This is a genomic window from uncultured Dechloromonas sp. (genome assembly GCF_945957265.1).
Classification (GTDB): domain Bacteria; phylum Pseudomonadota; class Gammaproteobacteria; order Burkholderiales; family Rhodocyclaceae; genus Azonexus.
This window is the reverse complement of sequence record NZ_CAMFKO010000019.1, coordinates 1-56330: the sequence shown is the minus strand read 5'-3', so window position 1 is coordinate 56330 and position 56330 is coordinate 1. Positions and strand designations below refer to the sequence as shown.

The window sequence follows — 56330 nt, the reverse complement described above, 5'->3', positions numbered from 1 at the left end:
CAGGAGGGCGCCACCCTGCTGATGGTCACGCTGGGCATCACCTACGTCCTCGAAGGCATCGGCCAGACCATCTTCGGCAGCGAAATCTACAACATCGACGTCGGCATGCCGAAAGAGCCGGTGATGATGTTCGAGAACCTGTTCGAAGGCGGCATCCTGATCAACAAGGAAGACTTCATCGCCGCCCTCATCGCCGCGCTGCTGGTCGGCCTGCTCACCCTGTTCTTCCAGAAGACGCCGGTCGGCCGCGCCCTGCGCGCGGTGGCCGACGACCACCAGGCGGCCTTGTCCATCGGCATCCCGCTCAACCGCATCTGGGTCATCGTCTGGCTGGTCGCCGGCGTCGTCGCCCTGGTCGCGGGCATCATCTGGGGTTCCAAGCTGGGCGTCCAGTTCTCGCTGGCGACGGTGGCCCTGCGCGCCCTGCCGGTGGTCATCCTGGGCGGCCTGACCTCGGTGCCGGGCGCCATCGTCGGCGGCCTGATCATCGGCGTCGGCGAAAAACTCTCGGAGGTCTATATCGGACCGATGGTCGGCGGCGGCATCGAAATTTGGTTCGCCTACGTCCTCGCCCTTGTTGTTTTGCTGTTCCGGCCGCAGGGCTTGTTCGGCGAAAAGATCATCAATCGGGTGTGATCATGATGAACAAAGCACTCAATCTTTCGGCGCAGGCTAATTTGCGGAGCAAGTTAAGCGTCAGCGGCCGTAGCCAAAAGATCATCAATCGCGTCTGACCGTCAGGGAGAAAAAACGTGCTCTATCGTGAAAACGGCCAGTTCAAGACCACCTACGCGGCCGACCAGCAAATCTTCACCATCGCCCAGGACAAGTGGTTCGTCCTCGGTGTCGTTGCCTTCGCCTTCCTCGCCGTGCCGATGCTGGCCGACGAGTACATGTTCCGTGCCATTCTCATTCCCTTCCTGATCCTGTCGCTCGCCGCGCTCGGGGTCAACCTGCTGGTCGGCTATTGCGGCCAGATCACCCTGGGGGCGGGGGCCTTCATGGCGGTCGGGGCGTATGCGGCGTACAACTTCCTGATCCGTATCGACGGCATGCCGCTGATCGGCGCGCTGCTGCTCGGCGGCCTGACCTCGGCCGGCATGGGCATCCTGTTCGGCATACCCAGCCTGCGGGTGCGCGGCCTCTACCTGGCCGTGGCGACGCTGGCGGCGCAGTTCTTCTGCGACTGGGCCTTCCTGCGCATCAAGTGGTTCACCAACGATTCGTCGTCGGGTTCGGTGTCCGTCTCCGACCTCAGCGTCTTCGGCTGGGTGATCGACGCGCCGGCCGAAAAATACCTGTTCTGCCTCGGCTTCATCGTCGCCTTCGCGGTGATCGCCAAGAACATGACGCGCGCCACCATCGGCCGCCAGTGGATGGCCATCCGCGACATGGACGTGGCCGCCGAGGTCATCGGCATCCGCCCGATGTACGCCAAGCTCTCGGCCTTCGCCGTCAGTTCGTTCTTCGTCGGCGTCGCCGGCGCCCTGTGGGGCTTTGTGCACCTCGGTTCCTGGGAGCCGGCGGCCTTCTCGGTCGATCGTTCCTTCCAGTTGCTGTTCATGGTCATCATCGGCGGTCTGGGTTCGATTCTCGGCAGCTTCGTCGGCGCCGCCTTCATCGTCATCCTGCCCATCTTCCTCAACCAGTTCCTGCCGGCGCTCGGCAACCTGCTCGGGTTTCATATCTCGACGGCTGCGGTGTCGCATGCGGAACTGATCATCTTCGGTTCGCTGATCGTCTTCTTCCTGATCGTCGAACCGCACGGCCTGGCTCGCCTGTGGGCGATCGCCAAGGAAAAACTGCGTCTGTGGCCTTTCCCGCACTGACGCGGAGACAGCAAAATTTCACGATTCATAACCTGATCAACAGGAGGAGACAACCCATGAAATTCCGCGCTCTCGCACTTGCTGCAGCCGTTTCAGCCGTCGGCCTGACTTCGGCGACCGTATCCACCGCGGCCTTCGCCCAGGCCAAGGAGCAGTTCTTCCCGGTCCTGGTGTATCGCACCGGGGCCTATGCCGCCAACGGCAATCCCTGGGCCAACGGCTACGTCGATTACCTCAAGCTGGTGAACGCCAAGGGCGGCGTCAACGGCGTCAAGATCTCCTTCGAGGAGTGCGAATTCGGCTACGCCACCGACCGCGGCGTCGAGTGCTACGAGCGTCTGAAGGGCAAGGGCGCCACCGTCTTCCAGCCGCTGTCGACGGGCGTCACCTTCGCGCTGACCGACAAGGCGCCGGTGGACAAGATTCCGCTGGTGACCGCCGGCTACGGCCGCAGCGAATCGCAGGACGGCTCGGTGTTCAACTGGAACTTCCCGCTCCTCGGCACCTACTGGGTCGGCGCCGATGTCGCCATCCAGCACATCGCCAAGCAGGCCGGCGGCCTCGACAAGCTCAAGGGCAAGAAGATCGCGCTGGTTTACCACGACAGCCCGTTCGGCAAGGAACCCATCCCGCTGCTGCAGGAGCGCGCCAAGATGCACGGCTTCGAGCTGATGCTGCTGCCGGTCGCCCATCCGGGCGTCGAGCAGAAGGCGACCTGGCTGCAGATCCGCCAGGCGCGTCCGGACAACGTCCTGCTCTGGGGCTGGGGCGTCATGAACTCCACCGCCCTGAAGGAAGCGCAGGCCACCGGCTTCGCCCGCGAGAAGATGCTCGGCATCTGGTGGGCGGGTGCCGAACCCGATGTCAAGGACGTCGGCGCCGGTGCCAAGGGTTATGCCGCGCTGACCCTGCAGCACTCCGCCGAGCCGAATTCCAAGGTGGTCAAGGACATGCTGGAGATGGTCCATGCCAAGGGGCAGGGCACCGGCCCGAAGGAAGAAGTCGGTTCCGTGCTCTACATGCGCGGTCTGATCTCCTCCATGGTCGCCGTCGAGGGCGTGCGCAAGGCGCAGGAGCGCTACGGCAAGGGCAAGGTCATGACTGGCGAGCAGACCCGCTGGGGCCTGGAAAACATCAATCTCGACCAGAAGACCCTGGACGGCATGGGTTTCGCCGGCGTGATGCGCCCGGTGCAGACCTCCTGCCTCGATCACATGGGATCGTCGTGGGTGCGTATCCAGACCTGGGACGGCACCAAGTGGACGCCGGGCGCCGACTGGTACCAGGCCGACGAGAAGCTGCTGCGCGGCATGGTCCTCAACGCTTCGCGCAAGTACGCCGAAGAGAAGAAGATCACGCCGCGTACGCCGGAACAGTGCAAGCAATAAGGTGAACCTCGGCTCCCGCGCTCAAACGCGGGAGCCTTTCACGAGAGTCGAACATGACCGCCACCCCGAATACCTTCCTCAGTGTCAACAACATCGAGGTTATCTACAACCACGTGATCCTCGTCCTCAAGGGCGTCTCGTTCACCGTGCCGGAAGGCAGCATCGTCGCCCTGCTCGGCGGCAACGGCGCCGGCAAGACGACCACCCTGCGCGCGGTGAGCAACCTGCTGCATGGCGAACGCGGCGAAGTGACCAAGGGCTCGGTCGAGCTCAAGGGCGAGCGCGTCGAGTCGCTGACTCCGGCCGACCTGGTGCAACGCGGCGTCGTCCAGGTCATGGAGGGGCGCCATTGCTTCGGCCACCTGACCATCGAGGAAAACCTGCTGACCGGCGCCTATACACGTACCGATGGCAAGGCCGCGGTGCAGGAAAGCCTGGAAAAGGTTTACAACTTCTTCCCGCGCCTGAAGACCCGGCGAACCAGCCAGGCCGCCTACACCTCGGGCGGCGAACAGCAGATGTGCGCGATCGGTCGCGCGCTGATGGCCAATCCGAAGATGGTCTTGCTCGACGAGCCGTCGATGGGCCTGGCGCCGCAGATCGTCGAGGAGGTGTTCAGCATCGTCAAGGAGCTGAACGAGAAGGAAAAAGTCACCTTCGTCCTGGCCGAGCAGAACACCAGCATCGCGCTGCGCTATGCCGATTTCGGCTACATCCTGGAAAACGGGCGCGTCGTGATGGAAGGATCGGCAGCGGACCTGCGCGATAACGAGGACGTCAAGGAGTTCTACCTCGGGCTGTCGTCGTCCGGGCGCAAGTCCTTCCGCGAAGTAAAGCACTACCGCCGCCGCAAACGCTGGCTCTCTTGACGGTTGCAGTGCGCATTCCATGGCGGCGTTGTCGGCCGGCTTGTTGGCAGAAGCCAACGGCGCCGGCCTCCGCCTTGCCTTGAAACGCTACTTTGCAACCGTCGTACCGTGCATTCCCCGGCTGAGAAAACCTGAAACCGAAATGCCACGGTCACCCGGAACAAACGGAGAATATGAAATGAGCTACTACGACCCGCTCGAGACCCGCGATCCGGACGAGCGCGAGGCGGATTTGATGGACAAGCTGGCGCGCCAGGTGGCGCATGCCAAGGAAACGACGCCTTACTATTTCCAGAGCCTGGCCGGGATCAATCCGTTCGATTGCGTGACGCGCGAGGCGCTGTCCCGGTTGCCGCTGACCCGCAAGCGCGACCTGATCGAGCTGCAGAAGAAGCACCCGCCGTTCGGCGGCCTGAATGCCCTGGCGCGCCACAAGGCCAAGCGCGTATTCGCCTCGCCGGGGCCGATCTACGAGCTGCAGGGGATGGACATGGATCACTGGCGGATGGCCCGCGTGCTGTATGCCGCCGGCTTCCGCAACGGCGATCTGGTGCACAACTGCTTTTCCTATCACTTCACGCCGGGCGCCTTCCTGATGGAGGGCGGGGCGCGCAAGCTGGGCTGCGCGGTCTTTCCCGGCGGCGTCGGGCAGACCGAACAGCAGGTGCAGGCCATGGTCGATCTGCGCCCGGACGGTTATGTCGGCACGCCGTCCTTCCTGCGCATCATCGTCGAGAAGGCCGAAGAAATGGGCGCCGACATTTCGTCGCTCAAGAAGGCGCTGGTTTCCGGCGAAGCCTTGCCGGGCGTCACCCGCAACTGGCTCAACGAGCGCGGCATCACGGTGCGCCAGTGCTACGCGACGGCCGACATCGGCGCCATCGCCTACGAAACCGATGCCGAGGAAGGCCTGGTCGTCGAAGAGGAGCTGCTGGTCGAGATCGTTCGCCCCGGCACCGGCGACCCGGTCGAGCCCGGCGAGGTCGGCGAAGTGGTGGTCACCACCTTCAATCCGGATTACCCGTTGATCCGCTTCGCGACCGGCGACCTGTCCGCCGTCATGCCCGGGCGTTCGCCCTGCGGCCGGAGCAACATCCGCCTCAAGGGCTGGATGGGCCGCGCCGACCAGACGACCAAGATCAAGGGCATGTTCGTGCATCCGGAGCAGGTGGCCGAGATCGCCGGCCGCCATCCGGAAATCCATCGCTTGCGACTGGTGGTCGACAATCCCGGGGGGCAGGATCGCATGGTCCTCCACTGCGAGATCGCGGCCGGTCACGAGGCCCTCGACAAGGCCCTGGTGAACAGTCTGCGCGAAGTGACCAAATTGCGCGGCGAAGTCGCCTTTGCGGCGCCGGGGGGCTTGCCCAACGATGGAAAGGTGATCGAAGATAGCCGGGTCTATTGATCCGGAACCTTGCCATGCGCTATCTCCTTGCCGTGCTCGTCGGTCTGGCGCTCAATGCGCAGGCCGACGATGCGCCCTTGCGGCCCTCGGCGCGCCTGCTTTTCAAACAGCCGGAAATGCTCCGTCCCGGCCAGTGCGTGCGCTATGAGGAAGGCGGGGCGGGCTGGGTGGCCACCGATCCGGTTTTCTACCTGAAAGGGGAGGTGCTCGCCGCCGAGCTGCGGACGCGTCGCCTGGTCGGCTGTCCGCTGGTGCCGGGCAAGAACATCGAGCAATACACGCGGGCCGAATTCAACCGCCATGCGCTGACCTACCCCTGCCTGGCCCAGGGCGTCCCGGAGCGCGACGAGCAGATCGGCATGGTGCGGATCCGGGTCAGCGACTGGGAAACGCCGCATGCCCGCAAGGCGGAAAATGCCGGGCGCCTCTATCGCGGCGCGTTCATCGATCGCCGGCTCGAGAAGGGCATGGAGATCGAACTCGAGGCCGACCTGCTCGGCATTTGCGAGCGCTGAAGCGGAAAAGGCGAGCACGCGCGCCTTTTTTACGCGTTGCGCGGCAGGCTTACCGCCCCGGATTCGACCAGGCGGTCGATTTCTGCCGCCGACAAGCCCATCTGCGTCAGGCATTCGCGGGTGTTCTCGCCAAGCAGGGGCGGCGGCCGCCGGATGGCTCCCGGCGTGCGCGACAGCCGGGGCGCCGGCGCCGGCTGGGTGACCCCGGCGATGTCGACGAAGGCTTCCCGGGCCTTGTTATGGGGGTGTTCGGGCGCTTCCTTCATGCTCAGCACCGGCCACACGCAATCGTCCGTGTCGGCGAACAGCGATTCCCAGTGGGCGCGTGGCTGGCTGCGGAAAATGCCGTCCAGGCGAACCTTCATGGCGGGCCAGCGTTGCGCGTCGTATTGCTGGCCGGCGAAGGCCGGGTCGGCGGCCAGGCCCAGGCGCTCGACGAAGGTCCGGTAGAACTGGGGTTCGAGCGGGCAGACGCTGATCCACAGGCCGTCGGCGCATTCGTAGACGTCGTAGAACGGAGCGCTCGAATCGAGGGCGCATTGGCCCTGCCATTCGCCCAGCGCCTCCAGGTTGAACAGGCCATGCGCCAGCAGCGCAGCGCCTTCGCACATGGCGGCATCGATCACCTGGCCGACGCCGCTGCGCCCGGCCTCGAGCAGCGCGCAGGCGATGCCCCAGGCCAGCACCAGGCCGCCGCCGCCCATGTCGCCGACCAGGGTCGGCGGAGCCCACGGCGCCCCGCCGTGGTGGCGGCCGGTGTCGAGCACGCCGGCGATGGCGGCATAGTTCGCATCGTGGCCGGCACGCGGGGCGAGCGGGCCGCTTTGTCCCCAACCCGTCATCCGGGCGTAGATCAGCTTCGGGTTGCGCGCCAGGCACTCCTCCGGACCGAAGCCAAGCCGCTCCATGACGCCGGGGCGGAAACCTTCGAGCACGACGTCGGCGTCATCGACCAATTGCTGCACCAGGCGCTTGGCGTCCGCGTGCTTGAGGTCGATGCACAGGGATTTTTTCCCCCGGTTGGCGACGGCCTTGCGGCCACCGCCGAACAGCTGCGAGGCGAAAGTGCCGCCGGCCCGTTCGAGCAGGGTGATCTCCGCGCCCATGTCGGCGAGCAGCATGCCGCAAAAGGGGCCGGGGCCGATGCCGGCGAATTCGACGACCTTGATGCCGGCCAGCGGGCCGTTCGGGCGGGCTTGTGCGTGTTCTTTTTCCATGATGTCTCTGAGGGCGGGTAAGGGGCTTGGAACGGTCCTGCGTCAAACGGCTATTTTAGTGTGTGACGATGCTTTCCCGATCGGGCAAACTGCTGTCGTTTGGGCTGTACACACCACGGATCGGGAATCATGAACAAGCATGCCGACGAACTGCTGGCGCGCATTCGCGCCCTGCAGGATGAACTGGAGGAAGAGTACCGCGCGACGCGCGAGGAATGGGCGCAGAAAAGGGAGGAGCTGGCCGACGAATTCCTGCGCCAGCAGCGCCGCTACAAGACCGGCCTGTTCCGCTTCCTGGTGCGCAGCCGCGTCCTGGTCGTCCTCACCGCCCCGGTCATCTATGCGGGCTGGATTCCCTTCTTGCTGCTCGATCTCTTCGTGAGCGTGTATCAGGGCATCTGTTTTCCGATCTACCGGATACCGAAGGCCAGGCGTGCCGACTATCTGGTCTTCGACCGCGAGGACTTGCCTTACCTGAACCTCATCGAGAAATTCAACTGCTTCTATTGCTCCTACGGCAACGGCGTCGTGGCCTATGCGCGGGAGGTGGCGGCGCGGACCGAGCAGTACTGGTGCCCGATCAAGCATGCCCGGCGTCTCCGGACGGCGCACGAGCGCTACCCGAAGTTCTTCGACCATGGCGATGCCGAAGCCTACCGCCAGGGGCTCAAGCGGCTGCGCAGGCAGTACGACGATTGACGCGGCGGCCGCCGGCTGCGAACACCGCTAGTCCGGCCGCTTGAGTTCGAATTCGAACGAGTGCGGGGAGCCGGCTTCCCAGGTCAGTCCGAAGCCGATCCGGCCTTTGCCGGAGAGCACGATCATGTTCTTCTGTATCCGCGATGCCGAGCCGCCATCGGGGTACAGGTAGGTGCCGTTGGTGCTCATGTCGATGAGCACGTAGTTGCCAAGCCGGTAAATGATGCGCGCGTGTTTGCGCGATACCTTGGCGCTGTTGATCGGCAGGTCGCAGGCCATGTCCCGGCCAATCGCGATGACGTGCTGGCGATTGTCGAAAACGAACGTCCGGTCGCCCTGGCGCAGCACGATGGAACTGCCGGCCGGCGGCGAGTGCCTTGCCGCCGCGCCGTCTTCCAGCGCTACGGGCCTGGGCAGCGGGCGGGCGGGAACGGCATTCCAGTCGACCGCGAATGCGGCAATCGCCGAGCCGTCATTGGCGATCGGGGTGGACGTTTTCTTCAGGTCGTCGGGCAGGTTCTCCATGACCTGCTCGGAGAGGACGATGCCGGCCTGGCCAAGCAGTGCGGAAAGCTTGGCCGCCGTCGCTTCCGCGGGGTCGATCGCGTGCCGGGTCAGATGTTGCTTGATCGAGGCATGGATGCCTATCTTCAGCGACAACTGGGTATCGGCGAGCTGCGGGATGACGGCGCAGCGACGCTGCATCTCGCAAGCGCCGATCAGCGCGGCTTCGGCGGAATCGAAGCCGGCCACCAGGCCGCGGGGGAAGGATTTGACGAGGAGGCCGCCATGGGCGCCGAGCACGCGCTCCAGGCGCTTCAGCCGGCGCTGCAGCAGCTTGCCGAGCAGGTCGCTGTCCAGGTGCGCGGGCTGTCCGGTCGTTTCGTGGACCGTTCCGTACAGCAGATAGTCGTGACGCAGGGGCTGTGCCTGCTGTTCGGTGTCACTGAGGGTGGGGTAGACATCCTGCTGCATGGTTGGGGTCGCGACACGTCAACGTTTGGCTGCGGAGGGGGCGAAGCTGTCCTGACAGATTATCAGCAGCACGGATGTCAAATTGCAAAGATTTGTGGCGGTTTTTCGACGCGGCGCCTGCTCCGACCGTCGGCCGGCGCGGCGACGGCGTCGTCAAGCCTTGCGGCCGAACAGCCCGCGCACCGCTTCCTGCAGGTCGGCCGGGAGCACCACGAGCTTGGCATTGTCCTTCTCGCCCATGCGTTCCAGCGCGGCGATGTATTTTTCGCCCAGCATGTAGGACATCGGGCCGGTCTGCTCGCCGATCGCGCTGGTGATGCGGCGGATCGCCTCGGCCGATGCCTCGGCCAGCATGACCTGGGCGTTGGCGTCGCGCTTGGCCGACTCGAGGCGGGCTTCCGCCTCGAGGATGGCCGATTGTTTCGCCCCTTCCGAACGGGTGACGACGGCCTTGCGTTCGCGCTCAGCGGCGGCCTGCATTTCCATCGCCTTCTGCATCGACTGCGACGGCTTGATGTCCTGGATCTCGACCGACTTGACCGTCAGCCCCCAGTCCACGGCCTCGTCGGCGATGCTTTCGCGCAGTCGCGCCTTGATCTTGTCGCGCGACGAAAGCGCTTCGTCGAGTTCCATTTCCCCGACGATGGAGCGCAGCGTGGTCATGATCAGGTTGCGGATGGCTTCCGAAAAATCGGTCACGCCATAGACGGCCTTGACCGGGTCGGTCACCTTGATGAAGGCGATGGCGTTGGTCAGGATCACCGCGTTGTCGCGGGTGATGACCTCCTGCTCCTGGACGTCGAGGATGATGTCCTTGGTGACGAGCTGGTAGGCGATCTTGTCGAGGTAGGGAATGACGATGTTGAGGCCGGGCTTCAGCGTGCCGTGGTACTTGCCGAGCCGCTCGACGATCCATTCCTCGCCCTGCGGCACGATGCGGACGCCTTTGGCGATGGTGACGGCGACGAAGGCGAGGAGGGCGAGAACGACGACGAATCCGGGACTGACTTCCATGAAAGACTCCTTAAACCTTGCTGACTGTCAGGAAACTGCCTTCAACGGCGACGACCTTCACCCGCTCGCCGGTCGCGATGGGCGTGTCGGCCATGCAGACCCATTCCTCGGAGCCGAGGACAGGACGCTGGAAGCGCACCTTGCCGCGTTCGAAGGGGGCGACGGCGCTGACCAGCAGGCCGATCTCGCCAACGGCTTCGCCGGCGGCGGTGCCGATCCGCGTCTTGTGGAAGCCCGGTTTGAAGACCCTGAACCAGAGCATGACCATGGCCAGGGAGGCGGCGGTCCAGATCGCCAGCTGCGCGGTCAGCGACAAACCGGGGATGAGGAGGGCGAGCAGCCCGACGAGCAGCGCGCCCAGGCCGAACCAGACGACGAAAAAGGATGGAACGACCAGCTCGGCCAAGATGAGGCCGATACCGCCGACGATCCATGCCCACCATTCGAGTTGCATAGCGTTCTCCTTGCTGTATCGAGTATTTCGGGTTTGGCGCGATGGGTCAAGGACGATTGTGGTTTGTCCGGATGCGCCCGGGCGTCGAGCGGAATTAGAATGCCCGGGTGAATACCGCCCTGCTCCTCCTCCCTGATTTTGCCCTGATCCTGCTCGGCTCCGCCATCCGCCGCTGGATGCATCTGGGCGACCACTTCTGGAACGGCGTCGAGAAGCTCGTCTATTTCATTCTCTTTCCGGCCCTGCTCGTCAATGCCATCGTCAAGACCCGGCTCGATCTCGGCGCGGCGCTGCCCCTGCTCGCCACTGCCTTCGCCGCGATGGCCGGCGGCATGATTCTCGGCATCGTGCCCAAACTGTTTTCCCGCATGCCGGCGCTGACCTATGCCTCGATGTACCAGTGCGCCTACCGTTTCAATTCCTATATCGCGCTGGCGGTTGCCGGGATGCTCTTCGGCGCGCCCGGCATCGCGACGATGGGCTTGATCGTCGGGGCGGCGGTGCCCTTCGCCAACCTGGTTTCGGTGTGGATGCTTGCCCGCCATGGCGAGGTCGGGCTGTGGCGCGAGGTGGCGCGCAATCCGCTGATCTGGGGGACGGCCACCGGCTTTCTGCTCAATCTCGCCGGCTTCGTGCCGCCAGCCCCGCTGCAGGCCTTCCTCGGCCGTCTTGCCGACGCCTCGATCGCCCTCGGCCTGATCACCGTCGGCGCCGCCTTGCGGCTGGACGGGGCATCCGGGGTCAAGCTCTTCGCCGGCTGGCTGGTTGTCGTCAAGTTGCTGGCACTGCCGCTGATCGCGATCGGCGTCGCTTCGCTGCTCGGGCTGTCCGGGCTCTATTTCCAGATCGTCGTGCTGTTCGCCGCCCTGCCGACGGCTTCCTCGGCCTACATCCTGGCCATGCGCATGGGCGGGGACGGGCGCAGCGTCGCCTGGCTGATTTCGGCGACGACGCTGGGTTCGATGCTGACCTTGCCCGGCTGGGCGGCCTGGCTGTCGCGCTGAGGCCAGATGCGCTAAGGCCGGCGCCAGGCGCCGGCCAGGCCGGATTGCCGCTTACTTCTTGCTGCGCGAGGTTTTCGGTTTGCCGGCAGCCGCCTCGGCGGTGGCGGCTGTCGCCGCCTGTGCCGCCGCTTCGGCGTGCTGCTGCATTTGCTCGCGCATCTGCTGCATCATCTGCCAGGGCCACATGGCGGCATCGGAAAGCGCACTGTGCGCCGGGTCGGCGACGCCCTGGAAGAAGTGGGACGGGGCGGCGGGGGGCGGTTGCGGCGCGTCGGGGGCCAGCGATTTCGCGGCATCGGAAGCCATCTTGCCCATGGCCTGCACCGCGCCGACGGTCGTGCGCTGCATTTCGAGGCCCTGGATGGTCATCTGCAACATCGATAGGTTCATGCGCAGCCAGCCCTCCACGGCCTTCATGTCCTTGATGCGCTTGTCCAGTTCGTCGACATCGAAAGTCGGCGCCACCATGCCGGGCAGCGAGAATCCCATGTTGCCCCACATGTTGCGCATGAAGTTGAGCGGGTCGTGCACTTGATCGTCAGCCATGTCGGTCTCCGTTCTTTTTGGACTTCCATCTTAAACCCGGAGTGCAGCGTTTGGGTGATATTGATGCGCTTCCGGCCGGGAGCAGGGTAAAGTCGGGCGCAAGCCGTGATTTAGCGCGCGGTGTATGCGAAAATGATAAATTGGTGTGCTGATAGAAAGGGGGGGGGTATGTTGAAGCTGTTGGTGGTTGAGGATCACGCACTGGTTCGCGAAGGCCTGGTTCGCCTGCTCGGGCAGATGGAGCCCGGGGTGACGGTTCTGGAGAGTCCGGATTTCGAATCGGCGCTCAATGTGCTCGATACGGCGGGCGAATTCGACCTGGTTCTGCTCGACCTGGCGCTGCCAGGCATCGACGGTTTTGCCGGGCTGGACATCCTGCGCCGCCGCTACCCCGCCATGCCGGTCGCCGTGGTTTCGGCCTTCGACGATGTGCCGACCATTACCCGCGTCCTCAATCTCGGTGCCTCAGGCTTCATTCCCAAGGCCTTTTCCGGTGAAGCCCTGCTTTCGGCGGTCCGCGAAGTGCTGGATGGCAACATCTTCCGTCCCACCGGGCAGTCGGCGGGGCCGACCCTGGATGCCGAAACGCCGATCCCGCCGGTCAAGAAGGGCGTGCGTCCGGACGAGGTGGGGCTGACCGACCGCCAGGCCCAAGTGCTGGCCTTGATGGTGCGCGGCCTGTCCAACCGCGAAATCGCGGATCAGCTGGGTTTGTCGGAGGGTACGGTCAAGATTCACGCGACCGCCGTCTTCAAGACGCTCGACGTCAGCAGCCGGACCCAGGCGCTGGTCGCCGTGGCCCGCTACGGCATCGATTTCGAGAGCGTTTTCTGAAGCTGGCCGATCAGCGCCCGCAGCTTGGCGGGGCGTACCGGCGTCGGTAGCGTGTGCACGCCGCTGGGCAGCTCCGGCGGCGATTCCGCCGGCTGCTCGCCGAGCAGCACGATGAGCGGCATCCCGGGGGCGCGACCGCCGGGGCAGAGGGCGGCCACTGCCGCCAGGTCGGCGATGACCACGGCGCGTTGCGATGCCTGGCCGGTATCGCCGCTTGGCAGCATGCGCACCTCGTATTCCCAGCGTCCCGCGAGTTCGGCGCAATTCTGCAGTTCGGGCGAGCCGCCGATGCAATCGACCTTTTCGACCGGCGCGATTTTCCGGGTCGCCGCCGGCTGCGTGGCGACCGGCCGGCAAGCGTCGGCGTAGAGGGTGAAGCAGGTTCCCTCGCCGGTGCGCGACTTCAGCTTGACCTCGATATCGAGCGCCTTGGACAGCCGGTCGACGATGGACAATCCCAGGCCGAGTCCCTTGTTCTGCTCCCGGGCGGCGTTGCCGACCTGGTAGAACTCGGCAAAGATGGCGGCCTGGTGTTCGGCCGCAATCCCGATGCCGTTGTCCCTGACTTCGAGGGCGACCTTGTTGCCCCGGCGCCGCGCCGCGAGCAGCACGCAGCCGCCCGGCGGGGTATAGCGCAGCGCGTTCGAGAGCAGGTTGGCGATCATCCGTTCGAGCATCACCGGGTCGGTTTCGACCCAGAGCCGGGATGGGCGGATGCGCAGGGTCATGTTGCGATCGGCAGCGGCCCGGCGGAAGGCATCGGCGAGCCGTTGAAAGATCGGTTGCAGCGGCGCCGGGCGCGGCTCCGGCTTGATGCCGGCCACGTCCAGGCGCGAGATGTCGAGCAGCGAATCGAGCAGTTCGCCGAGGAGCGCGGTCGAGGCGGATATCTGTTCGGCCAGGCGGGGCAGTTCTTGCGGGTTGGTGCTGCGGACCTGGCGCTGCAGGTCGGCGGCAAACAGGGACAGGGCATGCAGGGGTTGCCGCAAGTCATGGCTCGCCGCCGCGAGGAAACGGCTCTTGGCCGTGTTGGCGCGCTCGGCGGCGTCTTTTTGCCCGGCCAGCTCGAGCGTCGCTTCCTGGATGCGCTCTTCCAGGTGCTCGTGGCTGGCCGCCAGTTCGGCGGTCATCCTCGCCATCTCGCGGAACTGGCGGCGGGCCAGAATGGAGCTGACGAGCAGGACAATGATCACCAGCGTGGCGATGGTGCCCAGTTCGAACAGGCGATTGTGCCAGCTGGCGAGCACGGTGCTCTCGGGGATGGCGGTCAGGATGCGGAGATCGGGAAAGCCGGGCACGGTGGCCAGCGAAACCAGCAGGCCGTTGTGGCGATTCAGGCCGAACTCGGCAAGCTGGCCCTTCAGTTTTCCGGCGAAAAGCACGGATTCGGCCTTGGCGCCGAGGATGGGCGATTGGCGACTGAGGTCGGTCGGCCGGCAGGAGGCGGCGATTTCGCCCCTGGCGTTGATGAGGACCGACTCGAAATCGTCGGAGAGCCGGTTGGACCAGCAGAAATCCTGCAGGTAGGCCGGCTCGATGGCGCCAAACACGGCACCGCTGAACAGGCCGTTGTCGCCGGTGACGCGGCGGGCAATGCCGTAGGTGTAGCGCGCCGAGTTGCGCCCGATGTAAGGCCCGTAGGTCGCGCCTTCGGCGCCGCTCTCCAGCGCGGCGAAGTAGGGGCGGTCGCGAACGTTGATCTGGGGGGCCGGGAAATAGGTCGAAATGAAACGCTGGTTGCCTTTTTCGTCGAAGATGATCAGGTCGCGCAATTGCGGCATCGCCCGCGAGTGGCGCTGGGCAATGTATTCCCAGCCCTTGCTGGCATCCCAGTCGCGCCAGTTGCGGCGGCCGTGCGACAGGTCGGTCGCCGTTTCGCGCAACAGGACGTCGACCGCCTCGAAGGTCCGGGCGGTGTGTTCGGCCATCATCAGGCTGAAGTGCTGCAGCCGGCGCTCGCCGGCTTCCTGGTCGCGGTGGCGGGCGACGACGAGGTCGGCCAGGAACAGCAGCAGCACGATCAGCGTGCCGACCAGCGAAATGCTCAGGGCGAGGGTTTCTGGCTTGCGCTTGGTCATGCCCGGCTAGCGCTGGTAGCAGTAGAGGGGGCGGGCCGGCGAGCAGGCCACCTCGATCACGCGGTCCGGCGTGGCGCCGGGGACCGGAAAGCTGTTGCTGATGAACAGGCTGCCCGGCTTCATCTCGGCCTGCACTTTTTCCCAGAGGCGCGGCATGGGGGCCGGGGAGAGGAAGGCATAGACCACGTCGTAATCGCCGAGCCGGGCTTGCCACAGGTCATCCCAGCGCCAGGCGAGGTTCGGGCGGCCGACGCTGAGGAGGCGTCCGGCCAGCCAGGTCAGCGGGGCGTTCTCGACGCCGGTGAAGTGGCTTTCCGGGAGCGCGTCGGCGAGCGGGACGGTGGTGCTGCCGACACCGGCGCCGAGGTCGAGGAAGCGGCTGTCGCCGCGTTCGGCCAGCAGGTCGGCCAGGGCTTGCACCGTTTGCTTGTTGGACAGGTAGAGCGGCACCTGGCCGGTCAGCGCGCCGCGATAAACGAGCAACAGCAGGATGGCGGCGAGCAGGAACCAGCCGGGGTCGATGGCCAGGGTGTGGGTGAACCAGACCAGCGGCATGAAGCCGCCGTGGATGACCCGCCACCACCACGGCTGGCGCGACAAGGTGGCGAAGAGCAGGGCGGCGGCGCCGATGGCCAGGCTCGTTTCCAGCCAGGGCATGGCCTCTCCCCGCAGGCCGTAATAGGGCCAGGCCAGGGAGAGGATCAGGATGGCGGCGGCGCCTTGCAGTGCCAGTTGGCGAAGCGGGGGAGATGACATCCTGCGATTTTATGTCATCAGGGCCTTTCGTGCCTTGTCCCTGCGGGCTTCGGCCTTCTCCGCCGCCGCCTGGCGGACGGGGCCGTAGCCACGAACCTCGGCGGGCCAGTCGGCGAGCGTTGCCGCCGCGGCAGGCTGGCCGGAGGAGGCCAGGATCAGGTCGAGGTCCGCTTCATAAGCCGCCAGCAGGTTCCGGTCGATGGTCTTTTCCGGGCCGAAGCGGAAGGGGTCGAGCCAGCTGCCGCGCAGCGAGCGCCACCTGGCCAGCAGCTTGAGTACCGGCAGCAGCCGGCGGCCGAAACGAATCTTCTGCGGCCGGCCGTCGGGCCCGGTCTTGGCCAGGAAGGGCGGGGCCAGATGGAAGCTGAGTTGCGGGTTGCCGGAAAACTGTTCGGCCAGGCGGGTCATGAAGTCGCCTTCGACAAACAGGCGGGCGACCTCGTACTCGTCCTTGGGAGCCAGCAAGCGGGCGTACTGGGTGGCGACAATGACGCTCAGGGCGTCGTCGCCCAGCCGCCGGACGGCATCCACGCGTTGCCGGTAGCGCTCGGCCAGGCGGGCATCCTGGTAGGCCGTCAGGTGGCTGGCGCGGTGTTCGATCAGCTCGCCGAGGGAAAGCCGGGGTGCCGGCTTGCCTTCGAGCGGGCCGGCAATGGCGGCCACCTTGTCCGGGAACAGCGCGACCCGCCGGCCCCAGGCGAATGCCTGGCGGTTGGCTTCGACGGCGGCGCCGTTCAGCTCGATGGCCTGGTCGAGCGCGCCGGCCGATACGGGCACCAGGCCCATCTGCCAGGCGTGGCCGAGGAGCAGCATGTTGGCGTAGAGGGCGTCGCCCATCAGCCGGGTGGCCAGGTGCTGGGCGTCGATGAAGCGGACGTGGTCGGCGCCGAGCGTGTCGGTCAGCTGGCGCTGCAGGCCGGCGAGCGGGAAATGCCAGTCACGGTTGCGGGTGAAGTCGGCGGTCGGCGTGTCGGTGCAGCTGACCACCGCCCGGGTCCGCCCTTCGAGCATCTTGGACAGCGCTTCGGTACTGGCGCTGACCACCAGGTCGCCGCCGAGGATGGCATGCGCCTCGCCGGTGGCGATGCGGGCGGCGTGGATGTCCTCCGGCCGGTCGGCGATGCGCAGGTGCGAGAAGACGGCGCCGTATTTCTGCGCCAGGCCGGTCATGTCCAGCGTCGAGATGCCCTTGCCGTCGAGGTGGGCGGCCATGCCGACCAGGGCGCCGAGGGTGATGACGCCCATGCCGCCGACGCCGGTGATGATCAGGTTGTACGGCTGGGCGGTGGCCGGCAGCTGCGGCGCGGGCAGGATGGGCCAGTCCGCGTCGTCGACTGCGGCACTGCTCTTGCGCGGCTTGGCGCCTTCGACGGTGACGAAGCTCGGGCAGAAACCCTTGAGGCAGGAAAAGTCCTGGTTGCAGGCCGACTGGTCGATCTGCCGCTTGGTGCCGAATTCGGTCTCGACCGGCACCACCGACAGGCAATTGGATTGCACCGAGCAGTCGCCGCAGCCCTCGCAGACGGCTTCGTTGATGACGACACGCTGGGTGACCGGTGGCATCTTGCCGCGCTTGCGGCGGCGCCGGGCTTCGGTGGCGCAGACCTGGTCGTAGATGAGCACCGAGACGCCGGGGTATTCGCGCAGTTCGCGCTGCACGGTTTCGAGCTCGTCGCGATGGCGGACCGGCACATGCGGGGCGAGGTCGGTGACTTCGGCGTACTTGTCCGGGTCGCTGGTAACGACGACCATCTTGTCGACGCCCTCGGCCTCCAGCTGGCGGGTGATCCGGGCGACGCTGAGGATGCCGTCCACCGGCTGGCCGCCGGTCATCGCCACGGCATCGTTGTAGAGGATCTTGTAGGTGATCGGCACCTTGGCGGCCAGCGACTGGCGGATGGCGAGCAGGCCGGAGTGGAAATAGGTGCCGTCGCCGAGGTTGGCGAAGATGTGCTTTTCGCTGGTGAACGGCGCCTGGCCGACCCAGGGCACGCCTTCTCCGCCCATGTGGGTGTAGGTGGCGGTGCTGCGGTCCATCCAGGTCACCATGTAGTGGCAGCCGATGCCGGCCACGGCGCGCGAGCCTTCCGGCACCTTGGTCGAGGTGTTGTGCGGGCAGCCGGAGCAGAAATGCGGCTTGCGCTCGGCCAGTACCATCGGCGTCTGCGCGGCTTTCTGCTTGGCGGCGATCAGCTTCAGCCGGGCCTCGATGGTCGACGAGGTGAAGAAGCGCTCGATGCGCTGGGCGATGACGCGGGCGATGACGGCGACGGGCAGTTCGCCGGTCGCCGGCAGCAGCCAGTTGCCTTCCGACCATTCGCCGATTTCGTCGAACTTGCCGATGACGCGGGGGCGGACATCCTCGCGCCAGTTGTAGAGCTCTTCCTTGAGCTGGTATTCAAGCAGCTGCCGCTTTTCCTCGACGACCAGGATTTCCTCCAGCCCCTCGGCGAAGTGGCGGACGCCTTCCGGCTCCAGCGGCCAGACCATGCCGACCTTGTACAGTCGGATGCCGATCTCGGCGGCCAGCTTGTCGTCGATGCCCAGTTCGTCGAGCGCCTGGCGCACGTCGAGATAGCTCTTGCCGGCGGTCAGGATGCCGAGGCGCGGGGCCGGCGAGTCGATGATCACCCGGTTCAGCTTGTTGGCCCGGCAATAGGCCAGCGCGGCGTAGAGCTTGTGGTTGAGCAGGCGGGCTTCCTGCTGCAGCGGCGGGTCGGGCCAGCGGATGTTGAGGCCGTCCGGCGGCAGGGTGAAATCGGTGGGGTAGACGATGTCCACGGCGTTGGCGTCGATATTGACCGAGGCCGAGGTTTCGACCGTGTCGGCCAGCGCCTTGAAGGCGACCCAGCAGCCGGAATAGCGGCTCATCGCCCAGCCGTGCAGGCCGTAGTCGAGGTATTCCTGGACGTTGGCCGGGTAGAGCACCGGCATCAGCACCGCCTTGAAGACGTGCTCGGTCTGGTGCGGCAGCGTTGACGACTTGGCGGCGTGGTCGTCGCCGGCGATGACCAGCACGCCGCCGTGCTTCGCGGTTCCGGCGGCATTGGCGTGGCGGAAGACGTCGCCGCAGCGGTCCACGCCCGGCCCCTTGCCGTACCACAGGCCGAAGACGCCGTCGTAGCGGGCGCCGGGGAACAGACCGACCTGCTGACTGCCCCACACGGCAGTCGCTGCCAGGTCTTCATTGATCCCCGGCTGGAAAGTGATGTGGTGCTCGGCGAGGTGGGCCTTGGCCTTCCACAGGCCGAGATCGAGGTTGCCGAGCGGGCTGCCGCGGTAGCCGGAAATGAAACCGGCGGTATTCAGGCCGGCGGCCAGGTCGCGCTCCCGTTGCAGCATGGGCAGGCGGATCAGGGCCTGGGTGCCGGTCAGGAAGACGCGGCCGGAAGTACGGGTGTATTTGTCGTCCAGCGTCGCGGCGAGCGCGGCCGGCAGAGCGAGGTTGCTCATTGTTGTCTCCGTTTTGTTCGCCTTGTGGGCGAGGTTTCGTCGCCGCGCCGCCGGGGGTGGTGGCGACGCGGACCTTGGAGATTTGAGTCTGGCCGAAAGCGAACGTTCCGGCAAATCGGGGTTAACCCGGGGGCAGGATCTTGCCCGGGTTGAGCAGGTTGCGCGGGTCGAGCGCCTGCTTGATGACGCGCATCACATCGACGGCCACCTCGCCGTGCTCCAGCGGCAGGTACTTGCGCTTGCCGAGGCCGATGCCGTGCTCGCCGGTGCAGGTGCCTTCCATGGCGATGGCGCGCTCGACGACGCGCTGGCTGATCCAGGCGGCTTCTTCCATTTCCCTGGCGTTGTCGGTGTCGACCAGCACGACCAGGTGGAAGTTGCCGTCGCCGACGTGGCCGAACAGCGCAATCGGAATGCTCACCTGCGCGATGTCGGCCTGGGTCTCGGCGATGCATTCGGCCAGCCGCGAGATCGGCACGCAGACGTCGGTCGGGAAGCTGCGGCAGCCCGGCTTCAGTTGCAGGCAGGCGAAATAGGCGTCATGGCGGGCCTGCCACAGGCGGCTGCGGTCCTCGGGGCGGGTCGCCCATGCGAAATCGGTGCCGCCCAGTTCGTCGGCAATGGCCTGCACCGTCTGCGCCTGCTCCTCGACCCCGGCCGGGCTGCCATGGAACTCGAAGAACAGCGTCGGTGCCTCGGCCAGCGTGGTCTTGCTGAACAGGTTGATGGCTTTCAGCGACAGCGCGTCGAGCAGTTCGATGCGCGCCACCGGCACGCCGAGCTGGATGGTCTGGATCACTGTCTGCACGGCGGCCTCGATGCTCGGGAAGGTGCATACGGCGGCCGAGATGGCTTCGGGGATCGGGTAGAGCTTGACCGTCAGTTCGGTCATCACGCCCAGCGTGCCTTCCGAGCCGACCAGCAGGCGGGTCAGGTCGTAGCCGGCCGACGACTTGCGGGCGCGGCCGCCGGTTTTCGTCACGCGGCCGTCGGCGAGCACGGCGGTGGTGGCCAGCACGTTGTCCTTCATCGTGCCGTAGCGCACGGCGTTGGTGCCGGAGGCGCGGGTCGCCGCCATGCCGCCGAGCGTGGCGTCGGCGCCCGGGTCGATCGGGAAGAACAGGCCGGTGCCTTTCAGCGCGTCGTTCAGCTGCTTGCGGGTGACGCCGGCCTGGACCACGGCATCGCCGTCTTCGGCGTGAATGGCCAGCACCGCGTTCATGCCGGAGAGGTCCAGCGAGATGCCGCCCTGCGGCGCCAGGACGTGGCCTTCGACGGAGCTGCCGACGCCGTAGGGAATGACCGGCACGCCATGTTCGGCGCACAGGCGGACGACGGCGGCGACTTCGTCGGTGCTTTCGGCCATCACCACGGCGTCAGGCGGTTGCGGCGCATGGACGGATTCGTCGCGTCCGTGCTGCAGGCGCTGGGACTCGCCTTGCGAGAATCGTTGCTGGAATTGTTGCTGGAGGGAACGGATCAGGGCTTCGGGAAGGGAGTGGCTCACGTCAGGAATCGGGTTGCTTGGTCGAGATCCTGGTGAGTATGCCCTTCATAGAGCGCCGTGACGAATTTTCTCCAGACCAGGTCGGGCTCGCCGATGCGGAAGCCGCAGTAATGCTGGTCGTTCATTTCGGTTTCCTGGACCACCTGCACGGTGAGGCGCGACACCTCGTTGAGCCCCAGCTGTACCGTCGCATTGAGCCACACGTCGGCCGGGATCTGCTGGGCGACCCGGGCGCGGAAACCGTAGCGCGACACTTCATTGACCTCGACCGGTATCGCGGAAACGGCCAGCGGATTGCTGTTGGCCAGCTTGGCCGGGCACTTGACCGAGAAGCGCTGGTGTTGCCGAACCTGGCGGGCGGCGCCGCCGCCCGGCTGGGCCGGCAGCACCTTCTTGTATTCCGGCAGGTCGTAGATCAGGTGGAGCAGGGTTTTCTTGCGGTCGCTGAGGTCGGCGAACACGGTGGTCCGCTTGTTGAAGAAGTAGTCGATCAGCCTCGGGGTCATGACCGGATCGTTGGTCGTGAAGAAGCGGCGGTGCGGAATCTGGATGTTCGGCAGCTTGGTCTCGACGAAGTAGCGGTGGAGGTTGCGGTTGGGCGGTTTGCTGGAATAAGCCTTGCGCATGACTTCCGGGGCATGCTTCAGGTCGAGGGTGGCGCCGACGGCGGGTGCGCCATTCACGAAATCGTAGTTCTCCACGGTGTTGGCCGTCAGCCGCTTGAAGAAGAGCAGCGACTCGTACATCTCGATGTGCCGGGGATTGACGGCGATGACCAGGTGGCGCGTGTCGAAGAAGGTCGTGCAGTATTCGTACATGAACTTCATCAGCGGGAAGAGGATCGTGCCGCCGGTGCGCCGGAAGCGCGGATGTACGGCGAGCGCGGAAACCTCGGCAATCTGGCCTTCCTTTTCGCGGACGTCGGTCAGGTCGAAAATGCGTTGCAGGGGGAAACCGATGGCGCTCTCGCGGATCAGCGACAGCGTGCCGACCACCTGGTCGTCGAACTTGGCGCACAGCGTGGTGGTGGTGGGCAGGGCGTGGTAGATCGTCACCCGCATGCCGGACGGGTCGGGTGTCATGAAGCCGCTGCTGACGTAGGCGTCGTGCAGCAGCTTGAAGCAGGCTTCCAGTTCCTCCTGGGTCTCGGCGATCTTGAGCACCAGGCGCTTGTTGGGTTCGCGGCAGTCGACGAACGAACGATAAACGTTATGCCGGCTCTTCTGCGGCAGCATCGAGAACAGCTTGCGGGCAGTTTTGGCAACCAGGAAGCGTAATCGGGCAATTGCCGGCATCTAGCACTCTCATGGGGTGGCTACATTCGTCGATCATATCACCTAATGATTGACACGGATCAGGTGGCTCCGGAGAATCGCCGGACCGTCCTCAATCCCGAAAAGTCAGGAGATAAACCGATGCACGCGAAGCTTTCCGTAGTTGCCCTCTCCATCGTGGCCGCATTTGCCTTTTCCGCCTGCGGCCAGAAAGAAGAGCCGAAACCGGCCGCCGCGCCGGCTGCACCCGCGGCCAAGCCAGAAGTCGTTGTCAAGCTCGGGCATGTCGCGCCGATGACCGGCCCGCAGGCTCACCTGGGCAAGGACAATGAAAACGGCGCCGTGCTGGCGATCGAGGAACTGAATGCCAAGGGAATCGAGATCGGCGGCGCCAAGGTCAAGTTCCAGTTGCAGGCCGAGGACGATGCGGCCGATCCGAAGCAGGGCGCGATCGTCGCCCAGAAGCTGGTCGATGCCAAGGTCAATGGCGTCATCGGCCACCTGAACTCCGGCACCACCATCCCGGCCTCCAAGCTGTACGCCGACGCCGGCATTCCGCAAATCTCCGGTTCTGCCACCAATCCGAAATACACCCAGCAAGGCTTCAAGACGGCCTTCCGCGTGATGGCCAACGATGTCCAGCAGGGCAAGGTGCTCGGCGAATTCGCCGCCAAGCAGGGCGTCAAGACCGTCGCCGTCGTCGACGACCGCACCGCCTACGGCCAGGGCCTGGCCGACGAGTTCAAGAAGGCCGCCGCAGCGGCCGGCCTGAAGGTCGTCGCCACCGAATACACCAACGACAAGGCCACCGATTTCAAGGCCATCCTGACCAAGATCAAGTCCACCAAGGCCGAGCTGGTCTTCTACGGCGGCATGGATGCCCAGGGCGGCCCGATGGCCAAGCAGATGAAGGAACTGGGCATCAAGGCCAAATTCCTCGGCGGCGACGGCGTGTGTACGCCGGAGTTCATGAAGCTGGGCGGCGAGGCCGCCGAAGGCAACTACTGCTCGCTGCCGGGCATGCCGCTGGAGAAGCTGGCCAAGGGGCCGGAGTTCAAGGAGCGCTTCACCAAGAAGTTCAATGCCGAGATCCAGCTCTATTCGCCGTATGTTTACGATGCCGTGATGGTCATGGCCGACGCCATGAAGCGCGCCGACTCGGTGGATTCGGCCAAGTTCCTGCCAGTCATCGGCCAGACCAAGTACGACGGCGTCACTGCGCTGATCGAGTTCGATGCCCAGGGCGACCTGAAGGGCGGCGCCATTTCGATCTACCAGTACAAGGGCGGCAAGCTGGAATACGTCGAGACGCTGGGCGGTACGCCGGTCGACGCGGCCAAGGCCGAGGTCAAGGAGGCGGTTGCCGAGGTGAAGGATGCCGCCAAGGCGGTGGCCGGCGCGGCGGCGGCAGTCGGCAAGGAAGTCGCTGCCGAGGCCAAGGACGTGGCCAAGCAGGCGACGGAAGCCGGCAAGGATGCCGTGAAGGCAGGCGCCGAGGCGGTCAAGAACGCAGCCGACGCAACCAAGGCCGCGGTGGAGAAAAAGTAGTAGACTGTTGTCCCGCAATAAGGAAACGGCACCGCAAGGTGCCGTTTCCAATTATGCATACACAGAAATAGACTAAATGGATATCTTTCTCCAGCAGATAGTCAATGGCCTGGTCCAGGGCAGCATCTACGCCCTGGTCGCACTGGGCTATACGATGGTCTACGGAATCATGGGGCTGATCAATTTCGCGCATGGCGAAGTGGTGATGATCGGCACCCTGGTCACCATCACGGTGGCCGGCTCCCTGATCAATGCCGGCATGCCGGTCGCGCTGGCCGGCATGGCCGGCCTTGGCGCATCGATGCTGATTTGCATGGCGCTGGGCTGGGGCCTCGAGCGCATTGCCTATCGCCCGCTGCGCAACGCGCCGCGTCTGACGCCGCTGATCACGGCCATCGGCATGTCCATCGTGCTGCAAAACCTGGCCATGATGATCTGGGGGCGCAATTACCTGACTTTTCCGCCCCTGCTGCCGAAGATCAATTTTGAACTGGCCGGGGCGCATTTCACGGCGATCCAGGTCTTCATCGTGGTCGTTTCCGGAGCCACCATGGCCGGCCTGCTGGCGCTGATCTACCGCACCAAGCTGGGCATGGCGATGCGCGCCACGGCGCAGAACCCGGCGGTGGCCAGCCTGATGGGCGTCAATATCAACCGCGTCATCGCCGCCGCCTTCGTCATCGGCTCGGCGCTGGGCGCGCTGGCCGGCGTCATGGTCGGCACCTATTACGAAATCGCGCACTACCAGATGGGTTTCATGCTCGGCCTCAAGGCCTTCACGGCGGCCGTGCTCGGCGGCATCGGCAACCTCGCCGGCGCCATGCTCGGCGGCGTGCTGCTCGGCATCATCGAGGCGCTGGGGGCAGGCTATATCGGCGACCTGACCGGCGGCTTCCTGGGCAGCCACTATCAGGACATCTTTGCCTTCGTTGTGCTGATCGTCGTGCTGATGTTCAAGCCATCGGGCTTGTTCGGCGAAAAGACAGGGGATAGAGCATGAGCAAGTGGCTGAATCCCCGTTCCTTTTTCGGCGTCACGCTGATCACCATCGCCCTGCTCGGCCTGCCCTTCGTGGCGGCGATGGGCGGCCAGGCCTGGGTGCGCATCCTCGACTTCGCCATCCTCTACGTCTTCCTGGCTCTCGGCCTGAACATCGTGGTCGGCTACGCCGGCCTGCTCGACCTCGGCTACATCGCCTTCTATGCGGTCGGCGCCTACACCTGGGCCTTGCTGGCCAGCCCGCACTTCGGCCTGCATCTGCCGATCTGGGTCATCCTCCCCATCGGTGCCGCGCTGGCCTGCATCGCCGGGGTGCTGCTCGGTTCGCCGACGCTCAAGCTGCGCGGCGACTACCTGGCCATCGTGACGCTCGGCTTCGGTGAAATCGTCCGCATTTTCATGAACAACCTGAACGCGCCGGTGAATATCACCAACGGGCCGCAGGGCATCACCCTGATCGATCCGGTGGCCTTCGGCGATTTCAGGTTCTCGGGCAATACGCAGATTTTCGGCCTGACCCTGAGCGGGCCGATGAAGTATTACTACCTGCTGGTCGCGTTGGCCATCCTGGTCGTCATCATCAACCTGCGCCTGCAGAACTCGCGTATCGGCCGTGCCTGGCAAGCCATCCGCGAGGATGAAATCGCCGCCAAGGCAGTCGGCATCAACACCCGCAACGTCAAGCTGCTGGCCTTCGCCATGGGCGCCAGCTTCGGCGGCATCGCCGGCGGCGTGTTCGCCGCCATGCAGGGCTTCGTGTCGCCGGAAAGCTTCTCGCTGATGGAGTCGATCATGATCCTGGCCATGGTCGTCCTCGGCGGCATGGGTCACATTCCCGGCGTCATCCTCGGCGCCGTGCTCCTCAGCATCCTGCCGGAAGCCTTGCGCTACGGGGTCGGGCCGATCCAGATGGCACTCTTCGGCAAGATGATGGTCGATCCCGAGAGCCTGCGCATGCTCGTTTTCGGCCTGGCGCTGGTGCTCGTGATGCGCTTCAAGCCGGCCGGCCTGTGGCCGTCGCCGGAGCGCAAGCGGGAACTGGGCGAGAAGCAGGCGGAGGTCAAGGCATGAGCACGAATTTGCCAACCCCGCTGCTCGAAGCGAAAGCCGTCGCCAAGCATTTCGGCGGCGTCAAGGCGCTGCGCGATGTGTCGCTGACCATCCGTCGCGGCGAAATCTACGGCTTGATCGGCCCCAACGGCGCCGGCAAGACCACCTTCTTCAACTGCATGACCGGGCTGTACGTGCCGGATGGCGGCGGCTTCACCTTCGACGGCGCACCGCTGGTCGCCGACGCGCCGCAGCATGCCGCGGCGCGGGGCATCGCCCGTACCTTCCAGAACATCCGCCTGTTCGGCAACATGACGGCGCTGGAAAACGTGATGGTCGGCCGCCACGTGCGTACCCGGGCCGGCATCGTCGGCGCTATGCTCAATACCCCGGCGACCCGTGCCGAAGAGGCGGCCATCCGCCAGCGCGCCATCGAACTGCTGCACTACGTGCGCATCGAGGAACGGGCCGACGACCTGGCCAAGAACCTCTCCTACGGCGACCAGCGCCGACTGGAAATCGCCCGCGCCCTGGCCACCGAGCCCAAGCTGCTCTGCCTGGACGAGCCGGCCGCCGGCATGAATGCGACCGAGACGGAGGAGTTGCGCGACCTGATCGAGGGCATCCGCCATGACGGCACGACCATCCTGCTCATCGAGCACGACGTCAAGCTGGTCATGGGGCTGTGCGACCGCGTCGCGGTACTGGATTACGGCGCGCTGGTCATCGAGGATGTGCCGGCTGTCGTGCAGAAAGATCAACGCGTTATCGAGGCTTACCTAGGTGCTTGAAGTTACCGGACTCCACGTCGCCTATGGCGGCATCCAGGCGGTGCGCAGCATCACCTTCCACGTCAACGAAGGCGAGACGGTCGCCCTGATCGGCGCCAACGGCGCCGGCAAGACCAGCACGCTGAAGGCGATTTCCCGCGTCCTCAATGCGGTCGGGGGTGATGTCCATTTCTGTGGCGAGAAAATCAGCAAGATCGCGCCGCACGACGTCATCCGCAAGGGCATCGCGCTGGTTCCCGAGGGGCGCGGCGTGTTCCCGCGCCTCAGCGTTCTCGAAAACCTGCGCATGGGGGCTTTTGTCCGCGACGATGGCGCGGCGATCGAGCAGGATCTGCAGCAGATTTTTGCGTATTTCCCGCGCTTGAAGGAGCGGGAAAACCAGTTGGCCGGTACGCTTTCCGGCGGCGAGCAGCAGATGCTGGCCATCGGCCGCGCCCTGATGAGCCGTCCGAAAATGCTGTTGCTGGACGAGCCGTCGATGGGCCTGGCGCCGATCATGGTGCAGAAAATCTTCGAGGTGGTGCGCGCCGTCGCGGCAACCGGGATGACCATCCTGCTCATCGAACAGAACGCGAAACTGGCGCTGGAAAGCAGCCAGCGCGGCTATGTCATGGAGAGCGGGGAAATCACCCTGCACGGCGAGTCCGCGCAATTGCTCGACGATCCCAAGGTGCGGGCGGCCTATCTGGGCGAATAAGCCACGTTTTTCAACTGCATCAAAATTTTCCGTGCGGGCATCGGCAACAATGTCGCCTTGTCGACTCCCCGCCCACGAGCAGTCATGAAACCACGCAATGTCGCCTGTATTCTCTCCCTGGCCCTGTTGAGCCTGCCCGCCCTGGCCGACGAGGTGAATATCGCCGACCTGCCGGCCAGCAAGCCGGTCGACACCAAGCCACGGCTGGCCTACGGCCAGGTCCTCAGGTACGGCGACAAGCTGATGTTCGCTCCGTGTCGCGACCGCAGCTTCGTGTTCTTCGAGGATGTTTCGGCGGATGGCCAGGTCGGCAAGGCGCTCGACCTGATCGGCCTGGCGGCCGGCAAGAAGCTGTATGTCGAACTGCTGGGCTTCGTCGAGCACGATCGCCTGAAGGCCTCGCAAGTCAATTTTGCCCAGACCGACGGACGTTGCCAGGTGCCCGGCGCGTCGGACGAGGCGTGGCGCGCTTCCGGCAACGAGCCGGGCTGGATACTCGCGGCCGGCGGCGAGCGGGTGCAGTTCAAGCGCCAGGGGCGGCCGGAGGTCGTTCTGCCCTATGCGTCCGCGCTTCCGGAAAACGGCGTGGCCAACTACCGGGTTGCCGATGGCGGGCATGCCCTGACCCTGCGTTTCGAGCAGAAGCTGTGCCACGATCGGCAGGCCAATTCGGTATTCGGCTGGGCCGCGAGCGTGACGCTCGATGGCGAAACCCTGCACGGCTGCGCCTGGCAGCGGTGATGTTCGTCGTCGCCAGGGCGGTGCGGGTCAGTTGCTCGAAAAGCTGAAGGCGTCGGCGAAGAACTCCTCTTCCGGCAGGCCTTGCGCCATGAAGTCCCGCTTGGCGGCCTCGATCATGACGGGGGCGCCGCAGGCGTAGACCTGGTAATCCGAAAGATCGGGGAAGTCGGCCAATACAGCCTGGTGGACCAGGCCGCTGCGTCCGCTCCAGGCGTCGCTGCCGGCGGGTTCGGAGAGGACCGGCACGTAGCGGATGTTGGTGTGCTCGGCCGCCCATTGTTCCGGCAGCGCGTTCTGGTACAGGTCCGCCCTGGCCCGGGCGCCCCAGTAGATGAGCATCGGGCGCTGGCAATTCTCGGCGATGGCGTGCTCGACGATGGCCTTGATCGGCGCGAAGCCGGTGCCGCCGGCGACCAGGATCATCGGTCTGGGCGAATCCTCGCGCAGGTAGAAGCTGCCGTGCGGGCCGTTGAAGCGCAGGATGTCGCGCACCTTCATGGTCGAGAAGACCTGGTCGGTGAACACGCCGCCCGGCACGTGGCGGATGTGCAGCTGGAGCAGGGCATCGTCGTGGGGGGCGTTGGCCAGCGAGAAGCTGCGCCTCCTGCCGTCCTTGAGCAGGATGTCGATGTACTGGCCGGCGAGGAATTGCAGGCGCTCGCTGGCCGGCAGGCGGAGGTGCAGCTCGATGACGTCCGGGGCCAGTTTTTCGAGCTTTTCGATGCGCGAAGGCAGGGTCTTGGCCGGAATCTGGTTGGCCGAGGTGATCTGCCGGCATTCGATGTTCAGGTCGGATTGGGCCTTGGCGCAGCAGTAAAGGGTCATGCCGGCGGCCTTTTCCTCATCGGTCAGGGCGTGCGCCTGAGCCTTGCCGTGGTCGACGGTGCCCGACTGGACGTGCCCCTTGCAGGCGCCGCAGGCGCCATCCTTGCAGCCGTAGGGCATGGTCAGGCCCTGACGCAGCGCCGCGTCGAGCAGGGTTTCATCGGCTTCCGCGGTAAATTGGCGGCCGCTCGGCTGGACGGTGACTTGATAGCGCATCGGTTCCCCTCGTTGCTCGGCTAAAATGCCGACGTGCAAAAAATACTGATCGTTGGCAGCGGGGACGTCGCCCGCCGCATCCTGTCCCAACTTGCTCCGCATGCCCGGGTGTACGCCCTGTTGCGCGACGCAGGCCGCGCGGCAGAATGGCGAAACGCAGGTGCCACCCCGGTTCTGGCCGATCTTGACGAGCGGGCCAGCCTGGCGCGCCTGGCCGGTCTGGCCGACTGCGTCCTGCATCTGGCGCCACCCCCCGGAACGGGAAAGCGCGATACGCGCACCCGCAACCTGCTGGCGGCGCTGAGCAAAGGCAAAAGTCTACCACGCAGCCTGGTTTACGTAAGCACGACAGGGGTTTACGGGGATTGCGCCGGTGCCGTCATCGACGAAACCCGCCGCTTGAGGCCGGAAAGCGACCGTGCCGGCCGCCGCGTCGATGCCGAGCGTTGCCTGCGCGCCTGGGGGGCGCGCAACGGCGTGCCGGTTTCCATTTTGCGGGCGCCGGGCATCTATGCCGCGGATCGCCTGCCGGTCGAGCGACTGCTGAAGGGAACGCCGGCCCTGGTCGATGGCGACGATGTCTTCACCAACCACATCCACGCCGACGACCTCGCCGCGGCCTGCATCGCCGCGATGAGGCTGGGGCGGGCCAATCGCGCCTACAATGCGGTCGACGATACGGACCTGAAGATGGCGGCCTATTTCGATCGCGTCGCCGAGGCGTTCGGCTTGCCCAAGGCGCCGCGCCTGAGCCGCAGCGAAGCCGAAAGGGCGCTGTCGCCGGTCCAGATGTCCTTCATGCGCGAATCGCGCCGTATCGGCAACCGGCGCCTGAAAAACGAATTGAACCTGCGCCTCGCCTTTCCGTCGGTCGCCGATGGCATTGCCGACGCGCTTGCCCGGAGAAATACATGCTCGTCGTAAAGACACTCCATATCTGGATGGTCATTTCCTGGTTCGCCGGCCTGTTCTACCTGCCGCGCATTTTCGTCAACCTGGCGATGGTGCCGGCGGATAGCGTGGCCGAACGGGATCGCCTGTTGCTGATGGCGGGCAAGTTGTACCGCTTCATGACGCCGCTGGGCATCCTGGCCGTCCTGCTCGGCCTGTGGCTGTGGTTCGGCTTCGGCTTCAGCGGCGGCTGGCTGCACGCCAAAACGGCCCTGGTTGCCGTCCTCGCCGCCTATCACTGGCATTGCGGCAGGGTGCTCAAGGATTTCCAGGCGGGCGGCAATGCCCGTACCCACGTCTGGTTCCGCTTCTACAATGAGCTGCCCGTCCTCATCCTCCTTGCCGTTCTTTTCCTCGTCGTCCTGAAACCCTTCTGACATGAACAAATATTTTGCGATCTGCCCGCGCGGGCTCGAAGAACTGCTGCTCGAGGAATTGCGCAGCGTCGGCGGCGAAGACCTCAAGGCGGTGCATGGCGGCGTCTTTTTCTCGGGCGAATGGTCGGTCTGCTACCGCGCCAACCTCGAGTCGCGCATCGCCACGCGCATCCTGTGGCATATCGTCAAGGGACCGTACGTCAAGGAGGAGGACATCTACCGCCTGGCCGTGCGCCAGCTGTGGCCGAATCACTTCACGGTCTCCAACACCATGCGCGTGGTGACCACGGCCATCAAGTGTCCGTTGAAGTCGCTCGATTTCGTGACCCTGCGCGTCAAGGACGCGGTTTGCGACCGTTTCCGCGAGGATCTCGGCGAGCGGCCGAATATCGAGACGCGCAATCCGGATGTCAGCGTCCATGTCTTCCTGACCGAGAACGAGTGCACCCTGTACCTCGATACCTCCGGCCAGCCCCTGTGGCAGCGCGGTTTCCGCAAGGCCAGCGTCGAGGCGCCGCTGAAGGAAAACCTGGCCGCCGGCATCCTGAAGCTCACCGGCTGGCAGCCCGGTACCCCGCTGATCGATCCGATGTGTGGCAGCGGCACCTTCCTGCTCGAAGCCGTGCAGGTGGCGCTCGACCGCGCACCGGGGCTGGATCGCACCTTCTCCTTCGAACGCCTGAAAAGCTTCGAAGCGCTGAACTGGGCGAATATCCGCGCCGCCGCAGAGGCGCGCGTCAAGCCGGCGGAGCCGATGGATATCCGCGGCTACGACATCGACGAACGCGCCGTGCGCGCCACCCGCCGCAACCTGCAGGAAGCCGGTTTTGGCGGGGTGGTGACGGTCGATCATGGCGATATCCTCGAAACCCAGCCGCTGACGGATCATGGCATCCTCCTCGCCAACCCGCCCTATGGCGAACGGATCGGCGAGCAGGACGAACTGGCCGCCTTCTATCCCCAGCTCGGTACGGCGCTGAAGCGCCACTGGGCCGGCTGGAACGGCTTTTTCTTCACCGCCGACCTGCGCCTGCCCAAGCTGGTGGGCTTGAAGCCCAGCCGCAAGACGCCGCTGTTCAACGGGCCGCTCGAGTGCCGCTTGTTCGAGATCCGGATGGTGGCCGGCAGCAACCGCAAGCATGGTACGCAGTCGCCGGATTGACGCGCCCGGGCGTTTTTAGCCCATACCGGAACGTATGTTTTTGCGCTGCAGCAAGCTTCTGGAATTGATTTGTGTCACTATTTTGGTCTGACCAAAATGGGAAGATTCAACTTTCATAACAAACGCAAGAGGAGAACCAGAATGTCCGTACAGGCTGAATACCAACAAAAACGCATGACGGCGGCCGATGCGATCCACGTCGTGAAGAACGGCGACACCATCGTCGTTCCGACCGGGGTCGGCGAGCCGCCCGCACTGCTCACGGCGCTCTCCGATGTGCGCACCCGTTACCAGGATGTCAAGATTTCGCAGATCCTGCCCCTGCGCAAGTACGGATACATCGATCCCGAAACCACCCAGCACGTTCGCCACGTGGCCTACTTCTTCGGCGGCGTGACGCGTCCGGGTGGCCAGCAGGGCTGGGTGGATTTCCATCCCTCCTACTTCTCCGAAATGCCGATCCTGATCGAACGCGGCCTGATGCCTGCCGATGTGGTCTTCGCCATGGCCTCGCCGATGGACGAGCACGGCTATTTCTCCCTGTCGCTCGGTCCCGACTACACCATGGCCGCGATTGCCAGGGCGCGCGCCGTGGTTCTCGAAGTCAACCCGAACGTCCCCTTCGCCAATGGCGCCTGCCACATCCATGTCTCGAAGGTCACCGCGCTCACCGAGAGCAACGATCCGCTGCTCGAGGTCGGCCTGCCGAAGATCGGCCCGGTCCAGGAAGCCATCGGCAAATACGTCGCCGACATGATTCCCAATGGCGCCACGCTGCAGATCGGCTATGGCGGCATTCCCGACGCCGTGGTGATGCAGCTGACCCACAAGCATGACCTGGGCATCCATACCGAAATGATCGGCGATGGCATCATGACGCTGGTCGAGGCCGGGGTCGTCAACAACAGCAAGAAGAACGTCAACAACGGCAAGATGCTGGCTACCTTCGCGCTCGGCTCGAACAAGCTCTACCGTTTCATGCACCGCAACCCGGCGCTGGAAATGCACCCGGTGGATATCACCAACGACCCCTATCTGGCCGGTCAGAACGACAACCTGCACTGCATCAACGCGACCATGCAGATCGACTTCATGGGCCAGTGCGGTTCGGAAAGCCTCGGCGCAGTGCCCTACTCGGGGACCGGCGGCCAGTCCGACTTCGTGCGCGCCGCCAACCGTTCCAATGGCGGCAAGGCCTTCATCGTGCTGCCGGCGACTGCCAAGGACGACACCATCTCCCGTATCGTCCCGACGCTTTCGGCGGGAACGCACGTATCGACCAGCAAGAACGACATCAACTACGTGGTGACCGAATTCGGCGTGGCGCAGTTGCGCGGCAAGACGGCCAAGCAGCGCTGCGAAGCCCTGATCGGCATCGCGCACCCCAATTTCCGGGGTGAGCTGCGCGAGGCGGCGAAGAAGATGAAGCTGCTTTGATCGTGTAATAGTGTTGTAATTTGACGGTGATTTTTGGAGGGCAGCGTTGTTCTGCCCTCTTTTTTTGGGGGCTGCTTCCGGGGGGGTAACGGAGGTGGTAATCAGTCTAAGTCCTGCTCTGTCCTGAATCAGCGGTGTGGCGCTGGCTGGGTTTCGGTTTGAATGAGGAGAGAAGGTTTTGGCGTTGGCCATGATGATCTCTCGGTATATCGGCTGTTGCATTGTTAATGTGTCGGGGAAATTTACAGTGCGTATCCGAAAAGGTGTTGCTCTCTTATTATGTTATTGATCAAATTGTTATTTTTTGTTATGGCATGATTGGTGCTTATTGCTTTGGCGAGGCGGTTGTGTCGCCTGACGATCAACGAGATAAGGGGTTTGTCATGAAAAAATCGATATTGGCAGTGGCGCTGTTGAGCGCTGGTTTGGTTGGCTCTGCACAGGCGGCGAGCTTTTTGAACGGCGGTTTCGAATCAAATAGTTATGCAGGCTGGACCCAGACGTCGGGTTTTGTGAGCGGCAATACGGGAACCAGCACCGGTGATTTGGCGTTGGATCCCGCAAGCTATACAACCAATACAAACTGGCAAGGCGCAATTACCAGTGCCGGCTTTGATGCCATTGATGCTTCGCTGGCTACGGTGCGCTACGGTGATCATTCCGTTCGGGTGAATGATCGCTTTAACAACAATTCGGTTAACGTCATTTCCCAAACCGTCAGCAACTATGATGGTACTAGCATCAATTTCTCCTGGGCAGCTGTGTTGCAGTCCTCGCATACCATTCTTGATTCCGATATCTTTGGTTTGAAGGTTGTCGATGGCAATGGCAATGTGCTGTACAACGCCACTTTCTCTTCTGCGTCGGCTCCTGCAACGTTCAAGAATCTGAATAACGGTTGGTACTCTAGTGGCTGGCAAGACATTGCTCTGCAGGTCGCAAAGGGTGGTACTTACACGATCAGCCTGTTGGCTGCTGACTGCCCCTACGGCGGTCACGCCGGTTATGTCTATCTTGACGGTTTCGGTACCGTGCAAGGTGGTGGTGGTGATAACGGTGCTGGCGGCGGAAATACTGTTCCGGAACCTGGTTCCTTGGCCTTGGTTGGCCTCGGCTTGATGGGTGCCTTCGGTATTCGTCGCCGCAAAGCCGCGTAAATAATTTGTAAGTGCTCGAAAAAGGCGACTTCGGTCGCCTTTTTTGTGTCCGTCTACTCAGTTTGCAATATGCAGTGATGCCTAGGCCGTTGGTTATTCACATGGCTTGCCGTGTGGATACTTCGCCCTATATTGTTACGGATTGTCAGTTTCCTAAGGGATGCAGAAATGAAGAAGAGCCTGGGAGGCGGTAAACCCATGTTGTCTCTATACACAATGTGCAATGAAATGCGTTCGACGGTGATCGCCTTGTCCTGCATTTTGATATTGGGTTGTTCCAATTCTGCCTCCGACTACGTGAAGGAGGGAGCGGCATTTCTGGACAAGGGTGATTTGGCGGCAGCGTTGATCAGTTTCAAGAATGCTGTCCAGGCAGATCCCAAGTTGCTTGCTGCTCGCCTTGCGCTGGCCGAAGCCTTGGAGCGGAACGGCGATCTGCCTGGTGCAGAGCAGCAGTTACGGCGTGCGCTTGAGTCAGGTGGCGATCCCAACGAACTGGCTCCCAGGATTGCTGTATTGCTTCTGGATAGAGGCGAGAATGCCTTGCTGGTTCGAGATTTTGGAAGCCAGAAGCTGCAGTCGCCAGTTGCCGACAGCGATCTGAAGGCGCTGGTTGGTTTGGCCTATCTGGCATCAGGTCAATCCCAGAAAGCCAGCGAGCAACTTGCCTTGGCGAAAGAGATGACGCCGGCTATCAGGCTTGCGAGCGCGCAACTCGCTTTCAGTGCGAACCGGCGGGCAGAAGCAGCCGCCGAGATGGATGATGTCTTGAGGGTTGAGCATGCGCCGTGGTGGGTTGCGCGTGCAGCGAGCCGCGTATTTTTAGCAAACGAAGATGCAGCCAAGGCATTGCAGGCGATCAAGCGGGCCTATGACGCAGCGCCTATGCATCGAGGTGTGGTTGGCGAATATGCCGAGCAATTGATTGGAGCCAACCGAAAGGAAGAGGCCCGTCCGCTCCGCGACAAACTGCGTAAACTGGCCCCCGGATATTATCGAACGCAGTATCTCGAAGCCTTGTTTCTGCTTGAGGATGGCAAGCAGGACCTGGCCTATACCGCAGCTACCAAGGTGTTGGCAGCACTGCCGGAGCATATCCCATCGCAGGTAATCGCCGCGTCCATCGAGTTGGAGCGGAATGAACTATCTTCCGTGGAAACACGGATCAAGAAGATTTTGTCGGCTTCTCCGAATTCCAGTGAGGGATTTCGTTTGAAGTCCATGCTCGAGATGCGTCGTGGGAACGTGGTTGAAGCTGCATTTGCTCTCGATAAGGCAATTAACCGGGCCCCTGAGGACAGAGGTCTTTTGGCAATGGCGTCCGGTGTGTCATGGTCGCGTGGAGATAAGCAAGCCGCCATTCGGTTGATGTCGAAAGCGGCATTGCAGGAGCCCGTTCGTGCCGATTTTCTTGCTAAGTTGGCCGAAATGTTGGGCGCCAGCGGTCAGCAGAGCGAGGCCTTGAAAGCCCTCGACTCTGCAAAGCTTGCCGCGAAGGAGGCTAAGGATAGGGAAGCGGTTTTCAATGCGGCGCTTCGCACGAAACAGTATGGTTTGGCAAAAGACTTGGCAAAAGCGGAGATTACCCAGCGGCCACAGGACTCCGAGCCTTTGATGTGGATGGCGGCGGTTGTCGGAAGTGAAGGAAATGAGGCAAAGGCTTTGGAGCTTACTCGCCAGGCCCTTGATTTGCATCCGGATAACTACGCTGCACTATCGGCCTTGTTGAAAACAGCAAAAACGCCGGAGGCGCGACTGGATTATGAAAATCGCTTGAAAAAGGCGGTTGATGTGGGGGCCAAGGACCCGCGGATCTATCTGGACCAGGTTCGACTGATGGCCGGTGCAGGAGCGGAGGCAGAAAAAATTGGCGCATTGCTGGATAAGGGGGTCGCTGCGGCACCAACTGATCTTGCCTTGAGGGAAGCTGCGACGCAACATTGGGTCAAGGCAGGTCGAAAGGACAGGGCGTTGGCTTTGGTCAAGGAGGGGGAGGGGGCAATGCCAGATAATGCGCGGATGCTTGCGTTGGCAGCCTATGTCCAGGAATCGGTAGGGGAGTCTTCGCAGTCGTCCGTCAAATTTGCGCAGTTGTCGGAACGCTATCCTGACCGCGTGGACTGGAGTTTGAAGCATGCGCAAAATCAGATTAAAGCTGGAAAAAATCAGGATGCAGAGAAGGTGCTTCGACGTCTGATTCAGTTACGTCCGGAGGAAGTGGTACCTTACCAGATGCTTGCAAGGTTGCAGGTGAGCATGAAGTTGGCCAAGGAGGCGCAAACGACGGCAGAAATGCTACGTGACAAACCTCGTCAGAAGGCGGTTGGCTTGATCCTCCTGGGGGATGTTTACGGGGCCACCGATCGCCACTCGGATGCATTGAAGGCTTATGCTGAGGCTGGTCTTGCCGGATTGCCTGAACTGGCTATGGAAAAAAAGGTTCGTTTGCTGGATCAGAGCGGCAGCGGTACGCTGGCCGCTGCAGAATTGACCAAATGGCTGATTGCTCATCCGGATAATGTGCCTGGCTTGGCTCTGGCAGCAAATCGTGCAAGCGCGCAGGGAGATTACAAGGAAGCAGCAAAGCATCTGGAGAAGATCGTCAAAAAGGATCCGAATAACCCTGTTGCGCTAAATGATCTGGCGTGGGCACTGGTCATGAGCAAGGATTCCAGGGCGCTTGATTTGGCGAGCAAGGCTTCTTCTCTTGCGCCCAAAAGCGCCAATGCGCTGGATACCTTGTCCCAGGCCCAACTCAACGGGAACCAAAGAGGCGAGGCAATTGCTACGGCACGCAAGGCTCTTGCGCTGGACGCAAAATCCGGTGTGGTTCGGGTACATCTGGCTGAAATGCTGGTGCCTGAAGGCAATAAGGTAGAAGCAAAGGAATTGCTGAACGGAATTGACGAGAAGCTTTTGGACAGAGAGGCCACTGCGCGTCTCGCCAAATTGAAGGAGGCTTTGTAGGGAGTTTATCTCGCTTACAAAATGTAGCAATTTTCTCCTCCCATTGCGCATGGATATTCGCTATCGTTAAAGCAGATACTTGGAGTTGTAGGTGTTGCCATGAAATGTCGGAAATTGGTTATCCCGTTGTTGGCTGTTCTCATGGCTTCGATGGCGAGTAGTGCGTGGGCGCATAGGACACGTGTCTATATTGGTGCATCCATCGGTGGCCCCGTGTGGGGACCTACTTGGGGGCCGACATGGGGGCCGGGTTGGTATCCCCCGCCCTACTACTATCCGCCACAGGTTGTCGTGGTACCTGCGCCACAGCCACCTGTCTATATAGAACAAGCGGAGCCTGCCGCACAGCCTGTTCAGGGGCAGCACTATTGGTATTACTGCAAGAGCGGCAAGGGCTATTACCCTTACATCAAGGAGTGCACCGAGGGATGGCAAAAAGTGTTGCCGCAACCGGAGAAATAACCATGTCGGAATTTAGTTGTTTTTCCCGCTGGGCCGCCATTGGTTCGGTGGTTTTTCTGGGGGCCTGTACGGTCCTGCCGACAGGCCCGAGCGTGATGGTTCTGCCAGGGACGGGGCAGCCTTTCGAGCGTTTCCGCGCAGATGATGTCGATTGCCGTCAGTATGCGCAATACCAGATTGGCGGCAAGACAGCGGGTGATGCTGCGAAGGAATCGGTAGTGACCAGTGCGGCAGTTGGTACTGCTGTGGGCGCATTGGCCGGTGCGGCGATCGGTGGCAACAGTAAGGGGGCGGCCATCGGTGCCGGTGCCGGTCTGCTGATGGGTAGCGCGACTGGAACGGATGCTTCGCGTGCATCGACTGCGGGGACGCAACGCCAGTATGACAATGCCTACATTCAGTGCATGTACGCTAAGGGGCACCGTGTTCCGGTGCCGGCGAACATGAGCTATTCAGCGCCGGTTCGTTCGCAGGCGCAGGCTCAGCAGCAAGATACGAGTATTCCTCCGCCGCCTCCAGGTTCGCCGCCACCCCCGCCGGCTAGCGCTCGGTAAGCTTAGGTCGAAAACAACAAGGGCAGCTCCGAAACGGGCTGCCCTTTCTTTTTCTTTCTTGGGGGTGAAAGTTAGCCGACTCCCGCGCTATGCGCCTGCTGATCCGCCCAATAGCTGGAGCGCACCATCGGTGCGCAGGCGGCGCCGGAGAAGCCCATCTTCAGCGCTTCCGCCTCGAACATCTTGAAGGTGTCGGGATGGACATAGCGGCTGACCGGCAGGTGATGGCCCGAAGGGGCAAGGTACTGGCCGATGGTGAGCATCTCGACGTCGTTGGCGCGCAGGTCGCGCATGACGTCGAGGATTTCCTCGTCGGTTTCGCCGAGGCCGACCATCAGGCCGGACTTGGTCTTGACGTGCGGATAGCGCGCCTTGAACTGCTTCATCAGGGCCAGCGAGTGGGCGTAGTCGGCGCCCGGGCGGGCCTGCTTGTAGAGGCGGGGCACGGTTTCCATATTGTGGTTCAGCACGTCGGGCAGGCTGGCGCCGAGAATGTCGATGGCGATGTCCATGCGGCCGCGGAAGTCGGGGACCAGGGTTTCGATGGTGGTCTTCGGCGAGGCCTCGCGCACGGCGCGAACGACGTCGACGAAGTGCTGGGCACCGCCGTCGCGCAGGTCATCGCGGTCGACGCTGGTGATCACCACGTACTGCAGTTTCAGCGAGGACACCGAGTCGGCCAGTTCGGCCGGCTCGTTCGGGTTGGGCGGCAGGGGCTGGCCGTGGCCGACGTCGCAGAACGGGCAGCGGCGCGTGCAGATGTCGCCGAGGATCATGAAGGTGGCCGTGCCGCGGCCGAAGCATTCGCCGATATTCGGGCAGGCAGCTTCCTCGCAGACGGTGTGCAGCTTCTTCTCGCGCAGCATGGACTTGATTTCGCCGAAGCGTCCGGCGCTGTTGCCGGCCTTGACGCGTATCCACTCCGGCTTGCGCAGCGGCTGGTCGACGGGAACGATCTTGATGGGGATGCGGGCGGTCTTCAGTTCGCCTTTTTGTTTGACGCCTTTTTGCTTGGTTGCGCCTTCCGGTTTGGGTTCAGCCATGTTGTCTGTCCAATTGCTGCAGCAAGTGCTGCGTTAGGTGCTCGCCGGCCTCTGTTACGGAAAGCGGAATATTCAGGTTCTTGGTTTGTATGACTTTCAGCCCGGCGTAGCCGCAGGGGTTGATCGCGTCGAACGGGGAGAGATCCATGTCCACATTGAGCGATACACCATGATACGAGCAGCCGTTGCGGATGCGTAGTCCGAGCGCCGCGATTTTTGCCGCGCCGACGTAGACGCCGGGGGCGCCGTCGTGCCGCTCGGCGGTGACGGCGTAGTCGGCGAGCAGGTCGATGACCGCCTGTTCGATGGCGGTGACCAGTTCGCGGACCTTGATCTTCAGGCGCGACAGGTCGAGCAGCAGGTAAACGACCACCTGGCCGGGGCCGTGGTAGGTGACCTGGCCGCCGCGGTCGATCTTGACGAGGGGGATGCCGATGTCGCGCAGCACATGCTCGGGCTTGCCGGCCTGGCCCAGGGTGTAGACCGGTGGATGCTCGACGACCCACAACTCGTCGGGCGTCTCGGCGCCGCGGGTGGCGGTGAAGTCCTGCATGGCCTGGAAGGTGGGTTCGTAATCGACCCGGCCCAGGCGTTTGACGACAATGGTCACCTTACAGCACGACCTTGACCAGGGGGTGGGAGGTCAGCTCCATGTACAGCGCGTCAAGTTGCGGCTTGGAGGTGGCGACCACCGTGCATGTCAGGCTCAGGTAGTTGCCGCCGGAGCTGGCGCGCATTTCCATCGTCGCGCCGTCGAAATCGGGGGCGTGCTTGGTGACGATGGTGAGCACCGCCTGGGCGAGTTCGTCGTGCGCCTTGCCCATGATCTTCAGGGGGAAGTCGCAGGGGAATTCGAGGAGGGTGTCCTTGTACGAAGCCATGTCAGCCTTTGCGCATTACGGTGTTCTTGAAGTCCTGGTACCACTGCCACATTTGCTCGCCGAACGGGCCGGGCTTGCCCGCGGTTGATCCGTTTCCGACTGGCTGGCCGTCGAGGGTGGTGATGGCCAGAATCTCTTTGGTCGATGAGGTCATCCAGACCTCGTCGGCGGTGCGAAGTTCCGCTTCGGTGATTTCGCGGACGACGAGCGGCTGCCGGTGTGTCGCGGCCAGTTCGAGAATCACGTCGTAGGTGATGCCGGGCAGCATCAGGTTCGTCTTGGGTGGGGCGAGCAATACGCCATCCTTGACGACGAAGATGTTGGAGGCGGCGCCTTCTTTCATCAGGCCGTCGCGGATCAGCAGCGCTTCGGCGCAGCCCTGGTCGACGGCCTGCTGGCGGGCCAGGACGTTGGCGAGCAGCGAGACGACCTTGAGGTCGCAGCGCGACCAGCGCAGGTCGGGAACGGTGATGGCGGCGACGCCCCTGGCGCGCACCTCGGCCGGGGTGGTGACCAGCGGCGAGGCGAAAGCGAAGGCGGTCGGCGGCACCGACGCCGGCGGGAAGGCATGGTCGCGCTTGTCGTCGGCGCCGCGGGTGACCTGCAGGTAGATCGACTGGTCGTCCCAGGGGGCGGTTTCGATCAGCTTGAGGACGACGGCTTTCCAGTCTGCGGCCGGCAGCGGGTTGGCCATCCGTATGCCGTCCAGCGTCGCCTGCAGGCGCTGCAGATGCTCGTCGATGCGGAAGGCGCGCCGGGAATAGACCGGAATGACCTCATAGACGCCGTCCCCGTACAGAAAGCCGCGGTCGAGCGGCGAAACGCCCGCTTCCGCCAGCGGCAGGAAACGGCCATTCAGGTAGACGGGGTCGGCGACGTAGGCGGTCACGGTCTTAGTTGAACCACAGGCGGATGGTGTCGATGATGCGAACGAAGATATTGCCGAGTTCGATTTTTTCAAGGGCGAGCACCGGGTATTCGCCGTACGGCTTGTCCTCGATGCTGACCTTGACGGTGCCCAGTTTCTGCCCGACCTCGATTGGGGCGATCAGGCGCGGCTCGGCGACGAAATCGGACTTCACCTTGTCGGCGTAGCCCTTCGGCACGGCGATGCTCAGATCGTTCGGGAAGCTGGCCTTGATCTCGCTCTGCGCGCCTTTCCAGACGCGCAGCTTGGCGATTTCCTGATCCTTGGCGAACACGGCGACGGCATCGTAGGAAATGAATCCCCAGTTGAGCAGCTTCTGCGATTCGCTGGCGCGGGCGCTGTCGGAAGCGGTGCCGAGCATGACCGAGAGCAGGCGGCGCTTGTCGCGCAGGGCGGAGGAAATCAGGCAGTAGCCGGCGGCCTCGGTGTGGCCGGTCTTGACGCCGTCGACCGTGGGGTCGATGAAGAGCAGGCGGTTGCGGTTCGGCTGGGTGATGTTGTTGTAGCGGAATTCCTTCATCGAGTAGTACTTGCCGTACTCGACCGGGAAGTCGCGGATCAGTGCCGAGGCGAGCAGCGACAGGTCGCGCGCCGTGGTGTAGTGGTTCGGGTCGGGCAGACCGGTCGAGTTCATGAAGTGGCTGTTCTTCATGCCCAGGCGCTGGGCCTCGCGGTTCATCATCTGCGCGAAATTCTCCTCGCTGCCGGCGATGCCTTCGGCCAGCGTGACGCAGGCGTCATTGCCGGACTGCACGATCATGCCCTTGATCAGGTCTTCGACCGGAACCTGCGTGTCGACGCGGATGAACATCTTGGAGCCGCCGGTGCGCCAGGCTTTTTCGGAAACCGGCAGCGGCTGCTCCAGCGCCAGGGTCTTCTTGTGGATGGCGGCGAACGTCAGGTAGGCCGTCATCAGCTTGGTCAGCGACGCCGGTTCGAGACGGTCGTCCGGCTTTTCGGTGGTCAGCACCTGGTTGGAGCCGAGATCGAGCAGCAGCCACGATTTGGCGGCCAGCGCGGGCGGCACGGGGAGTTGTTGGGCGAACGCCGGGGCGGCGAGGGCGATACTGAGGAGGAGGACTACGGTCTTGCGGAACAGCGACATGGATTTTTCTTTGGACGTGCGTTGGGGGATGCCCATTATACCCTTGGCTCCGGGGTGTCCTGCGCCGCCGCGGCGCACAGGGCTTCGACAGCGGGGTGGCGAATCCGGCGTTCGCTGGAAATGGCGTAGATCTGCTCGCTGACCCCCTGCATGGCGCCCAGCGGCTGTGCTTCCAACTGCTGAGCTACTTGTTCGACGAGGGCGAGCGGTGCCGGGAAGATGCCCAGGCCGCCCCGTCCGAAGGTGTTGAGCAGGGCGCTGTCTTCAAACTCGCCGACCACCTTGGGGCGAACGCCGGCGATCTCCAGCCAGCGGTCGATACGCCCGCGCAAGGCATTGTGGCGGGTGGGCAGCAGCATCGGTGCGCCGTCGAGCGAGGCCGGGAAATCCTTGCCGTAACGTTCCAGCAGCGCCGCGGTGCCGAACAGCCCGGTGGCGAATTCGCCGAGCCGGGTGCTGAATACCTTCAGGTTGCCGCCGACCGGCGCGGAGCGGTCGGTCAGCACCACGTCCAGCCGGTGCAGGGCGAGGTCGGCGAGCAGCGTTTCGAATTCGCCTTCGTCGCAGATCAGGCGGACATCGGCCGGCATTTCGGTTACTGTGGATAGCAATCGGTAGGCAAGCAGCTTCGGGATGCCGTCGGAAATGCCGGCCCGCAGGCGCAGGGTCGATTCGCTGTCGCTATGCTGGATGGCATCGACCAGGGCGTCGCCGAGCTGGAATATCTGGTCGGCGTACCCGAGCGCGACCCGCCCCGCATCGCTGAGTACCAGGCCGCGCCCCTGGCTGTTGAACAGCGCCTTGCCGAGTTGTCGTTCAAGTAGCGACAGTTGCCCGGATATGGTCTGGATGGCGACCCCGAGGCGATCGGCCGCGCGGGTGATGCTGCCTTCCTGGGCGACAACCCAGAAGTAGTGCAGGTGCTTGAAATTGATCTGGCTCATGATTTCAACAGAAAAAAACGAAGTAATACTTCATTTTGCTCCGGTTTTATTGATTGTTGCAATGCAATACCATCGGCCTCGTTTCTCTCTGGAGGATATGTCTATGAAACGCATCGTTCTGTTCCTGCTGACCAACCTGGCCGTGATGCTGGTGCTCAGCGTCGTGACCAGCCTGCTCGGCGTCAACAAATTCCTGACCGCCAACGGCCTCAACGTCGGCATGTTGTTCGTGTTCGCCGCCGTGATCGGCTTTGGCGGTTCCTTCATCTCGCTGCTCATGTCGAAGACCATGGCCAAGTGGAGTACCGGTGCGCAGGTCATCGAGCATCCCGGCACCTCGACCGAGGTCTGGCTGGTCGATACCGTCGCCAGGCTGAGCAAGAAAGCTGGCCTGCCGATGCCCGAAGTGGCGATCTACGACGGCGAGCCGAATGCCTTCGCCACCGGGGCGACCAAGAACAGTTCGCTGGTCGCCGTCTCCACCGGCCTGCTGCAGAGCATGACGCGGGAGGAGGCCGAAGCCGTGCTGGCCCACGAGGTCGCCCACATCGCCAACGGCGACATGGTGACGCTGACCCTGATCCAGGGCGTGGTGAACACTTTCGTCGTCTTCCTGTCGCGCGTCGTCGGTTACGTGGTGGACAGCTTTCTGCGCCGCAATGACGAGGAAAGCAGCGGTCCCGGCATCGGCTACATGGTGACCAGCATTGTCTGCGAAATCGTCTTCGGCATCCTGGCCAGCGTCATCGTCGCCTGGTTCTCCCGGCAGCGCGAATTCCGCGCCGACGCCGGTGCCGCCAGCCTGATGGGTACGCCGGCGCCGATGCAGAACGCCTTGCGCCGACTGGGGAACTTGCACACCGAACCGTTGCCCCAAAACATGGCTGCTTCCGGTATCGCCGGTGGCAAGGGCGGCTTCATGGCCTTGTTCGCCACCCATCCGCCGCTGGAAGAACGAATCGCCGCGCTGGATTCGCGCCGAACCTGACGTATTTCTGACGCCAAGCTGACGCGAAACTGACGGTTTGGTATCATGCGTTTGTGGTGCGTTGCACAAGATTGGTGCGATTTTGTGCGGCGTCTTTTCTTTGCCGCTTGCGTCGGGCAAATTCATCGATTCTCCACTGGGCTTCAGTAGCCTGATGTTCGGGTGTTTCTGGTTTTTCCCGGGTTTCCGGGTGAGTCGTGGTGGCATTAGGTTTGCTGAATATCTCTCATGGTGCAACGCAATAAATTTTTCGTTCTGTTAATTTGTCTCTGGGTGTCGGTGGCGGCCGAAGCTGCCGGCCCGGAATACGCCCTGCCGGACTTGGAAAAACTGGCGCTCGATTCGAGCCGCAGCATGATGGCCGCTCGCGAGCAGCTTGCCGCGGCACGTTATGCCGTGCGCAGCGCCGGCGCCTTTCCCAATCCCGAAATCGAATACCTGGCCGGGACGGCACGTTCACGGGCGGCAGGTGGCAGTTCCGGCGATGCGCGCAGCGCGACGCTCACCCAGCCCATCGACCTGCCCTGGGTGCGCAGTTCGCGTATCGGTGCTGCCGAGGCTGGCGTGCAGGCCAGCGAGGCTGGTTTGCGTGCCTTCGAGGCCGACCTTCTGGCCAATGTCCGCCTGCGCTACTTCGAGGTGCTGCGGCGCAATGCCGAGGTGCGCAATGCCAGGGAAGACCTGGGGTTGGTGGAAGGCGTCCGTTCGCGCATCGCCTTGCGCGTCGAAACCGGCGAAGCGCCGCGCTTTGAATTGATCAAGGCCGATGCGGAAATGCTGAACGCCCAGAAATCGGTGCAGGCTGCCGGTTTCCGCGCCGAGCAGGCACGTTCCCATTTGCGGCAGAGCATCGGTTCAGGCTTGCCGGCGGAGTATTCCTTGCGCGGTACCCTGCGCGAAGTGCCGGACCTGCCTCAGCTCGAGGTCGTCCGCCAATCGCTGGCCGAGGCCAGTCCGACGCTGGCGCGAGCCAAGGCCGAGGTTTCCCGGGCCGAGCAGCAGCTTGAACTGGAGCGTCGGCAGCGTTGGCCCAGCCTGGCGGTGAAGGGGGGCTACGACGACGATCCGGACATGCGGACTTCGCGCTTCGGCGTCGTTGTCTCGGTGCCGCTGTGGGACCGCCGCAGTGGTCCGATCAGCGAGGCATCGGCCCAACTGGCGCGCCTGCGGCACGAATTGGCGGCTCAGGAGTTCTCGCTCGAGCAGCAGTTGGCCGTGGCTTACCAGCAATACGAGATTGCCCAGGCGCAGGTCACTGCCCTGGAGTCCGGCATCGTCCGTCAGGCCGAGAATGCCCTGAGGATTGCCGAGGCGGCCTATCGCTTCGGTGAACGAGGATTTTTGGAAGTGCTCGACGCGCAACGGGTTTTCCGGGCTGCGCGCGCCGAATTGATTACCGCCCGTTTCGAACTGGCGGCTGCCTGGGTCGAAATCGAACGACTGCGGGCTACCCCGGGAGGAAAGAATCCATGAAGAATGCCCTGCTGCTGGCCTTGATGGCCGCCATGCTGATCGGTTGCAACAAAGAGGATCAGAAAACGGCGACCACCCAGGCACAGGATCCGATGATCGTCGCTCCGTCGCCGGAGTTGCTGTCGCAGCTCAAGCTGGCCGATCTCAGCAAGCGCCCGGTGGTCGAGACCCTGCGTGTTGCCGGTCGGATCGACTTCGATGAACATCGCCTGGCGCGGATTGGCGCCACCATTACCGGCCGGGTCACCGAAATCGACGCCTGGCTGGGTCAGAACATCAAGAGAGGCGATCTGCTTGCCAAGCTGAACAGCAGCGAGTTGTCGGAACAGCAACTGGCCTATCTGAAGGCGCGAGCGCAACTGGAGTTGAACCGGCGCAACGCCGAGCGGGCCAAGGCCTTGTTCGAGGCGGATGTGATCGGTGCTGCCGAACTGCAGCGTCGGGAGAGTGAATACAAGATTTCGCAGGCCGAAACGCGCGCCGCGTCCGACCAGTTGCAACTGCTCGGCGTCAGCGCGGCTGCCATCGAGCGCCTCGGCAAACAGGGCGAGATCAACTCGGTGACGCCGGTCGTCGCCACCATGAATGGCGTGGTTGTCGAGCGCAAGCTGGCGCAGGGCCAGGTCGTGCAGCCGGCCGATACCCTTTTCGTGATCGCCGACCTGTCCCGTTTGTGGGCGGTGGCCCAGGTGCCCGAGCAGCAGGTCAGCCTGGTCAAGGCCGGGCAGACCGTCAATATCGAGGTGCCGGCGCTGGGCAACGAAAAGCTGACTGGCAAACTGATCTACGTCGGCCAGACCATCGATCCGGAAACGCGAACCGTCCTCGTGCGTACCGAACTGGACAACCGTGAAGGCCGCCTGAAGCCAGCCATGCTCGCTTCCATGCTGATCGAGGCCAAGCCGGTCGAGCGTCTGGTGGTGCCGGCCAGCGCCGTGGTGCGCCAAAACGACGAGGACCATGTTTTTGTGGCCGAGGGCAACGGCGCCTTCCGGCTGCTCAAGGTCAAGCTGGGGCCGGAGCAGGGCGGCATGCGCAGCTTGCTGAGTGGCCTGAAGGGCGGCGAAAAGCTGGTGGTGGACGGTGCCTTCCATCTGAACAACGAACGTAATCGCAAGGAAATGGAGGGATCGTGATCGAGTCTCTCGTTCGCGCGGCGCTCAAGCAGCGCCTGGTCGTCGCGGTCATTGCCGCGGTCCTTTTCTTCTTTGGCCTGAACGCGGCGCAGAAGTTGTCGGTCGATGCCTTCCCGGACGTGACGAACGTCCAGGTGCAGATCGCCACCGAAGCGCCGGGCCGTTCGCCGGAGGAAGTCGAGCGCTTCGCCACCGTGCCGCTGGAAGTGGCGATGACCGGTCTGCCCGGGCTGGAGGAAATGCGCTCGCTGAACAAGCCGGGGTTGTCGCTGATCACGCTGGTGTTCAGCGACAAGACCAACGTCTATTTCGCCCGCCAACTGGTCATGGAGCGCCTGCTCGAAGTCGGCTCGCGCTTGCCGGAAGGTATTGCACCCGTACTCGGCCCGGTGTCCACCGGACTGGGCGAGGTCTATCAATACACCCTCGAGCGGGCCGACGACGGCGACAAGACGCTGAGCGAAGAAGAATTGATGAAGCGCCGGGTCGCTCAGGACTGGGTGGTACGTCCCTTGCTGCGCTCGATTCCCGGCGTCGCCGAAATCAACTCGCAGGGCGGTTTCGCCCGCCAGTACCAGGTCCTGGTCAATCCGGACAAGCTGCGCCACTTCGGCCTGTCGGTGGCCGATGTCTATCAGGCGGTGGGCAGAAACAACGCCAACGCCGGCGGCGGCGTGCTGCCTCAATACGCCGAGCAGTATCTGATCCGCGGTATCGGCCTGGTGCGCGATGTTGAGGATTTGCGCGCCATCGTGCTCAAGGAAAAGGACGGTGTGCCGGTGTATGTCCGCGACGTGGCCGAGGTCCAAATCGGCCACGAAGTTCGCCAGGGCGCGGTGATCAAGAATGGTGTCACCGAATCGGTCGGCGGCGTGGTGATGATGATCGCCGGCGGCAACGCCAAGGAAGTGGTCGGGCGCATCAAGGCACGGGTCGACGAAATCAACGGCAAGGGGATGCTCCCCGATGGGCTGAAGATCGAGCCCTATTACGATCGCTCCGAATTGGTCGACGCGGCGCTATGGACCGTGACCAAGGTGTTGCTCGAAGGCGTGGCGCTGGTTGTCGTCGTGCTCTTCCTGTTCCTCGGCGACGTGCGCTCGTCGCTGATCGTCGTCGGTACCCTGGTGTTGACGCCGCTGCTCACCTTCATGGCCATGAACAAGCTGGGCATCTCGGCCAACCTGATGTCGCTCGGCGGCTTGGCCATCGCCATCGGTCTGATGGTGGACGGCTCGGTGGTGGTGGTCGAAAACGCCTTCCTGCAATTGGGGCGCACGGCAAAGTCCGGTGAAAGCCAGACCCGGGTCATCCTGCGCGCGGTGGTCGAAGTGGCGACGCCGGTCATCTTCGGCGTCGGTATCATCATCCTCGTCTTCCTTCCGCTGATGACCCTGCAGGGCATGGAAGGCAAGATGTTCGCGCCGCTCGCCTACACCATCGCCATCGCGCTCGCCATTTCGCTGGTCCTGTCGATGACGCTGACGCCGGTGATGTCGACCTACCTGCTCAAGCCGCCGGCCCACGACGGCGATCACGATACCCGGCTGATCGCGGCGATGAAGCAACGCTATCTCAAAATGCTGCACTGGGCGCTGGGGAACGAAAAGAAAACCGTGACCCTGTCGGTTGCCGTCTTTGCGCTGACCGTCGCCATGCTGCCTTTCCTCGGCACCGCCTTCATTCCCGAAATGAAGGAAGGTTCCGTGGTGCCGGGCATCAACCGGGTGCCCAACATCTCGCTCGACGAGTCGATCAAGATGGAAATGGAGGCCATGCGGCTGGTCATGCAGGTCCCGGGCGTCAAGTCGGCGGTCTCCGGCGTCGGTCGCGGCGAATCGCCGGCCGACCCGCAGGGGCCGAACGAATCGACTCCCATCGTCAGCCTGAAGCCGCGCAGCGAGTGGCCGTCCGGCTGGACGCAGGACGACATCCAGGACGCCATGCGCGACAAGCTGAAAGCCTTGCCGGGTGTGCAGATCGTCATGGCGCAGCCGATTTCCGACCGCGTCGATGAAATGGTGACGGGCGTCCGTTCCGATATCGCCGTCAAGGTGTTCGGCGACGATCTCGACCAGTTGAAGAAAGTCGCCGGCCAGATCGGCAAGGTTGCACAATCGCTGCAAGGCGCGCAGGACTTGCGCATCGAGCGGATCAGCGGCCAGCAATACCTGTCCATCGAAATCGACCGTCAGGCCATTGCCCGTCTCGGCATCAACGTCGCCGACGTCAACGATCTGCTGGAAACGGCGGTCGGCGGCAAGGTGGCGACCGAAATCTTCGAGGGCGAGCGCCGTTTCCCCGGCGTGGTGCGCTTGCCGGAGCGCTTCCGCAATAACGTCGAGGCCATCTCGAACATCCTGATTACTTCCAGGAACGGCGCCCAGGCCCGCCTCGCCGACGTTGCCAGGATCGCCGTGGTCGACGGCCCGGCGCAGATTTCGCGCGAACTGGGCAAGCGCCGTATCGTGGTCGGCGTCAACGTCAAGGATCGCGACTTGGGCAGTTTCGTGGCTGAGTTGCAACAGAAGGTCGAGGCCCAGATCAAGCTGCCCGACGGCTATTATCTGGAGTGGGGCGGTCAGTTCCAGAACATGGAGCGGGCGCTCGGCCACCTGAAGATCATCATCCCGATCACCATCGCGGCGATCTTCTTCCTGCTCTTCCTGCTCTTCAACTCCTTGCGTTTCGCGACGCTGATCATCACCGTGCTGCCCTTCGCATCGATTGGCGGCATCGTCGGCCTGTTCCTCACCGGCGAGTATTTGTCGGTCCCGGCCTCGGTCGGTTTCATCGCCCTGTGGGGTATCGCGGTGCTCAACGGCGTCGTGCTCGTGTCGTATATCCGCGGTCTGCGCGAAGAGGGGCGCAGCGTTCGCGAAGCCGTCGTCGAGGGCGCCAAGCTGCGCTTCCGGCCGGTGATGATGACGGCAACCGTCGCCATGCTCGGCCTGATCCCCTTCCTGTTCTCGACGGGGCCGGGCTCAGAGGTGCAAAGGCCGCTGGCCATCGTGGTCATCGGCGGATTGATTACATCGACCTTGCTGACGCTGGTGGTTCTGCCCACCATTTATCGCTGGTTCGACGAAGAGGGAATCGAAGCATGAAGGAAATCAAGGCCATCATCCGTCCGAACAAACTGCCGCTCCTGCGCGAAGCCCTGGTTGCCTTGCCCGGGTTCCCGGGCATGACGGTGGATCGCGTCGAAGGCTGCAGCGCGCCGAGCCGGCACGTGCCCGCCAAGGTCAAGATCAAGGACGAGCTGACCGACTACACGCCCAAGGTCCGTGTCGAAATCGTTGCCCCCGACGAGGTTGCCGAAGTGATCTTCCAGCGCATCACCGAGATTGCCCAGACCGGTCATTACGGTGACGGGCTGGTCTGGATTACCGACGTCGAAAAGGCCGCTTTCGTATTCAAGACGACGCCGAGTGAGGACGATCGATAATTGGATTGTTATTACTTTCGTTAAATGTGGAGGAATTCACAGGTATCTATTGGGGGCGTGATTACCATGGAGGCTGTCAGCAACGCCCGTCGGGCCAAATCGCCGCCCCTGCAACATGGAAACCCAACTCAGCCTCGTCTCCTCCACCGCCCTGATGCCTCCGGAAGACCTCCAGGAGGGCATCGCCAGCCTTTCGCGCGGTGCCTACTTCGCGGAGGCCAGCCTGGACATGATGCTCAGCATCCTGACCGAGTCGGCCGCCAATATCTGCGGTGTGGAGCGCGCCAGCATCTGGGCGCTGACCGACGACCAGCGCGAGTTGCGCTGCCTCGGCCTGTACGAGCGCTCGAAACGGCTACACAGCAGCGGCAACACCATCGACGCCATCGGCCACCCGGTCTTCTTCGCGGCGCTGCAGGAAGGTAACGGCATTGCGGTCGACGATGTCTACGTGCATCCGATGACGGCCGAATTCGTCAGCTATTACCTGCCGCGCCACCGGGTTACCGCAATGCTGGCCACGCCCATCCACATCCGGGGCGAACTGCAGGGGGTTCTGTGTCTCGAGCAGGTCGGTTCCCGGCAGTCCTGGGCGGCGGCGCACCAGATTTTTGCCCAGGCCGTGGCCAACCTGGTGACGTTGGCGCTGGTCGAGTACGAGGCGGGCGAAGCCAAGCGCCAGGCCTGTGCGGCGGTGGAGCAGTTGCGGGCCGTCATCAACGCCTCGCAGGATGCCATGCTGCTGGCCGATGCCCGGAGCGGTGAAATTCTCGACGTCAATCGCCAGGCCGAAGCGCTGACCGGGCGTTCGCGCGAAGAGTTGCTCGGGCGTCACCATGTCAGCCTCTATTCCGTTGAGCAGCAGTCAGCCGTGACGGGAGAGGTCAGTCGCATGCTGGACGGCAGCGCGGCGGCGAGCCGCCTGGCGGCGGAGGTCCAGCGCAGCGACGGACGGCGGATCCAGGTGAGCGTGTCGGCCGAGAGAACCGACCTCAGCGACGGCCGCCGTCTGGCGCTCAGCATTCTCCGGGCCGCCTAGGTCGGCACCGCGGCTATCGTTTTTTCCAGCGTATCGAGCAGCGCCAGGAGTTGTTCCCTGGCCGCGTTGCCGTCCAGCTCGTTGGTGTTTTGCGTCACCGCGTCGGCGAACTGGCGGGCGAGGTGCATGACGCCCCAAATTTCTAGCGTTTCGGCATCCTGGGCCAGTTTCAGCGCTTCCGTGGTCAGCACGTAGGCATCGGGCGGCAAGGCGGCCAGGGCGTCGCGCAAGAGCTCCAGTTGTTCGTGTGCCTCGCTCACGAACAGGCGGTCGAGGACCGGCGATCGCTGGCTGGCATCGCTGGTGCTGACTGTCGTTTCGAGTCGCCCGGCAAAGTGCCGCGCGCGTTCGGCAAACGCATCGTGCTCCAGGCCAAGCGGGTCGCGCAGGGACTCGATCGTGCCGCTCAGTGCGGCGAGTAGGCGGGGGGAAGGGTTCCCTTCCTCGAGCCGGTCGGCGGCATCGGCCAGCGCTTCGCCAAGGCGGAGGCAATCGCTGTCCGCGGTTTCCAGCGCGATGGTGTAGAGATTGAAGACGGCGGGCCGAACGTCGTCGGCGCCGGCGCCATGGCGCTGGGCCCAGGCCTGTTCCAGGCGGCGGCTGGCTGCGATCCAGCGTTCGTTCAGCTGGGCGTCGAAGCGCGGCGGGCGGGATTTCTCCACCCAGGGCAGCAGGGCGGCGGTCGCATCCAGCGTTGGCGCGAGCGCCGCCCGGGATTCCTCGAGATCGTCCTCGGGAATGTCGTCCATGTTTCCTTAGTTGCCGGCCAGCTTGGCAAAGGCGGAAACCACTTCCGGCGGGGCCTGGACCAGTTCGATCAGGACGCCTTCGCCGCCGATGGGGAATTCCTCGTTGCCCTTGGGATGCAGGAAGGTGATGTCGAAACCGGCCGCGCCCTTGCGGATGCCGCCCGGGGCGAAGCGCACGCCGTTGGCCGACAGCCATTCGACGGCCTTGGGCAGGTCGTCGATCCACAGGCCGACGTGGTTGAGCGGGGTGGCATGCACGGCCGGTTTTTTCTCCGGATCGAGCGGCTGCATCAGGTCGACCTCGACCTTGAACGGACCGCTGCCCATGGCGCAGATGTCCTCATCGACGTTCTCGCGCTCGGAAACGAAGGTGCTGGTGATTTCCAGGCCGAATTTCTCGACCCACAACGTGCGCAGCTTTTCCTTGGAAGGGCCGCCGATGGCGATTTGCTGGATGCCGAGAACCTTGAACGGACGTGTCATGACGGGATTCCTATCGTGGATTGAATGATGTAATCCATAATTATAGGGTTTTCTTCCGGTAGGCAAAGGCCAGCATCGCGACGCCGGCCAGGATCATCGGCAGCGACAGCCACTGCCCCATGCTGATGATGTACGACTGCCCGAATATGCCGTGATCCGGCTCGCGGAAGAACTCGGTGATGAAGCGGAAGGCGCCGTAGCCGATCAGGAAGACGCCGGATACCGCCGCCCGCGGCCGCGGCTGCCGGCTGTACAGCCAGAGGATGGCGAACAGTGCCAGGCCTTCCAGGCCGACGTGATACAGCTGCGACGGATGGCGCGCCTGCATGTCGCCCGACTGCGGGAAAATCATCGCCCACGGCAGGCTCGGGTCGGCGACGCGACCCCACAGCTCGCCGTTGATGAAATTGCCGATGCGCCCGGCGGCCAGGCCGAGGGGCACCAGCGGGGCGACGAAGTCCATCACGTCGAACCAGTGCTTGCCGTGCTTGCGCGTCCACAAGCCCATGGCGACCAGCACGCCGAGGAAGCCGCCATGGAAGCTCATGCCGCCCTTCCAGACGGCGAGGATTTCCAGCGGATTGGCCAGGTAGTAGCCCGGCTCGTAGAACAGGACCTGGCCAAGCCGGCCGCCGAGAATGACGCCAAGCATGCCGTAGAAGAGCAGGTCGTCGAGCTGTTCGCTGGTCAGAAAGCCGGGGCGGTTCTTGATGCGCAGCCGTCCGAGCAAAATAAATTGAACGAAGGCGACCAGATACATCAAACCGTACCAGCGCACGGAAAGCGGGCCGACAGAAAAGGCGATAGGGTCGAACTGCGGGTGTAGAAGCATTGCAGGCGCAGAGTGGGCTAGAATTAGCCGATTATAGTTCGCGCCCGTGACAACACCGTGGCGTTCAGTTTCGACGGAGAGAGAGTCATGCCGCAATATCGTTCCCATACCTCCACCCACGGCCGCAACATGGCGGGTGCCCGCTCCTTGTGGCGCGCCACCGGCATGAAGGATGGCGACTTCGGCAAGCCGATCATCGCGGTGGTCAACAGCTTCACCCAGTTCGTGCCGGGCCATGTCCATCTCAAGGACCTGGGCCAGATGGTGGCACGCGAGATCGAGGCGGCCGGCGGCGTCGCCAAGGAATTCAACACCATCGCCATCGACGACGGCATCGCCATGGGCCACAGCGGCATGCTCTATTCGCTGCCGAGTCGCGACCTGATCGCCGACTCGGTCGAATACATGGTCAACGCCCACTGCGCCGACGCCATGGTCTGCATCTCCAACTGCGACAAGATCACCCCGGGCATGCTGATGGCCGCCATGCGCCTGAACATCCCGGTCGTCTTCGTCTCCGGCGGTCCGATGGAAGCCGGCAAGGTCAAGCTGCAGGACCAGGTCGTGCACCTCGACCTGGTCGATGCCATGGTCAAGGCGGCCGACGCCTCCGTGTCGCAGGCCGATCTCGACGAAATCGAGCGTTCCGCTTGCCCGACTTGCGGTTCGTGCTCCGGCATGTTTACCGCCAACTCGATGAACTGCCTGACCGAAGCGCTCGGCCTCAGCCTGCCCGGCAACGGCACCGTCGTCGCCACCCATGCCGACCGCAAGCAACTGTTCCTGCGCGCCGGTCGCCTCGCCGTCGAACTGTGCAAGCGCTACTACGAGCAGGACGACGCCTCGGTGCTGCCGCGCTCGATCGCCTCCGCCAAGGCCTTCGAAAACGCCATGACCCTCGACGTCGCCATGGGCGGCTCGACCAATACCGTGCTGCACATCCTGGCTGCCGCGCAGGAAGCCGGCGTCGATTTCACGATGGCCGACATCGACCGCATCTCGCGTTCCGTGCCCTGCCTGTGCAAGGTGGCGCCGATGACCGACAAGTACCACATCGAGGACGTCCACCGCGCCGGCGGCATCATGGGCATCCTCGGCGAACTCGACCGTGCCGGCCTGTTGCATCGCGATGCGCCGACCGTTCACGCCAGGACGCTGGGCGAAGCCATCGACCGCTGGGACGTCGTGCGCGAACACGACGTCACGGTGCATGATTTCTTCAAGGCCGCGCCGGGCGGCGTGCCGACCCAGGTCGCCTTCTCGCAGGATCGTCGTTTCAACGAACTCGATCTCGATCGCACCCAGGGCTGTATCCGCAACAAGGCCAATGCCTATTCCAAGGATGGCGGCCTGGCCGTTCTCTCCGGCAACATCGCGCTCGACGGCTGCATCGTCAAGACGGCCGGCGTCGATGAGTCGATCTGGAAATTCACCGGCCGCGCCCGCGTCTTCGAAAGCCAGGATTCGGCGGTGGAAGGCATCCTCGGCGGCCAGATCGTCGCCGGCGACGTCGTCGTCATCCGCTACGAAGGCCCGAAGGGCGGCCCGGGCATGCAGGAAATGCTCTACCCGACCTCCTACCTGAAGTCGATGGGTCTGGGCAAGGAATGCGCCCTGCTCACCGACGGCCGTTTCTCCGGCGGCACTTCCGGGCTGTCCATCGGCCACGCCTCGCCGGAAGCGGCGGACGGCGGCGCCATCGGCCTGGTCGAGGAGGGCGATACCATCGAGATCGACATCCCGAACCGCCGCATCCATCTGGCCGTTTCCGACGAGGTTCTCGCCAGGCGCCGTGCAGCCATGGACGCCAAGGGCGATGCCGCCTGGAAACCGGTCGATCGCCAGCGCACGGTTTCCGCCGCGCTGCAGGCCTACGCCCTGATGGCCACCTCGGCCGACAAGGGCGCGGTGCGCGACGTGACGCAGATCCAGCGTCGCAAATGACGCTGACCGTCTGGTTCGGGTTCCTGCTGGCGGCGATCCTGATCGCCGTCACGCCAGGGCCGGGCGCCGTGGTCAGCATGAGTACCGGCGTCCGTCACGGCTACGCCGCGGCCCTGGTCGTCATCCTCGGCTTGCAGGTCGCGCTGCTGCTGCAGCTGCTGGTCGTCGCGCTGGGGCTGGGTGCCCTGCTCGCGGCATCGGAGACGGCCTTCGCGGTCATCAAGTTTCTCGGCGCCGCCTATCTCCTTTGGCTCGGCATCCAGAAATGGCGAGCCCCGGTGACGCCCGTCGATGCCCGCTTGCCCGCGACCCGCCAGAGGAGCCTGTTCGTCCAGGGGCTGCTGGTCAATTTGACCAATCCGAAGGCGATCATCTTCATTGGCGCCCTGGTGCCCCAGTTCGTCGATCCGGCCTTGCCGCAGGCGGCGCAGTACGGGGAAATCGCCGCCACCCTGTGCCTGACCGACATGCTGGTCATGTCCGGATACGCCCTGGCCGCGGAGCGCCTTGGGCGCTGGCTCCATGATCCGCGCAGCATCCGCCTGCAGAACAGGTTTTTCGGCGGCTTGTTCGTTTCCGCGGGCGCCTTGCTGGCGATCTCCTCCCGTCCTTCGTGACCCCCTGTCAACCATGGGCGCGCGTGGGTCGTTAAGTGCTGACGGATGTCCAAACGGTGTAGCTCTTCTCCCTGTTTGCCAGGGGCCGAAAAGGGTTTTATCATCCGATGCTGTTGTTTCCACCAACCCGATGAACGGAGCGAGAGAATGAAAGCTGTTTACATTGCCATGATGGCTGCTGCTGGTGTCGTGATGGCCGGTCAGGCGAACGCCGACGAGGCGCTGGCCAAGGCCAAGAACTGCATGTCCTGCCATGCCATCGACAAGAAGCTGGTTGGCCCGGCTTACAAGGATGTCGCCGCCAAGTACAAGGGCGATGCCAAGGCTCCGGCTGCGCTGGCCGCCAAGATCAAGGCGGGTGGCAAGGGCGCATGGGGCGAAATCCCGATGCCGCCGAACAACGTCACCGAAGACGAAGCCAAGAAGCTGGCTGCCTGGGTTCTGTCGCAGAAGTAATTCTGCTTCAAATCCGCGAAAAGCCGGCTATATGCCGGCTTTTCTGTTTTTGGGTGTTGACAGGGTGTGCGCTCGTCTGGATAATCTCGGGTTCTTCCGGAGGGATACCCAAGCGGTCAACGGGAACAGACTGTAAATCTGTCGGCTCAGCCTTCGAAGGTTCGAATCCTTCTCCCTCCACCAGATTGAATGCTGTAGCGGCCTGTGCTGCGGGCGTAGGGTTTTGCGGGTGTAGCTCAATGGTAGAGCTGAAGCCTTCCAAGCTTAAGACGAGGGTTCGATTCCCTTCACCCGCTCCACGACACGGTACGGCTGGAGTTTTAAGGTAGGCCCATGTGGCTCAGTGGTAGAGCACTCCCTTGGTAAGGGAGAGGTCGGCAGTTCGATCCTGCCCATGGGCACCACCGATTAGCTTGGATTCTGGATTTTTATTTATCTGATTATTGAGGAACTGGAATGGCTAAGGAAAAATTCGAGCGTACGAAACCGCACGTAAACGTTGGCACGATT

At 63.7% G+C, this 56330-nt stretch carries 51 protein-coding genes and 3 tRNA genes (1 of these 54 running past the window's edge); 34 read left to right on the top strand and 20 right to left on the bottom strand.

Features of this window, described 5'->3' with window-relative positions; genetic code table 11:
* The 6 genes from Q0P59_RS11615 to Q0P59_RS11590 all read left to right on the top strand — a co-directional run.
* Positions 1–636, top strand: partial view of a branched-chain amino acid ABC transporter permease gene (locus Q0P59_RS11615; RefSeq protein ID WP_295006628.1) — the 3' portion only. Its footprint begins 294 nt before the window's first position; 636 of the gene's 930 nt are visible here — the last part of the coding sequence; the start codon falls outside the window, past its left edge; it ends in the stop codon at positions 634–636.
* 116 nt (positions 637–752) lie between these two features.
* Positions 753–1829, top strand: coding sequence for a branched-chain amino acid ABC transporter permease (locus Q0P59_RS11610; RefSeq protein ID WP_295006627.1), 1077 nt, complete (start codon positions 753–755; stop codon positions 1827–1829).
* A 56-nt stretch (positions 1830–1885) separates the two neighbouring features.
* Entirely contained in the window at positions 1886–3217 is a 1332-nt protein-coding gene (locus tag Q0P59_RS11605; protein WP_295006626.1) for an ABC transporter substrate-binding protein, read from the top strand.
* 53 nt (positions 3218–3270) lie between these two features.
* Positions 3271–4086, top strand: a complete 816-nt coding sequence (locus Q0P59_RS11600; RefSeq protein ID WP_295006625.1) for an ABC transporter ATP-binding protein — start codon at positions 3271–3273, stop codon at positions 4084–4086.
* Between the two features lie 178 nt (positions 4087–4264).
* Positions 4265–5494, top strand: coding sequence for an AMP-binding protein (locus tag Q0P59_RS11595; protein WP_295006624.1), 1230 nt, complete (start codon positions 4265–4267; stop codon positions 5492–5494).
* Between the two features lie 14 nt (positions 5495–5508).
* Positions 5509–6009 (top strand): hypothetical protein, encoded by a 501-nt coding sequence (locus Q0P59_RS11590; protein ID WP_295006623.1) that lies wholly within the window; start codon positions 5509–5511, stop codon positions 6007–6009.
* Between the two features lie 29 nt (positions 6010–6038).
* Here the strand turns inward: Q0P59_RS11590 and Q0P59_RS11585 are convergent, their stop codons facing one another.
* A complete protein-coding gene (locus tag Q0P59_RS11585) occupies positions 6039–7226 on the bottom strand; it encodes a CaiB/BaiF CoA-transferase family protein (RefSeq protein ID WP_295006622.1) in 1188 nt (395 codons plus the stop codon).
* A 129-nt stretch (positions 7227–7355) separates the two neighbouring features.
* Between Q0P59_RS11585 and Q0P59_RS11580 the strand changes: the two genes are divergently transcribed.
* The gene (locus tag Q0P59_RS11580; RefSeq protein ID WP_295006621.1) at positions 7356–7925 is read left to right on the top strand and encodes a hypothetical protein; all 570 of its coding nucleotides are present in this window, start codon (positions 7356–7358) and stop codon (positions 7923–7925) included.
* A 27-nt stretch (positions 7926–7952) separates the two neighbouring features.
* On the opposite strand, the gene Q0P59_RS11575 is transcribed toward Q0P59_RS11580, so the two are convergent.
* The 3 genes from Q0P59_RS11575 to Q0P59_RS11565 all read right to left on the bottom strand — a co-directional run bounded on the left by Q0P59_RS11575 (position 7953) and on the right by Q0P59_RS11565 (position 10368).
* Positions 7953–8900 (bottom strand): FHA domain-containing protein, encoded by a 948-nt coding sequence (locus tag Q0P59_RS11575; protein ID WP_295006620.1) that lies wholly within the window; start codon positions 8898–8900, stop codon positions 7953–7955.
* Between the two features lie 153 nt (positions 8901–9053).
* Entirely contained in the window at positions 9054–9914 is an 861-nt protein-coding gene (locus Q0P59_RS11570) for an SPFH domain-containing protein (protein ID WP_295006619.1), read from the bottom strand.
* Positions 9915–9924: 10 nt separating this feature from the next.
* Entirely contained in the window at positions 9925–10368 is a 444-nt protein-coding gene (locus tag Q0P59_RS11565; protein ID WP_295006618.1) for an NfeD family protein, read from the bottom strand.
* A gap of 107 nt (positions 10369–10475) precedes the next feature.
* Here Q0P59_RS11565 and Q0P59_RS11560 point away from each other — a divergent pair, with 107 nt between their 5' ends.
* Complete coding sequence (locus Q0P59_RS11560; RefSeq protein WP_295006617.1) at positions 10476–11372, top strand: AEC family transporter; 897 nt, start codon at positions 10476–10478, stop codon at positions 11370–11372.
* Between the two features lie 51 nt (positions 11373–11423).
* On the opposite strand, the gene Q0P59_RS11555 is transcribed toward Q0P59_RS11560, so the two are convergent.
* Positions 11424–11918 carry a PhaM family polyhydroxyalkanoate granule multifunctional regulatory protein gene (locus tag Q0P59_RS11555; RefSeq protein ID WP_295006616.1) on the bottom strand — a complete coding sequence of 165 codons (495 nt, stop codon included), beginning with the start codon at positions 11916–11918 and terminating at the stop codon, positions 11424–11426.
* A gap of 168 nt (positions 11919–12086) precedes the next feature.
* Here Q0P59_RS11555 and Q0P59_RS11550 point away from each other — a divergent pair, with 168 nt between their 5' ends.
* Positions 12087–12752, top strand: coding sequence for a response regulator transcription factor (locus Q0P59_RS11550; protein ID WP_295006615.1), 666 nt, complete (start codon positions 12087–12089; stop codon positions 12750–12752).
* Here Q0P59_RS11550 and Q0P59_RS11545 read toward each other — a convergent pair.
* The 5 genes from Q0P59_RS11545 to Q0P59_RS11525 form a co-directional block, all read right to left on the bottom strand.
* Complete coding sequence (locus Q0P59_RS11545) at positions 12722–14830, bottom strand: ATP-binding protein (protein ID WP_295006614.1); 2109 nt, start codon at positions 14828–14830, stop codon at positions 12722–12724. The genes Q0P59_RS11550 and Q0P59_RS11545 overlap by 31 nt on opposite strands.
* 6 nt (positions 14831–14836) lie before the next feature.
* Positions 14837–15586 (bottom strand): class I SAM-dependent methyltransferase, encoded by a 750-nt coding sequence (locus tag Q0P59_RS11540; RefSeq protein WP_295006613.1) that lies wholly within the window; start codon positions 15584–15586, stop codon positions 14837–14839.
* A 9-nt stretch (positions 15587–15595) separates the two neighbouring features.
* Positions 15596–19039, bottom strand: a complete 3444-nt coding sequence (locus Q0P59_RS11535) for an indolepyruvate ferredoxin oxidoreductase family protein (protein WP_295006612.1) — start codon at positions 19037–19039, stop codon at positions 15596–15598.
* Positions 19040–19160: 121 nt separating this feature from the next.
* Positions 19161–20546 (bottom strand): FAD-linked oxidase C-terminal domain-containing protein, encoded by a 1386-nt coding sequence (locus tag Q0P59_RS11530; RefSeq protein ID WP_295006611.1) that lies wholly within the window; start codon positions 20544–20546, stop codon positions 19161–19163.
* Positions 20543–21841: a GNAT family N-acetyltransferase gene (locus Q0P59_RS11525; protein ID WP_295006610.1), complete on the bottom strand. Its 1299-nt coding sequence runs from the start codon at positions 21839–21841 to the stop codon at positions 20543–20545. The genes Q0P59_RS11530 and Q0P59_RS11525 overlap by 4 nt, the downstream gene beginning before the upstream one ends.
* 120 nt (positions 21842–21961) lie before the next feature.
* Between Q0P59_RS11525 and Q0P59_RS11520 the strand changes: the two genes are divergently transcribed.
* The 6 genes from Q0P59_RS11520 (at position 21962) to Q0P59_RS11495 (ending at position 27646) form a co-directional block, all read left to right on the top strand.
* Entirely contained in the window at positions 21962–23368 is a 1407-nt protein-coding gene (locus Q0P59_RS11520) for a branched-chain amino acid ABC transporter substrate-binding protein (RefSeq protein WP_295006609.1), read from the top strand.
* A gap of 76 nt (positions 23369–23444) precedes the next feature.
* A complete protein-coding gene (locus tag Q0P59_RS11515) occupies positions 23445–24368 on the top strand; it encodes a branched-chain amino acid ABC transporter permease (RefSeq protein ID WP_295006608.1) in 924 nt (307 codons plus the stop codon).
* On the top strand, positions 24365–25438 hold the full coding sequence (locus tag Q0P59_RS11510; protein WP_295006607.1) for an ABC transporter ATP-binding protein: 1074 nt from the start codon (positions 24365–24367) through the stop codon (positions 25436–25438). Before Q0P59_RS11515 ends, Q0P59_RS11510 begins: the two co-directional genes overlap by 4 nt.
* Positions 25435–26208 (top strand): ABC transporter ATP-binding protein, encoded by a 774-nt coding sequence (locus tag Q0P59_RS11505; protein ID WP_295006606.1) that lies wholly within the window; start codon positions 25435–25437, stop codon positions 26206–26208. The genes Q0P59_RS11510 and Q0P59_RS11505 overlap by 4 nt, the downstream gene beginning before the upstream one ends.
* On the top strand, positions 26201–26905 hold the full coding sequence (locus Q0P59_RS11500; protein ID WP_295006605.1) for an ABC transporter ATP-binding protein: 705 nt from the start codon (positions 26201–26203) through the stop codon (positions 26903–26905). Before Q0P59_RS11505 ends, Q0P59_RS11500 begins: the two co-directional genes overlap by 8 nt.
* 84 nt (positions 26906–26989) lie before the next feature.
* Positions 26990–27646 (top strand): hypothetical protein, encoded by a 657-nt coding sequence (locus Q0P59_RS11495; protein ID WP_295006604.1) that lies wholly within the window; start codon positions 26990–26992, stop codon positions 27644–27646.
* A gap of 27 nt (positions 27647–27673) precedes the next feature.
* On the opposite strand, the gene Q0P59_RS11490 is transcribed toward Q0P59_RS11495, so the two are convergent.
* A complete protein-coding gene (locus Q0P59_RS11490) occupies positions 27674–28687 on the bottom strand; it encodes a CDP-6-deoxy-delta-3,4-glucoseen reductase (protein WP_295006603.1) in 1014 nt (337 codons plus the stop codon).
* A 33-nt stretch (positions 28688–28720) separates the two neighbouring features.
* On the opposite strand from Q0P59_RS11490, the gene Q0P59_RS11485 reads away from it, so the two are divergent.
* The 7 genes from Q0P59_RS11485 to Q0P59_RS11455 all read left to right on the top strand — a co-directional run bounded on the left by Q0P59_RS11485 (position 28721) and on the right by Q0P59_RS11455 (position 37754).
* Entirely contained in the window at positions 28721–29611 is an 891-nt protein-coding gene (locus tag Q0P59_RS11485) for an SDR family oxidoreductase (RefSeq protein ID WP_295006602.1), read from the top strand.
* Complete coding sequence (locus Q0P59_RS11480; RefSeq protein ID WP_295006601.1) at positions 29599–30015, top strand: CopD family protein; 417 nt, start codon at positions 29599–29601, stop codon at positions 30013–30015. Before Q0P59_RS11485 ends, Q0P59_RS11480 begins: the two co-directional genes overlap by 13 nt.
* 1 nt (position 30016) lies before the next feature.
* Entirely contained in the window at positions 30017–31177 is a 1161-nt protein-coding gene (locus tag Q0P59_RS11475; RefSeq protein ID WP_295006600.1) for a THUMP domain-containing protein, read from the top strand.
* A 141-nt stretch (positions 31178–31318) separates the two neighbouring features.
* Positions 31319–32614 carry an acetyl-CoA hydrolase/transferase C-terminal domain-containing protein gene (locus Q0P59_RS11470; RefSeq protein ID WP_295006599.1) on the top strand — a complete coding sequence of 432 codons (1296 nt, stop codon included), beginning with the start codon at positions 31319–31321 and terminating at the stop codon, positions 32612–32614.
* Between the two features lie 266 nt (positions 32615–32880).
* The gene (locus Q0P59_RS11465; protein WP_295006598.1) at positions 32881–33771 is read left to right on the top strand and encodes a PEP-CTERM sorting domain-containing protein; all 891 of its coding nucleotides are present in this window, start codon (positions 32881–32883) and stop codon (positions 33769–33771) included.
* A gap of 168 nt (positions 33772–33939) precedes the next feature.
* Positions 33940–36738, top strand: a complete 2799-nt coding sequence (gene prsT / locus Q0P59_RS11460) for an XrtA/PEP-CTERM system TPR-repeat protein PrsT (protein WP_295006597.1) — start codon at positions 33940–33942, stop codon at positions 36736–36738.
* Positions 36739–37166: 428 nt separating this feature from the next.
* On the top strand, positions 37167–37754 hold the full coding sequence (locus tag Q0P59_RS11455) for a YMGG-like glycine zipper-containing protein (protein WP_295006596.1): 588 nt from the start codon (positions 37167–37169) through the stop codon (positions 37752–37754).
* A gap of 71 nt (positions 37755–37825) precedes the next feature.
* On the opposite strand, the gene lipA is transcribed toward Q0P59_RS11455, so the two are convergent.
* Genes lipA through Q0P59_RS11425 form a run of 6 tightly spaced genes read right to left on the bottom strand, consistent with a single transcriptional unit; the run spans position 37826 to position 42655 of the window.
* Complete coding sequence (gene lipA, locus Q0P59_RS11450; RefSeq protein ID WP_295006595.1) at positions 37826–38797, bottom strand: lipoyl synthase; 972 nt, start codon at positions 38795–38797, stop codon at positions 37826–37828.
* Positions 38790–39407 (bottom strand): lipoyl(octanoyl) transferase LipB, encoded by a 618-nt coding sequence (gene lipB / locus Q0P59_RS11445; RefSeq protein ID WP_295006594.1) that lies wholly within the window; start codon positions 39405–39407, stop codon positions 38790–38792. Before lipB ends, lipA begins: the two co-directional genes overlap by 8 nt.
* Before the next feature lies 1 nt (position 39408).
* Entirely contained in the window at positions 39409–39678 is a 270-nt protein-coding gene (locus Q0P59_RS11440; protein WP_121458068.1) for a DUF493 domain-containing protein, read from the bottom strand.
* 1 nt (position 39679) lies between these two features.
* Positions 39680–40567, bottom strand: a complete 888-nt coding sequence (locus tag Q0P59_RS11435; protein ID WP_295006593.1) for a D-amino acid aminotransferase — start codon at positions 40565–40567, stop codon at positions 39680–39682.
* A gap of 4 nt (positions 40568–40571) precedes the next feature.
* Positions 40572–41711: a D-alanyl-D-alanine carboxypeptidase family protein gene (locus Q0P59_RS11430; protein WP_295006592.1), complete on the bottom strand. Its 1140-nt coding sequence runs from the start codon at positions 41709–41711 to the stop codon at positions 40572–40574.
* Between the two features lie 35 nt (positions 41712–41746).
* The gene (locus Q0P59_RS11425) at positions 41747–42655 is read right to left on the bottom strand and encodes a LysR family transcriptional regulator (protein WP_295006591.1); all 909 of its coding nucleotides are present in this window, start codon (positions 42653–42655) and stop codon (positions 41747–41749) included.
* A gap of 103 nt (positions 42656–42758) precedes the next feature.
* Between Q0P59_RS11425 and htpX the strand changes: the two genes are divergently transcribed.
* The 6 genes from htpX to Q0P59_RS11395 all read left to right on the top strand — a co-directional run bounded on the left by htpX (position 42759) and on the right by Q0P59_RS11395 (position 50739).
* Positions 42759–43643, top strand: coding sequence for a protease HtpX (gene htpX, locus Q0P59_RS11420; RefSeq protein WP_295006590.1), 885 nt, complete (start codon positions 42759–42761; stop codon positions 43641–43643).
* Positions 43644–43871: 228 nt separating this feature from the next.
* The gene (locus Q0P59_RS11415; RefSeq protein WP_295006589.1) at positions 43872–45116 is read left to right on the top strand and encodes a TolC family protein; all 1245 of its coding nucleotides are present in this window, start codon (positions 43872–43874) and stop codon (positions 45114–45116) included.
* Positions 45113–46252 carry an efflux RND transporter periplasmic adaptor subunit gene (locus Q0P59_RS11410; protein ID WP_295006588.1) on the top strand — a complete coding sequence of 380 codons (1140 nt, stop codon included), beginning with the start codon at positions 45113–45115 and terminating at the stop codon, positions 46250–46252. The genes Q0P59_RS11415 and Q0P59_RS11410 overlap by 4 nt, the downstream gene beginning before the upstream one ends.
* Positions 46249–49359, top strand: a complete 3111-nt coding sequence (locus tag Q0P59_RS11405; RefSeq protein WP_295006587.1) for an efflux RND transporter permease subunit — start codon at positions 46249–46251, stop codon at positions 49357–49359. The genes Q0P59_RS11410 and Q0P59_RS11405 overlap by 4 nt, the downstream gene beginning before the upstream one ends.
* Positions 49356–49700, top strand: coding sequence for a P-II family nitrogen regulator (locus Q0P59_RS11400; RefSeq protein ID WP_295006586.1), 345 nt, complete (start codon positions 49356–49358; stop codon positions 49698–49700). The genes Q0P59_RS11405 and Q0P59_RS11400 overlap by 4 nt, the downstream gene beginning before the upstream one ends.
* 115 nt (positions 49701–49815) lie before the next feature.
* Positions 49816–50739 carry a PAS domain S-box protein gene (locus Q0P59_RS11395; protein WP_295006585.1) on the top strand — a complete coding sequence of 308 codons (924 nt, stop codon included), beginning with the start codon at positions 49816–49818 and terminating at the stop codon, positions 50737–50739.
* On the opposite strand, the gene Q0P59_RS11390 is transcribed toward Q0P59_RS11395, so the two are convergent.
* The 3 genes from Q0P59_RS11390 to lgt are packed head-to-tail and all read right to left on the bottom strand — an operon-like array spanning position 50736 to position 52803.
* Entirely contained in the window at positions 50736–51488 is a 753-nt protein-coding gene (locus Q0P59_RS11390; RefSeq protein WP_295006584.1) for a hypothetical protein, read from the bottom strand. The two genes, Q0P59_RS11395 and Q0P59_RS11390, sit on opposite strands and share 4 nt — an antisense overlap.
* Positions 51489–51494: 6 nt before the next feature.
* Positions 51495–51971, bottom strand: coding sequence for a VOC family protein (locus Q0P59_RS11385; RefSeq protein ID WP_295006583.1), 477 nt, complete (start codon positions 51969–51971; stop codon positions 51495–51497).
* A gap of 40 nt (positions 51972–52011) precedes the next feature.
* Complete coding sequence (gene lgt / locus Q0P59_RS11380) at positions 52012–52803, bottom strand: prolipoprotein diacylglyceryl transferase (protein ID WP_295006582.1); 792 nt, start codon at positions 52801–52803, stop codon at positions 52012–52014.
* Between the two features lie 87 nt (positions 52804–52890).
* Here lgt and ilvD point away from each other — a divergent pair, with 87 nt between their 5' ends.
* From ilvD to Q0P59_RS11350, 6 genes are all read left to right on the top strand, one after another.
* Complete coding sequence (gene ilvD, locus Q0P59_RS11375) at positions 52891–54747, top strand: dihydroxy-acid dehydratase (protein ID WP_295006581.1); 1857 nt, start codon at positions 52891–52893, stop codon at positions 54745–54747.
* Entirely contained in the window at positions 54744–55364 is a 621-nt protein-coding gene (gene rhtB, locus Q0P59_RS11370) for a homoserine/homoserine lactone efflux protein (RefSeq protein ID WP_295006580.1), read from the top strand. Before ilvD ends, rhtB begins: the two co-directional genes overlap by 4 nt.
* 147 nt (positions 55365–55511) lie before the next feature.
* Positions 55512–55820, top strand: a complete 309-nt coding sequence (locus tag Q0P59_RS11365) for a c-type cytochrome (RefSeq protein WP_295006579.1) — start codon at positions 55512–55514, stop codon at positions 55818–55820.
* Between the two features lie 98 nt (positions 55821–55918).
* Positions 55919–56003, top strand: a tRNA-Tyr gene (locus Q0P59_RS11360).
* Between the two features lie 42 nt (positions 56004–56045).
* Positions 56046–56119: transfer RNA gene (locus tag Q0P59_RS11355), tRNA-Gly, on the top strand.
* A gap of 30 nt (positions 56120–56149) precedes the next feature.
* Positions 56150–56224: transfer RNA gene (locus tag Q0P59_RS11350), tRNA-Thr, on the top strand.
* The last annotated feature ends 106 nt before the right edge of the window (positions 56225–56330 follow it).

Excerpts from the sequence above, each read along its gene's own strand:
- Q0P59_RS11605 (WP_295006626.1), top strand. The coding sequence starts at position 1,886 with ATGAAATTCCGCGCTCTCGCACTTGCTGCAGCCGTTTCAGCCGTCGGC.
- Q0P59_RS11600 (WP_295006625.1), top strand. The coding sequence starts at position 3,271 with ATGACCGCCACCCCGAATACCTTCCTCAGTGTCAACAACATCGAGGTT.
- Q0P59_RS11595 (WP_295006624.1), top strand. The coding sequence starts at position 4,265 with ATGAGCTACTACGACCCGCTCGAGACCCGCGATCCGGACGAGCGCGAG.
- Q0P59_RS11590 (WP_295006623.1), top strand. The coding sequence starts at position 5,509 with ATGCGCTATCTCCTTGCCGTGCTCGTCGGTCTGGCGCTCAATGCGCAG.
- Q0P59_RS11585 (WP_295006622.1), bottom strand. The coding sequence starts at position 7,226 with ATGGAAAAAGAACACGCACAAGCCCGCCCGAACGGCCCGCTGGCCGGC.
- Q0P59_RS11580 (WP_295006621.1), top strand. The coding sequence starts at position 7,356 with ATGAACAAGCATGCCGACGAACTGCTGGCGCGCATTCGCGCCCTGCAG.
- Q0P59_RS11575 (WP_295006620.1), bottom strand. The coding sequence starts at position 8,900 with ATGCAGCAGGATGTCTACCCCACCCTCAGTGACACCGAACAGCAGGCA.
- Q0P59_RS11570 (WP_295006619.1), bottom strand. The coding sequence starts at position 9,914 with ATGGAAGTCAGTCCCGGATTCGTCGTCGTTCTCGCCCTCCTCGCCTTC.
- Q0P59_RS11565 (WP_295006618.1), bottom strand. The coding sequence starts at position 10,368 with ATGCAACTCGAATGGTGGGCATGGATCGTCGGCGGTATCGGCCTCATC.
- Q0P59_RS11555 (WP_295006616.1), bottom strand. The coding sequence starts at position 11,918 with ATGGCTGACGATCAAGTGCACGACCCGCTCAACTTCATGCGCAACATG.
- Q0P59_RS11550 (WP_295006615.1), top strand. The coding sequence starts at position 12,087 with ATGTTGAAGCTGTTGGTGGTTGAGGATCACGCACTGGTTCGCGAAGGC.
- Q0P59_RS11545 (WP_295006614.1), bottom strand. The coding sequence starts at position 14,830 with ATGACCAAGCGCAAGCCAGAAACCCTCGCCCTGAGCATTTCGCTGGTC.
- Q0P59_RS11540 (WP_295006613.1), bottom strand. The coding sequence starts at position 15,586 with ATGTCATCTCCCCCGCTTCGCCAACTGGCACTGCAAGGCGCCGCCGCC.
- Q0P59_RS11535 (WP_295006612.1), bottom strand. The coding sequence starts at position 19,039 with ATGAGCAACCTCGCTCTGCCGGCCGCGCTCGCCGCGACGCTGGACGAC.
- Q0P59_RS11525 (WP_295006610.1), bottom strand. The coding sequence starts at position 21,841 with ATGCCGGCAATTGCCCGATTACGCTTCCTGGTTGCCAAAACTGCCCGC.
- Q0P59_RS11520 (WP_295006609.1), top strand. The coding sequence starts at position 21,962 with ATGCACGCGAAGCTTTCCGTAGTTGCCCTCTCCATCGTGGCCGCATTT.
- Q0P59_RS11515 (WP_295006608.1), top strand. The coding sequence starts at position 23,445 with ATGGATATCTTTCTCCAGCAGATAGTCAATGGCCTGGTCCAGGGCAGC.
- Q0P59_RS11510 (WP_295006607.1), top strand. The coding sequence starts at position 24,365 with ATGAGCAAGTGGCTGAATCCCCGTTCCTTTTTCGGCGTCACGCTGATC.
- Q0P59_RS11505 (WP_295006606.1), top strand. The coding sequence starts at position 25,435 with ATGAGCACGAATTTGCCAACCCCGCTGCTCGAAGCGAAAGCCGTCGCC.
- Q0P59_RS11495 (WP_295006604.1), top strand. The coding sequence starts at position 26,990 with ATGAAACCACGCAATGTCGCCTGTATTCTCTCCCTGGCCCTGTTGAGC.
- Q0P59_RS11490 (WP_295006603.1), bottom strand. The coding sequence starts at position 28,687 with ATGCGCTATCAAGTCACCGTCCAGCCGAGCGGCCGCCAATTTACCGCG.
- Q0P59_RS11480 (WP_295006601.1), top strand. The coding sequence starts at position 29,599 with ATGCTCGTCGTAAAGACACTCCATATCTGGATGGTCATTTCCTGGTTC.
- Q0P59_RS11475 (WP_295006600.1), top strand. The coding sequence starts at position 30,017 with ATGAACAAATATTTTGCGATCTGCCCGCGCGGGCTCGAAGAACTGCTG.
- Q0P59_RS11470 (WP_295006599.1), top strand. The coding sequence starts at position 31,319 with ATGTCCGTACAGGCTGAATACCAACAAAAACGCATGACGGCGGCCGAT.
- prsT (WP_295006597.1), top strand. The coding sequence starts at position 33,940 with ATGAAGAAGAGCCTGGGAGGCGGTAAACCCATGTTGTCTCTATACACA.
- Q0P59_RS11455 (WP_295006596.1), top strand. The coding sequence starts at position 37,167 with ATGGCAAAAAGTGTTGCCGCAACCGGAGAAATAACCATGTCGGAATTT.
- lipA (WP_295006595.1), bottom strand. The coding sequence starts at position 38,797 with ATGGCTGAACCCAAACCGGAAGGCGCAACCAAGCAAAAAGGCGTCAAA.
- Q0P59_RS11440 (WP_121458068.1), bottom strand. The coding sequence starts at position 39,678 with ATGGCTTCGTACAAGGACACCCTCCTCGAATTCCCCTGCGACTTCCCC.
- Q0P59_RS11430 (WP_295006592.1), bottom strand. The coding sequence starts at position 41,711 with ATGTCGCTGTTCCGCAAGACCGTAGTCCTCCTCCTCAGTATCGCCCTC.
- Q0P59_RS11425 (WP_295006591.1), bottom strand. The coding sequence starts at position 42,655 with ATGAGCCAGATCAATTTCAAGCACCTGCACTACTTCTGGGTTGTCGCC.
- htpX (WP_295006590.1), top strand. The coding sequence starts at position 42,759 with ATGAAACGCATCGTTCTGTTCCTGCTGACCAACCTGGCCGTGATGCTG.
- Q0P59_RS11415 (WP_295006589.1), top strand. The coding sequence starts at position 43,872 with ATGGTGCAACGCAATAAATTTTTCGTTCTGTTAATTTGTCTCTGGGTG.
- Q0P59_RS11410 (WP_295006588.1), top strand. The coding sequence starts at position 45,113 with ATGAAGAATGCCCTGCTGCTGGCCTTGATGGCCGCCATGCTGATCGGT.
- Q0P59_RS11400 (WP_295006586.1), top strand. The coding sequence starts at position 49,356 with ATGAAGGAAATCAAGGCCATCATCCGTCCGAACAAACTGCCGCTCCTG.
- Q0P59_RS11395 (WP_295006585.1), top strand. The coding sequence starts at position 49,816 with ATGGAAACCCAACTCAGCCTCGTCTCCTCCACCGCCCTGATGCCTCCG.
- Q0P59_RS11390 (WP_295006584.1), bottom strand. The coding sequence starts at position 51,488 with ATGGACGACATTCCCGAGGACGATCTCGAGGAATCCCGGGCGGCGCTC.
- Q0P59_RS11385 (WP_295006583.1), bottom strand. The coding sequence starts at position 51,971 with ATGACACGTCCGTTCAAGGTTCTCGGCATCCAGCAAATCGCCATCGGC.
- lgt (WP_295006582.1), bottom strand. The coding sequence starts at position 52,803 with ATGCTTCTACACCCGCAGTTCGACCCTATCGCCTTTTCTGTCGGCCCG.
- ilvD (WP_295006581.1), top strand. The coding sequence starts at position 52,891 with ATGCCGCAATATCGTTCCCATACCTCCACCCACGGCCGCAACATGGCG.
- rhtB (WP_295006580.1), top strand. The coding sequence starts at position 54,744 with ATGACGCTGACCGTCTGGTTCGGGTTCCTGCTGGCGGCGATCCTGATC.
- Q0P59_RS11365 (WP_295006579.1), top strand. The coding sequence starts at position 55,512 with ATGAAAGCTGTTTACATTGCCATGATGGCTGCTGCTGGTGTCGTGATG.